The following is a 57,671-nucleotide window of genomic DNA, read 5'->3' on the forward strand; positions in this document are numbered from 1 at the left end:
AACTGTGGTCTGAGTTTTGATAATAATTCAAGTGATTTTAAATATTGATTATTTGCTATGTTTTCTTTTATTTGCTGCTCTAATTTAATAAAAATTTCATAGAGTTCTTTTTCACTTTCATCTTCTAAGAGTTCAAGTTTAATGTGTGTTTGCTCCCAATTTTTGGTTAAATTGTTGGAGCGATTATATACAACCATAAAATCCTCAAATAAATCTGATCTTTTAAATTCTTGTACTACTTGAGCTCTAAGATGTATATCAGTCAAATCACTAGCAGGTACTTCCATAACTGCATCTACAACATCATACGTCATACCTGTTTCTGATAAGATACCACGCATTCTTTGCAAAATAAATTCAAAAACGTCAGTAACAGTTTCTTCTAAACTTAAATCAGGATTAATTGCTTCTAATTCATTATATGCTTGAGTAATAAATTTCTTTAAATCAATTTTTAAGTTATTTTCAATTATAATGTTAACAATTCCCAGTGACTGTCTTCGAAGTGCATACGGATCCTGCGAACCAGTTGGTTTTATACCAATGGCAAAACTACCTACTAAATTGTCCATTTTTTCAGCTAAACTAAGTGCTGTACCAGTTTCTGTTCTTGGTAATTCATCTCCTGTAAATCGTGGTAGATAGTGTTCAAATATTGCTTCACTAACTTCTTGATTTTCACCACTTTCCATAGCATAATATCTTCCCATAATCCCTTGCAACTCAGGAAATTCATATACCATACTAGTGATCAAATCAGCTTTGCACAATAAAGCAGCTCTTTCTAAATTTTCTTTCGAACCTAAACTATATTCTTGTCCTAAATAAATAGCCAAATTTTTAATTCTTTTAACTTTGTCAAATATAGTTCCTAAACGTTCGTGGAATAAAACATCATTTAATGCCTCAACAAAATCAGCTAAAGGTTTTTTGGTATCTTCTTTCCAGAAGAAAAGTGCATCTTCTAAACGAGCTTTTAATACTCTTTCATTACCTGCTCTCACCTCATCGATATTGTAATCAGTTCCATTTCTAACACCAATAAATGCCGGTAATAGCTTACCATCAACATTAAATACCGGAAAATATCTTTGGTGTTCTATCATACTTGTAGTTAATACTTCTGGTGGCACTTCTAAATAAGATTCAGAGAAGTTACCATAAAAGGCTGTAGGGTATTCAACTAAATGAGTTACCTCCTCTAGTAATTCGTCATTATCCATTGGTTGTCCATTATTAGCTTTTGCTACAGAATTTATTTGTTCCCATATCATATTTTTCCTAATATTTTGATCTAGGATTACAAAATTGTTTTTAAGTTTATTGAAATAATCGGCAATAGTTTGTATTTCTAATTTTCCTTCTGATAAAAAGCGATGTCCATAAGTAAAGTTTTCACTTTTTACATTCTCTATGTTTATATCAATTTTGTTATCATCATAAATTGCTAATATCCATCTAATTGGACGTGCAAATCGTGTAGCAAAATAACCCCAACGCATAGATTTGGGAAATGATATAGAGTATATTATTTCTTTTAATAATTCGGGTAATATTTCACTTGTTTTCTTACCTGTCTCAGTTTTAACTGCAAAAAGATACTCTACTCCAGATACCTCTCTAATCTCTAGTTCGCTAGCCTCTATTCCTTGTCCCCGAGCAAAACCTAGTGCTGCTTTAGAAAAGTTACCCTCTTTATCATATGCTATATCTTTTTTAGGACCACGATTTTCTATTAAAGCATCTTCTTGCTTATCTAAAAGACCATTTATATAGAGTACTAATCTACGTGGTGTGCCATAAGTTTTAATTTCCTTATATTCAATACGATTATCTTTTAATTTGGTTTGGGTTATTACAGCCAAATCATTAATAGCCTTTTCCATATATGCTGATGGTATCTCTTCAACTCCAATTTCTAATAATAACTCTTTATTAGCCATTAGAACGCACCTCCTCAGAACAATCTAGTAATAATTGCTTTCTTAAATTTTCATCTTTTAATAATGGATATCCTAAACGTTGACGTTGGTCTAGGTACTCCTTTGCAACCATACGCGCTAAGTTGCGCACTCTTTGTATATAACCTGTACGTTCTGTAACACTTATAGCACCTCTTGCATCAAGTAGATTAAATAAGTGTGAGCATTTTAATACATAATCATACGCAGGCTGAACTAATTGCTTAGCTGCTATATTTTTAGCTTCTTTTTCACAAATATTAAACATTGTAACTAATGATGGTACATCAGCTATTTCAAAATTATAATGTGAAAATTCTACTTCTGCCTGATGATGTACATCAGCATAAGTTATTCCATCGACCCATTCAATATCAAAAACACTGTCTTTATTTTGAATATACATAGCTATTCTTTCTATTCCATAGGTAATTTCAGCACAAACTGGATTACAATCATAGCCACCACATTGTTGGAAGTAAGTAAATTGAGTTATTTCCATGCCATCTAACCAAACTTCCCATCCTAAACCCCAAGCACCTAATGTTGGAGATTCCCAGTTATCTTCAACAAGCCTTATATCATGTTTTTGGGGGTCTATTCCCAAATCTTTTAGGCTTTCAAGATACAAGTCTATAACATCATCTGGTGAAGGCTTTAGGATTACTTGATACTGGTAATAGTGCTGAAGCCTATTTGGATTTTCACCATATCTACCATCAGTAGGTCTTCTTGAAGGCTCTACATAAGCTACGTTATATGGCTCAGGACCAAGTGCTCTTAAAAATGTAGCTGGGTTCATGGTCCCTGCACCCTTTTCGATATCATATGGTTGTTGGATTATACACCCATTTTTCCCCCAAAAATTTTGTAATTTTAATGTAATCTCTTGAAAGTTCATATTTGACCTCCTAATAAATAATGTTTATTTGCACCATAGCCGTAAAAGCGAATTCATTCGCTGGCAAAATGCTTAGCTATTTAGCGTCAAAAAATTTTTTAGCTAAAAAAACAAAAAATAAAACCCATCCCTTATAACAGGGACGGGTTTTTACCCGCGGTTCCACCCTAATTGGTTATTATGTTTAATAACCCACCTCATGGAATCAGGCTTTACTAACCATACTGGCTTTCTTCCTGTAGCTCAAAAGTGCCTTCGGAAAAATCCTTACTAGGTCCCAGCACCCCTAGCTCTCTTAAAAGAATTTATTTTCCTACTACTCTTTATCATCGCTATTTTATTAAATTAATACTAAGTTTACCAACAGCTTAATGCCTTGTCAATTAAAGCTTGAGAGCTTTTTTAATTACTTTTATAGTATTTTTTGTATTAAATCTTCTCTCTAAATGATATTCTAAATACTTTTCAAAAAAATATTCCAATTGTTTCAAAGCATTGGGTGAAGCTTTTACTCTCGCTATTATATTAAAATCATTTTTTAAAAACAATTTTAATAATGCTAAAACTTCCCCTGATATTCCCATTGTTTTATTTTGCTTTGAACACCCCTTACATACAATTCCACCTTCTTGCAAACTAAAGCTACTTGAATATTCTTTACTACCACACACAACACAACAATCTACAACTGGTTTATAACCAAGTTCATTTAACAGTTGCAATTCATAGAATCTTAAAATTAAATTATTACTTCCATGATTATTAAAAAAACTTAAAACCTCTACTGTTTTATTATATAAATTTGGAATAGCGACTTTTTCCATTAAGCTTTTATCAAGTAATTCCATTATGTATATTGAATATAAGGTTAAAGTTAAGTCTTCACGACAATTACCATAAAAATCAATTAATTTCCCTTGTGTAATTAAATCTAAACTTTTCCCTTTACTTACAAACAAAAAAGAATGACAAAATGGTTGAACACATGCTCTAAGGCTACTACTCGGTTTTTTGACCCCTTTTGCTATCGCATTTGTTTTTCCATGTTTTTCAGAAAAAATAGTAACTAATTTATCACTTTCCCTATAATCATTGTTTTTAATTATTAAAACTTTACTGTTATAATACATTATTTTACCCACCTAATAAGTGCATCACTTACTCTTATTGGCTCATTTACTATTACTACCTTAGTATTTAAAACATCTTGCAGTTTAGATACATATTCGTTTGCTTCTTTTAAAGTTATTACACCATAATCAAATGCTACATATATTTTATCTTTGTTATTAATATCTAATTTCCTACAGTACTCTATAAGTAAATCTTGATTTAAGTAGTAGTGACTATTTATATATACATATATGTTGTTTTTTAATTTGCTTATTCTAGGCTTTGTGTTAACGATTAGCTCTTGTGAATGGTTTTCTTTATAATTAAGTTCTTGAATTATTTTTTTAGTTATATTTGTAAGTGAATATTCTGTCTTAACTAATGCCCAACGTGGTATTGTTACTAAAACCGAATTAGAATTATTTTCTTTAAAAAGTTTCTTAATAGTTAATACTTTCATACCATCTTGCATATAACCATGAGCAGCATAACCTGCTGTTACAGGTATAATTACTATATCAGGGTTAAGCCCTATAGTTGGAAGGTGATGGCCACCATCAAAAACAACTACTCGGTATCCTTTATTATATATTTCATGTAAGTAGCTACTACCTAATTCACTAGTATGCCAAGTATCCATGGCAGAACATTGTACTATTGCATGCCAATCCCCAGTTAAGAAATCATTAATTTCATATTCATAATTTTTATTATTTGGTAAGACTACTTTTACACTAATTTCATCAGTATTTTTACCAATATCTCTTAGTGATTTTCCATATATTATTTCAAAATCAACTATTCGAGAAACTAATACAGAGTATCCTTCTAAAACTTGATTATATCCAAGCTTTTTAAAGTTGTCATTAGGATGATTAGCTATTATATAAAAATATAATGCGATAAATAGTAAGACTATTATCACCTTTTTTTTTCTCATAAACTAATTCAACCTTTTAAGCATTATGTAATATTAGATGCTTTGCAGAACTAGTTCCTAAGCGAGAAACACCCGCATTGATTAAATCTAATGCAAAATTAAAATCTTTAATACCACCTGATGCTTTTATCTTTAATTTATTAGATTTATGATTGTTTATAATCTTAATATCTTGCATATTTACTCCTCTTGAAGCAAAACCAGTTGATGTCTTTATATAATCTGCTTCCAAATAACTAATTAGCTCAGTTAGTTTTATAAGTTCTTTTTGTGTTAATAATGCTGTTTCTACAATAACCTTTAAAATAAAATTATAGTTTAGTTTTAGCTTAAGCATTTCTTCTATTTCGTTACTAACCACTTTTATATTATTATCTTTTACTGCCCCAATATTTATTACTAAGTCTAGTTCTTTAGCCCCCTGTTCTAATGCTGTATTTGCGCTATATAATTTAACCTCTACACCATCAGCACCAAGAGGAAATCCTATTACAGTACAGGGTTTTACCGAGCTACTAGATAAAAATTCTGCTACTTTTTTTACTCTATAGGGTTGAACACAAACGGCAGCCATATTATAATTGACTGCCTCTTCACAAAGATTGCTTATATCTAATTCAGTAGCTTCCGGTTTAAGATTAGTGCTGTCTATAAATGGCGCTATCTCCACATTTAAACACTCCTTAAAATTATAGCTTAAAACCTAATTGACTAAGGTTTGATTCATTATCTCTCCAGTTTTTCTTTATTTTCACCCATAAGTCTAAATAAACTGAAGTGTCTAGTAAGTTTTCAATATCTTGTCTAGAATCTTGACCTATTTGTTTTAGCATTTTACCATTTTTGCCAATTATTATACCTTTTTGTGAGTCTCGTTCTGCATATATTACTGCTCTTACATATACTTTTCCATTTTCTTGAGTTTTAAACTCCTCAATATCTACAGCTATTGAGTGTGGCACCTCATCACGTGTTAAAAGTAAAGCCTTTTCTCTTATCATCTCCGAAACTAGAAATGACATAGGTTGATCAGTAAGATCTTCCTCAGGATAATACAATGGACCTTCTGGTAAATAAGCAAAAGTTTTATCAAGTAATTCTGGTATATTTGTTCCTAAAACTGCTGACAAAGGAATTACTTCAGCAAATGACATATGACTTTTGAATTCATTAATATAATCATTAATTTGATCTTTACTTACTAAATCTATTTTATTTACAAGCAAGAAAATAGGCACTTTACTTCCGCTTAGCGATTCAATTATATGCTGTTCACCAGAACCAAAAGGACGAGTAACATCTGTCATATAATAAATAAGATCCACTTCCTCTAAGCTTCTAGTAGAAACTTTAACCATATATTCACCCAACCTATGACGAGGCTTATGTATCCCTGGAGTATCAACAAATATTATTTGGCCATCCTTACAAGTATGGATGCCTTGTATTCTAGTTCTTGTAGTCTGAGGCTTTTCCGTTACTATAGCTATTTTTTCTCCAATAATATTATTCATTAAAGTGGATTTTCCTACATTAGGTCTTCCAACAATACTTACAAATCCAGATCTCACTTACATAACCCCTCCTATTTTTGTAAGGAAAAAGCTTGTGGCAACATATCCTTAAGAGCATATTCTACTATATTATTTGAATCATCTACAACAATAATATTAATATCCTTTGCAAATTCAGCTATTACCTGAAGACATGCTCCACATGGAAAAGTATAACCTTCACCACTACCTGCTATTCCAATCGCCATAAATTCTGTTTCACCTTCTGTAACTGCTTTAAAAATTGCTATTCTTTCTGCACAAACAGTTAAACCATAAGAGCTATTTTCAACATTAGCACCTGTATATATTTCACCTTTGCTTGTTAATAGAGCAGCTCCAACTTTAAACCCAGAGTAGGGTGCATATGCATTGAGTCTTTGGGTTAATGCTTCTTTTATCAAACGCTGTTTATGGTCCATTTTGAACCTCCATTAACTAACTACTTTAATATATAAGGTATAAAAATAATAAAACCTATAATCACAGCATTTATAGCTGCTAGTAATACTGCACCTGCAGCAATGTTTTTAACTAAACCCGCAAGTGGGTGATATTTATTAGTTATTAAATCAACCGTTTTTTCTAATGAAGTATTTATAGTTTCAGCAATTAAAACAATAAATATAGTAAGTATTAGTATACCCCATTCTATCTTTGAAACACCTAAAAATAAAGCAAAAAAAACGACCACTATTGCTACTAATAAGTGTATTTTCATATTTCGCTGACTAACTATTGTATATAACAAACCAGAAAATGCATCAGAAAACCTCTGTTTTAAACTCCGTTTCCCCATTAAATTTTACCTTTCTAGTTTTATCGACTTTAGTATTTTTTCCTCAAGTTCGCGCATTACTAATCTTTCTTCATCTAACTCATGGTCATAACCTAGAAGGTGGAGCATGCCGTGTACAACTAAATAAGCTAACTCTCTTTCAAAACTGTGTTGATATTCTTCACTTTGTATTATGGTCATTTCAAGGGAGATAACAATATCCCCTAAAACATTAAGATCTTCCGTAAAATCAAAATCTGGTTCGTCTTCGGTTAATTCATTCATAGCAAAGGATAATACATCAGTTGGTTGATTTATTTTACGATAAATAAAATTCAGTTCTTGAATATAGCTATTATCCACTAATAAAATACTAACCTCTGAATTTGGTGAAAGCTTAATCTTATTTGCTGTTGTCTTTATTACTTTTTTAATAATCTGTTGTATCTGTTTAGTATAGTTCACCTTACTTTGCTGATTAATTATCATTATCTCCATCATGCTCTCTCCTTTTTTCAAACTCACGAACGATTGTATCGGGATATTCTATGCGTTTATGATATACCCCGTCTAGGATTTTGCAGAAGGAATTAGAAATTATATCTAAATCTTTAAATGTTAAATCACATTCATCTAACTGACCATCATTAAGTTTTTCTTTAATTATTTTTGTAACCATTTCTTTTATATTTTCCGGAGTAGGAGCATTTAATGACCTTACTGCTGCTTCAGCTGCATCAGCAAGCATTACTAACGCTATTTCTTTTGTTTGAGGTTTAGGTCCTTCATATCTAAAACTATCTTCACTAATATTACCTTCACGGTCTTCTTCTAAGGCACGACTATAAAAGTATTTAGCTAGACCAGTACCTTGATGCTGCTCTATAAAATCTATTATTATTTGTGGCAAACGTGCTTCTTTTGCTAACTCTACACCCTCTTTAACATGTGATGTAATTATTAGTGCACTTAAAGCAGGCGCAATTTTTTCATGAGGATTTTCAAACCCCCGTTGATTTTCCACAAAATACTCTGGTCTTTTTATTTTTCCTATATCATGGTAATAAGCACCAACTCTAACTAGTAAGGGATTAGCAGCAATATCTTCTGCTGATGCCTCTGCAAGGTTGCCAACCAAAAGACTGTGATGGTAAGTTCCTGGTGCCTCTAATAGTAATCTTTTTAACAAAGGATGATTAGGATTTGATAACTCTAATAACTTTATCATACTTGTAATGGAAAATGCACTCTCTAAATAAGGCAGTGCCCCTATCATAAGTACAGCTGAAAGTATACCACTAACACCACCAAGAAGTATACCTATTAATAACATATCCAAATTTACATTACCTGCTATTAGTGATAATCCTGTTATAGTGATTATGTTAGCTAAAGCAATATAAACCCCTGATCTGGCTAGATCTGAGGTTTGACTAAGTTTGGAAACTCTATACACACCTACAGTTCCACCCACAAAGGCAGTTATAGCAAAAAATACTTGATTTCCTGTTGTTATTAATCCTACATAAAGTGCCAATAACATGGTCATAAAATACGCAAGTCGATTATCTATTAATATTGCTATAGTCATAGAACCTGCAGCAACTGGTGCTAAGTATCCTATTAAGGCATTTATTTCTGGCCTGTCACTTATTTCAATAGCTGTTAAAATTCTAGTAAATAAAAGAACTATGATAAAAATAAGTCCAATTAGAAGCATTTGTTTATCATTTTTCAGTATTTTTTCATAGTATCTTTTCATATATTCCACTAATAACCATATAGTTAATAAAACAAAAAGAGCTGCTCCAATAAGTGCTATTGGATAGCTTTTAGTTCTCTGGATTCCCAACTGTTCCAAAGTCGATATTTGCTCTTGTGTTACTCTATCTCCCTCACGAACAATAATTTCTCCAGATTTTATAGTTTTTTGAACAGGCTGAACAGCTTCTTTAGCCTCCTGTATGGCTCGCTCAGTGGCTTCCTGGTTAAATATCATGTTAGGCCTTATTACATTTATACTAGCAATTTTTATAACTTCTCTAGCTTCTTCTGCATAAGGAAGATTCTCAATCTGATTTAAAGCTTCATTCAAAACGTTGGTTAAAGCCTCTTCAGTAATAGGCTTGTCCATATAATTGGTTACAACTTCTAAAGAAACCTCACGCATTCTTTCTAAGTCTTCTTCAGAGGTAGTAATCAAATAATTTGCCAACTGCGAAGTATCTAGACTTAAATTAAGGTTAGTCGGTTTAGTAACAATCAATAACGTTTCTACGTCTTTTTTAATTTCTTCGTCAATGCCCTCTTCATTCATTATAATATCAGATACTTTGCTAAAAAAATAATTTACATCTGACCTAGCATTACTTAAAGCATATTTATCTTCCTGATAGACCTTTTGTACATTGTCAATAGCTTGCTGTCTTAGTTCTTCAGTTTTCTCCTCATCTACTATAACTGCAGTTACATTAGAAGTAATATTTCGCTTTGCAACTTCATCAACACTAAGCGTAACCTGCTTAGGAATAAAATTACTAAATAATATACCTACAATAATAATAGAAAATAATGATATGCTAATTATTTTTTTTGTATTTGATTCTTTCCAATAGGAATATATTCTTTCCCAGTAAAAGTATTTTAACAGATTAGTTAATTTCATTTTTTCTCTCCTCTAGAACAATTGCATCAAATAACACTTTTACTCTGCAAATTTATTATTCATCTTCATATATCTCATATGCATCAATTATTTCTTGTACAAGCGGATGTCTTACAACATCTTTTTTACTTAAATATTCAAAAGCTACCCCTTTAACACTGGATAATATTTTTTGTACTTCTATTAAACCAGAATAATCGTCTTTAGGTAAATCTACTTGCGTAACATCACCAGTTATGATTGCTTTTGAACCAAACCCTAATCTGGTTAAAAACATTTTCATTTGTTGTGGGGTTGTATTTTGAGCTTCATCTAATATTATAAAAGCATCATTTAGAGTACGCCCCCGCATATATGCTAACGGCGCAATTTCTATAATATTTTTTTCTAAGTAACGTTGAGTTACATCTACACCTAATATATCAAACAAACCATCATATAAAGGTCTAAGATAAGGATTTACTTTTTCAATAAAATCTCCTGGAAGAAATCCTAATTTTTCCCCTGCTTCAACAGCTGGTCGAACTAAAATTATTCTTTCCACATCTTTATTGCGTAAGGCACGAACTGCCATAACTACTGCTAAATAAGTTTTACCAGTTCCGGCTGGTCCAACGCCAAAAACTATATCATTATGCAAAATAGCTTGAATATATTTCTTTTGCCCTATTGTTTTAGCTTTAATAGTTTTTCCACGTGCTGTAGTTAATATTGTCCCTGACACTATATCTTGTCGTCTTGGTTTGTTCCCTTCTTTATATATATTACTTATATAATTGATATCATTAATATTTAATTCACCTTTATCTTGAACAATATCAAGCAAGCTGTGTATCAAATTATAAGCTTTATCTACACTTTCTTTTTGTCCTTTAATGTGAATATCAGACCCTCTTGCTGATACATCAGCATCACATAGTTGTTTTAGGTGTTTAAAGTTTTCATCTCCAGTACCAAAAAAAATTGCCGCTTTTTGGTTATCATTTATTAGTATTTTCGTTTCTTTTTCGACCAAATAACATCCTCCTAAAAAACTCATTGTTCCTAGATTATTATAACATACACTATTATTTAATTACTATTTTCAGTTTCCTTTATTATCGGCTCAGGTAATGCAATATCTTCAATACTTTCAACTATTACTTTTACCCTTAAAATTGAATCACTAGGTGCTGACAATATTTCTACTTTTGTATCTTTTATTTTTCCTGAATTTTGCATTTTTTGCTCTAGCTCTTGCATCGCTTTTTCTTTGGCAATTTTTATTGCTTCTTCTTCACTATATTCTGTTACTTTTTTTATTTTTTCTTTTATTGTTACCTTAAATAAATTAAATTCACCTAAAGGTGTATTTAAAGTTTGTTTGGTTATTTTTTGTTCTGCTTCAGGAAAACCTACATTACGATCACCTCGAATATTAATGGTTCTCCAAGGAGTTTCCAAATATATTTTTTTTGCTTCCTTTCCACTTGTAAATTGCTTTTCAGATATCATGCTACATTCTCCATACCCTTCATACCAAACTCTTGCTTTAACTACACCTCTCGCTCTAACGGTATATGGTAGGGTAGGTTCTACTTCTTCAATGCTTTCATCAGATTCTTCAATAACCTCTTGTTCAGGAGGAAATACTATACCTGATATTAAAATATCTCCCCTAGATACAACATCACCTACCTTAACATTTGCTTGACCATCTAATAAAAGTATTTCCTCTATAACACCGTCTTTCGATGCCACTATATGACATGGACCTGTAATTTCTTCATTAGGTAAAACCTTTTCTACAACTTTAATATTTGCTTTTACTCCCCTTATATTTAATTGAACATAACTTAATTCACTTATATTTCTTAATAATGCCTCTTCAACCTCGGTTTTACTAAAGCTCCATTTTGGTGCACCTTTATGCACTCCTTGTTGTGCAGCTACAAAAACAATTTTACTTTTATCTACAGTGTTATTACCACTCACCTCAACAAACCAAATAAATGAAGACATTAAATATAGGGCAAATATAAATATTAAAGCACCTGTAATAAAACCAACTCTTCGCTTTAAAATATTTTTATAATATGGCAAACCACTTCTATTAGTAATTTCAAGCTCAAAATTATTTTCCTCAGCAATAGTTTGCAAAGCATCAAAACCACTTGTTCGAACCTTAAAGGTCATTCGTTCTGCACTTTTTTTTATGTCCCATATATAAATACCCCTAGTTAAAGCCATGTTTATTATTTTTTCTTGACCCTTACCCCTTAGTGAAACTTCAATAATACCACTCACTTGATCAAATAGCTTATTAGCCATATTGAAATACCTCCACTAATCATAATATTTTATAGCTCTAACTCGGCCTAGTATGCTCATTTCTTCGGGCATCAGAGCTTTAATTTCTAAGTTTTCTCCCTCTATTTCAAGATAACCCCTACTTAAATTAATTCTTAGCTTATTCACACTGTATTCAATAATACCGCGGTGATTTTCAATATAAAGCTCATCTCTACCTATTACAGTTAATTTAGGAAGATCTAAAACTAAATCTTTAGGTATTTCTAAAAAATCTGCCATAGCTTTACTAATAATTTCACGTCTTTTCTCCATGATTATCCTCCTCATAAACAATTCACTAAGCCGCTACTGAAAATATATGCCTCGCTATAATTCTAAATTCTGATTTAGCGCAAAAAAGCAAATTTTGATAAAAATAAATTCAGGAAAATAAGTACCATCTTATTGTGGAATTTGTTTCTAGTAATAAAAGTTATTAAAAGTGAACAATTTTTAATCATAATTAATAGTATGTAAAAAGACTATTTTAGAGGATGATATTATGATTTATGCAAGCCGTTTCTTACGTTTATCACAAGGCTTAATGAGAGGCCCTGATGTTTTACACTTACAAGAAGGATTAAGGATATTAGGATATTATAACGGATCCCTAGATAGTATTTTTGGACCCAAAACACATACTGCTGTATTAGATTTTCAAAAAGCCATGAATTTAAATGCAAATGGTATTGTTGGCCCTGAGACTTGGCATAAATTGAACACTAATACTAGCTTTAATGCGCTAAATATTACACAACAAAGTGAAAGCAAACCACATATAAGTATTGATGTAGTAAAAAAAAGATTATCTTATAATCACGAAGAAACAAGTAAATCTTATCCCGTAGCTGTAGGCAAACCATCCACACCTTCTCCTCTAGGCAATTGGCTGATTATTGAGAAAATAGTTGATCCAGGCGGCCCCTTTGGTGCAAGATGGATGAGGTTAAGTGTGCCTTGGGGCGGCTATGGTATTCATGGTACTAACAATCCTAATTCTATAGGAACTGCTGCTAGTCATGGTTGTATTCGTATGTACAATGAAGATGTAATAGAATTATATGATATGACACCTATAGGTACTACAGTAAATATTTTTGGAAATGCTTATACTAGTAGAACATTAAGTCGTGGGGACAGAGGAACAGATGTAAAAGAAGTTCAAAAAATGCTTAATAAACTTGGTTATTATAAATACAAAATTGATGGTATTTTTGGTCGCTTTACACAAGAAGCTGTGATTCGTTTTCAACGAAACAAAAAACTAAAACAAGACGGAATAGTAGGCCCTATTACCTTGGAAGCATTACAAAAATACTATGACCAAGCCACTAATGACACCTCACCATAATTAGGAAATTTATTATAAAGGGTACCATACTAATAAAAATTGATTACACTGCTAAAAGCTAAAAGAATCATAATTTTGTAGTCAAATCAAGATTTGTCTTAAATAAAATAAAAGAGGATAGGCCCTTCATCTTTGTTATAGACCTATCCTCGTTTTTTACTTAGATAATTTAGTATATGTTTATTTAAACAAATGCTACAGCTATTATACTTAAAAGAAAAGCAATTATTATTATAAGGGAGATTACGGTTATTACTTTTCTTTGTTTTTTGTTTTGTGCGCCTCTATTCATAAACGTCATTTTGTAAACACCCCTAACAACTAAAACTAATAGCCTGATAAGAAATCCTATCAGACTATTATGGTATATATTAAAAATTTTTTACATTTTTAATATCGCTTTGGTGGGGAGGCAAATCTCTCTCCTAAAACTAAAACTTTTTCTTCTTACGGGCAGCTTCTGACTTTTTTTTCCTTTTTATACTTGGTTTTTCATAATGATCTTTTTTTCTAATATCCTGCATAACTCCTTGCTTTTGGCAAGAACGTTTAAATCTTTTTAACGCAGCATCTAGGGATTCGTTTTTACCCACTTTTATTTCGCTCATTGTTTCCCTCCCCTCGTTGAATAAGGCTATATAAATGCTATTTTATTTTACTACCTTATTAGTTTATAGTCAAGTTAACCAGGAGGCCAACCAAATTCTCTTCCACCCAATAAATGATAATGTATATGATAGACTGTCTGTCCGCCTAATTTACCACAATTATTAACTACACGATAGCCATTCTCAGATAATTTAAGATCTTTAGCTATTTGGGAAGCAATTATTTGTATATTTCCCACTATCACACTATCTTGTTCGGTGACTTTGTCTAATGATTCTATATGTTTCTTAGGAATCAATAGAATATGTACAGGTGCTACTGGATTTATATCTTCTATAGCTATTACTTGCTCATCTTCATATACAATTTTAGCATCCAGCTCATGCGAAATAATTTTACAAAATAAACAGTTGCTCTCTGACATATCTTCTTAATCACCTCCTTTATAAACTTACAATCATAATTAATTATATAATTTATTTATGGGGATTATTAATGTTTAATTATACCACTTATATAGGCTATTGCCAAAATGTCATTATTATATTAGCTGACCTAGTGCAAATTTTTCTTTTATGCCTGTTAAGACAATATTTGCAAATTTCTTTTCTAAATTTTTTTCACAGCTAAACAATACTTCTATATAGTTTTCTGATGTTCCTCGAAACAATTGAGATGTTTCCTTTTTTTCTACTAATACTTTTATTTCTTTTCCTAAACGTTCATTTATAAAATTAAACCTTTTCTTTTCAGCAAGACTTAACAGCTCTTTGCTTCTTTTTTGTTTATCATCATTAGAAACTTGTGGTGTTAAATCATATGCGGGTGTCCCAGGTCTTTTGGAATACTTAAATACATGCAAATCTAAAAATGGTAAGGTTTTTATTAACTCATAAGTTAATGCATAATCTTCTTCATTTTCACCGGGAAACCCAACCATTACGTCTGTGGTTATACCAGCATCAGGTATAACATCATTAATTTCTTTTATTAATTTTGCATAGCTTTCTCGAGTATATTTTCTATTCATAGATTTTAAAATGCGATTACTTCCACTTTGGAGTGGTATATGAAAATGATTGCAAATCTTATCATTTTTAGCCACTAACTGAATTAATTTATTATTAACTTCAAGTGGCTCTATAGAACTTAATCTTATTCTATAATCTCCCTTAATTGAATTAGTTATTTCATTTAATAATTTAACCAAATTCCAATCTATAAGATCAGCTCCATAAAACCCCGTGTGAATTCCAGTTAACACTATTTCTTTGTATCCAATATTAACCATATTGCTTACTTCTTCTAGTACATCCTCTGGTGCCTTGCTTCTTATAGGACCTCTTGCATATGGTACTATGCAATATGAACAAAAACTTTCACAGCCATCCTGAATTTTTATAAATGCACGAGTACGATCATGGGTAGTGTTATAGATAACTTTATTTGGTTTGTCATTATCTTCAAAAGATGTATTTATTATTTTATTTTCTAAAAGTTCTAATTCTTCAATTATTTCTACTATATTTTCCTTAGATTTGTTCCCAATTATTAAATCTAATCCTTCAATCTTAGATAATTCTTCAGCATTAACCTGAGCAGTACAACCTATAGCCACAACTACTGCTTCAGGATTTGTCCTTATAGCCCTTCTTATCATCGCTCGTGATTTCCGGTCACTAACATGTGTAACTGTACAGGTATTTATTATATATACATCAGCTAGTTCATTGAAATTAACTATGGAAAATCCTCGATTAATGAAGTTTTCTTTAATAGTCTCAGTTTCTACTTGGTTAACCTTACATCCTAAAGTATGAAACGCTATTTTTTGCAATCCATTTCCATCCTTTATCCTAAATCTAATCTAACTCCCCAAACTCATACATTGTAGCTCCTAAAGCTACTATAGCTGCTGTTTCTGTTCTAAGTATCCTTTTACCTAGGCCTGCTAGAACAGCTCCTTGTTCTAAAGCCATTTTAGTTTCTTTCTCAGAAAAGCCTCCTTCTGGTCCAATAAGAATATATAGCGGTTTCTCTTTATACTTATTTTTATTATTTTTCAATATATCGTTTAGCGATATAGTTTTTTCGTTTTCGTATAGCATAATAATATTTTCCGATTTAATATCATGTAATAAATCATAGAGCTTAATCACTCGATTAATTGGAGGAACTACACTCCTTCTAGACTGTTTACATGCTTCAATAGCAATAGATTGCCACCGTTGTATACGGTTTTGAGCTTTTGATTCATCTAGTTTTACTACTGTATAATCAGTAATAACAGGATAAAAACTACTTACACCTATCTCAACCGCTTTTTGAATAATAGTATCCATTTTTTCGCCTTTGGCTATTCCTTGTATTAGTCTTAAATCTAGTTTAGGATCATTATTACTAATTTCTGCATTTATTATTTCACCTATAAAACAACCATTTGTTTTATCAATTAATTTAACTATATATTCTTTTCCTAATCCATCAAAGCAAAGAATTTTTTCTCCCTTTTTTATTCTTAAAACCTTATCTATATGTTTGCTTTGTTCTTTATCAATAATAGCAGTATTATTAGTATTATTTATGCAATCGGGAGAAATAAAAAAGCGGTGCATAGACCACATCTCCTTTCGCACCACTAAAATTTAAGCTTTTTTTGCTACTACCCCTATCCAATCAACATCTTGTAAAACTTCTTCTATAATAAAGTTATTTTCCTCTAATTGTTTTTTAACTCCTGGCCATCTACCCTCTACAATACCAGATCCAAATATATACCCACCCGGCTTTAAACTTCTATACGCTTGCGGTATTAATAATGAAACAACTTCAGCAGTTATATTAGCTAAAATAATATCAGTATCTTTTTGTTCATTAATGGCTTCAATGATATCACCTTCAGCTACATTAACAATATGATCTAATTTATTTAGATGAATATTCTCTTTAGCAACCTTAACAGCTACATCGTCTATATCTACAGCAAATATTTTGTTAGCTCCTATTTTAGCAGCAGCTATTGATAGTATTCCTGACCCACAACCTGCATCTATAACAGTTTCTTCACCCTGCATATATTTATCAATGAATTTTAAGCAAAAACGGGTAGAAGCATGTATTCCCGTTCCAAAAGCCATACCAGGATCTAATTCTATTATTACTTCGCTCTCTTTAGGTTCATAATCCTCCCAAGATGGCTTTATTATGAGTCTATCTCCTATTTTAAAAGTATGATAGTATTTTTTCCAAGCATCTTCCCAATCTTTTTGATTAACTTCACCTATATACATCTTACACCTGTAGTTAAAGGTTTTTTCAACCTTTTCTATATTAAGCTTTAAATCTTCTATAATCTTTCTATCTTCTGGAAAATATGCCTTTACTACAATAAATTCATGTTCTAAAACATCTAAAGAGTCAGTTCCTTCATTCCATTTGATTTTATTAACATATGTTCTAGCCGCTTGAGGATCTTCTATAATGACACCGCCTGATCCAAGCTGGTGAAATAACCCTGTAATTGCTTCAACACATACACCATGAGTTAAAACGCTTACTTCCTTCCATTTCATTTTTGCACCTCTATCCAATTACATCTCTAAATTTATTAAAAATACCTTTTCTATTCTCCTTTTCCTCATCACTTTCATAAAAATTCTGTAGTAGTTCTCTTTGTTTTTTAGTTAATTTTGTGGGTATTTTTACATCTACAATTATTTTTATATCTCCCGTTCTTTTACTGTTTAGATGTGGAACCCCTTTTCCTTTTATGGTAATAATATCACCTGGTTGCGTACCTTCAGGAATATTAACTGTGTGCTTTGCACCACCTAATAACGTAATTTCAATTTGAGCTCCTAAAGCAGCCTCTACAAAATTGATTTCTAAATTAGTTATCAAATTATATGATTCCCGCCTAAACTTTTTGTGTGGTTTTACAACCAAAATAATAAATAAATCACCTGGCGGGCCTCCATTAACACCTGCTTCACCTTCACCTTGTATTCTAAGACGTGCACCAGTATCTACACCAGCAGGTACCCGAATAGTAATGTTGCGCTTTTTACGCTCTTTGCCTGAGCCTTTGCAAATAGAACAAGGTTTATCTACAACCTTACCCTCACCATTACATCTGTTACAAGCTCTCACTGTTTCAAATCTACCAAATGGAGTGTTTTGTACACTTCTAACCTGACCAGCTCCATTACATTGTCCACAGGTCTTTATGTTTGTACCAGGTTCTGCACCACTACCATCGCATTTTTCACAATTTTCTAGCCTATAAAGTTCTACTTCCTTTTCAGTACCAAAAACAGCATCTTCAAATTCAATATCTAAACGCATCTCTCGGTCTGCACCCTGCTGTGGTCCAGTTCTACTTCCACCACCTCTGCCAAAGAAGAGGTCAAAGATGTCACTAAAACCACCAAGGTCATCAAAATCAAATCCTCCAAAACCTCCACCAGGACCTCCATTGCTATGATCAAAGGCATCGTGCCCATACCTATCATAAGCAGCTCGTTTTTGAGGATCACTTAATACTTCATACGCAACTGATATTTCCTTAAACTTTTCGTCTGTACCCTCTTCTTTATTTACATCGGGATGATATTTTCTAGCCTTTTGTCTATAGGCCTTTTTTATTTCATCTTCTGTTGCACCTTTTGCTACACCTAACACCTCATAAAAATCCCTCTTACCTGCCATTTGTCCCCACCTTCCTAAAAACGGGGCAAAACCGGAAAGACAGGTTTTCCGGGTTCACCCCTCCTAATTTCAATACCTTATTCAATATACTAAATATACTAAATATATATTTAAATGTAAAACTAACCTTTATCTAAATACTATTTATTTTCCTCATCTGATTTCTTTTGTTCATCTGAAATGTCATAATCAGCATCAAAAACTTCACTAGAAGGATCAGTCTCAGATTCGGGATTAGCATTTTCATACATTTTAGCTGTAAAGGCATAAATAGCTTCAGTCAATGCTTCGGTTTTAGTTTGTATTTCATCAGTATCATCTGCCTCAATTGCTTTGGAAAGCTCTTCTTTGGCTGTTTCTATCTTGCTTTTGGATTCCTCATCTATTTGTTCTTCATATTCTTTTATAGTTTTATCTGCTTGATATAGCATACTATCAGCTGTATTTCTAATTTCTATTTCTTTTAATCTCTTTTCATCTTCTTCTGCATATTTTTCCGCATCTTTTACCATTTGTTCAATATCGTCATCACTTAAACCACTTGATGAGGTTATAGTTATTTTTTGTTCTTTATTTGTAGCTAAATCTTTAGCTGACACATTAACTATACCATTAACATCTATGTCAAATTTTACTTCAATTTGTGGTGTTCCTCTAGGCGCTGATGGTATGCCAACTAATTGAAATCTACCAAGTGTTACATTATGTTCAGCCATTTTTCTTTCACCTTGTAGAACATGAATATCAACTGAGGTTTGATTGTCAGCCGCTGTAGTAAATACTTGGCTTTTTGCAGTTGGTATAGTTGTATTACGTTCAATGATTTGAGTAAATACTCCTCCTAGTGTTTCAATACCTAAGGATAATGGTGTTACATCTAGTAAGACTACATCAGATACATCGCCTGCTAATACTCCTCCTTGAATAGCTGCACCCACAGCAACTACCTCATCCGGATTTATGCCTTTAAAAGGTTCTTTGCCTAAAAATTCTTTTATGGCATCCTGTACCGCTGGAATCCTAGTTGAACCACCAACTAAAATAACCTTATCAATTTGTTCTGGTTTTAATTCTGAATCCTTAAGTGCTTGCCTAGTTGGACCCATAGTTTTTTCCACTAAATCAGCAGTCATTTCGTCAAATTTAGCTCTAGTTAATGTTCTTTCAAGATGTAATGGTCCTTCCTGGGTTGCAGTAATATATGGTATGTTAATATCAGTAGTTAATACTGAAGATAATTCATGCTTAGCCTTCTCTGCTGCTTCTTTTAGTCTATGCATAGCCATTTTATCATTATTTAAATCTACACCATTTTCTTTCTTAAACTCTTCTACCAACCAGTTTATTACTTTATCATCAAAGTCATCACCACCAAGTTTATTATTACCACTCGTGGCTTTTACTTCAAATACCCCATCACCAATTTCTAGTATTGAAACATCGAATGTTCCTCCACCTAAATCAAAAACTAAAATATTTTGATTATCATCCTTATCTAAACCATAGGATAATGCTGCTGCAGTTGGTTCATTTATTATTCTTAAAACTTCTAATCCTGCGATTTTCCCAGCATCTTTAGTAGCCTGTCGTTGAGAATCCGTAAAATAGGCTGGCACCGTAATAACAGCCTGGGTTATCTTATGCCCTAAGTAAGCTTCTGCATCTGTTTTTAGCTTCTGTAAAACCATAGCAGAAATTTCTTGCGGACTGTAACTCTTATCATCAATAGAAACTTTATAATCAGTACCCATTCTTCTTTTAATTGATAATACAGTTCTGTCTGGATTAGTTATAGCTTGACGTCTAGCAACCCTTCCAACTAATCTTTCTCCTGCTTTAGAAAAACCAACCACAGATGGAGTTATTCTTTCCCCTTCAGCATTTGGTATAACAACAGCTTCTTTTCCTTCCATAACAGATATAACTGAGTTAGTGGTACCTAAGTCTATTCCCACAACTTTTCCCATTAAAAACACCTCCACAATAATGAAAAATAATTACTAAAGCGTTATACGCATAATTTATCTATTTGCTAACTTTCACTAAACTTGGTCGAATTAGTCTATCATGTAGTTTGTAGCCCTTTTGCATCTCTTCAATTACAGTATTCTCTGGATATTCCTCAGACTCTTCAACTAATAATGGCTGATGAACTTCCGGATCGAAGGGCTCTCCTACAGATTCAATAATTTCTACTCCTTCATTTTTAAGTATTTCGTTTATTTTACCAACTGTCATTTCTACTCCTTTTACTAACGAATCCAAATCATTTGTGTTTTTAGACATTGCAATAGCTCGTTCTAAATCATCTAGAATAGGTAATAAATTTTTAATAAAAGGCAAACTAGCAAATTTGGTATATTCTTCCCTTTCTTTTTGAGTCCTTTTACGTATATTTTCCGTTTCCGCTACTGCTCTCAAATACAATTCATAATTATTTTGAGATTGTTCTTTCATTTTTTCTAACTCTTGCTTAACAACTGTTATTTCATCAATTTCCTTTTCATCTTTTTCATGATTATCTCCCTTGGTTTCTTCGTACGTTTCTTCTGGGTTAGTACCAGAAAAGTCCATATTTTTATCTTTTAAATTTTTTTCGTCCATTGTGTCACCCCTAAAACATCTAGTTATACTTATTAGAATTTATTTTTATTAAACTTCTTATAGCAACCTCCTTTTTATTACTATCATTGATTGGTTTCACTGCGAAAAGCTAAACTTAGACTATAGAATCGGCTGAGCTAACTTGTTTATCACGCCACTCATCGGTCTTTATCTCGTTTTGGCTTAGCACTTATTATCTAAGATGAAATTTTATTTATTATTCGGGACTTAGATAAACAAGTTAGCTCAGCCTTAAGTATTTTTGTAGTTACTTTTTGCAGAAGAATCAAACTTAATTTTTCACTAAAAAGATGGAATTTAAAAGCGCTCTTTTATAATCTGTTCAACAATGGCTCGTACTGATTCAATTGTACCTGCTGCTTTCCAGTATTCCATACGAACAGGACCTATAAGTCCTATTTTCCCCATTTCACTAGAAGTTTTATATCCTGCAAAAACTAGGCTCATCTCTTTAATTTCATCTATTTCATTTTCTTTGCCTATCTTTATATTGACTTCGTCATTAACGTCATTTGGTATTGATTCTATTAAGCCACCATCTTCATCTAAAATTGATAACATACGTTTAAGTTTTTCTATATCTTTAAATTCAGGTTCATTTAAAATATTTAGTGAGCCACTTACAATAAGCCTTTGTTCTTCTGAATTTGTTAAAAAGTTATCTAATACTTCTAGAGCCGTATCTATAACTTGTCTTCGGTTTAATAATTCATTTCTTAACGTTTGCATATCATTTCGACTCATTTGATTTAAACTTTTACCTTTAAAAGTTTGACTAAATACTTCCCCAATAATTTTCAAATCATCTGCACCTATATATTCAGGCACATCAATTTTTCTGTGCAAAATAAGTCCTGCTTCAGTAACTATTAAAAGTAAAGCTTCACCGTTGCTTAGCGGCATTAATTGTAAAAATTTAAATTTACTAAACTTTACTGAAGGTACAATAATAAATGATGTATAACGTGTTATTTGAGATATAAATTGCCCAACTTTTTGAACTACCTCATTCCACTCATATATATTTTCAGTTAATACTTTATGCAGCAACTCAATCTCTTCATTACAAAGGGTTTCCTTCTCCATCATACAATCAACAAAATATCTAAAACCTAATTCAGAAGGAATCCTACCAGCTGATGTATGTGGTTGTTCAAGGTAACCCATATCTTCTAAATCCGCCATTTCATTCCTAACTGTTGCCGCACTAATTTTTAGATTATGCTTTTTTTTAATTGCTCGTGAACCAACTGGTTCTGCAGTATTAACATAATCTTTAATAATTGATTCTAGTATGGATTTCTTCCTATCATCAAGTATCATCCCAACCACCCACTCTGTTAGCACTCTCTGCTGTTGAGTGCTAATGTATGTTTAATAAAAAAATATCACCTGAAAAATTCTTTGTCAAGTTCTCTTCAACCTAGAAATTGACAAAAAACGGAGTTTGAAAGAAAATACCCTTCTTTTGTAAGAAAAAGATATCCATCCTTATAATTTAACAAGTTATTTTCAATACATTTGTCAATAATTTTTTTATATTTAACCAATATATCTTGGTTAAATCTATTTAAAAAGTCACTTCTATTAATTCCTTTTGTTTTTCTTAACCCTAAAATTATGGCATCTACTAATAGTTCGTCCTCAGTCATAGTTTCTAATATTTGTTCCTTGCTTCGACCTGTTTTGTTGACTTGATCTATATAATTTATATAGTTAGTTTCATTCATAATTCTTTTGTTATCAATAAAACTAACAGCTCCAGCCCCAAATCCTAAATAGTATCTAGCATCCCAATAAATTAGGTTGTGTTTACTTTCAAATCCACTACAAGCAAAATTTGATATTTCATAATGCTTGAAGCTATTGCTCTGTAGATATTCTATGCATTTATAATACATTTGTGATTCAAAAAGTTGATCTAGTAATTGTAGTTCATTTTTTTCAACTTTTTTTCCTAAAACTGTATTCGGCTCTAGTTGTAATAAATAAGTGGATATATGCTTGGGGCTACAATCTATAGCTAATTTTAAATTTTTTATCCAATCATTTAAACTTTGGTTGGGTAATCCATAAATTAAATCTATGTTAAAGTTGTCAAATGTTTTATGCAGATTCTCTACCACATTATAAATGTCTTTAGTGCTATGAATTCTACCCAAAAGCTCTAATTCTTTAGAAAAAAAACTCTGCACTCCTAATGATATACGATTTACTCCTGCTTGTTTAATACTTATTAACTTAGTCAAATCTAAGCTCTGAGGGTTCGCCTCCATGGTAATTTCTGAGTTGCTATCTACTTTGTAATAGTTTTTTATCGTATTAAGCATCATATTAAGTTGGTCACTACTTAATAGGCTAGGTGTTCCCCCCCCTATATATATGCTTTCTATACTTGTATAACTAAAATCTTGGCTTTTGGTTTTTAATTCATATATTAAACATTTTAAATAATCATTTAGTATTTCTTCATCTTTTAAAGAGACTGAATAAAAATCACAATAAAAGCATTTTTGTACGCAAAAAGGGATATGTATATATATCCCTTTTTTAGTTTCCTTAATCATTTTCTATATCTAAAACTGTCATAAAAGCATCTCTAGGCACTTCAATGTGTCCAATTTGCTTCATGCGTTTTTTTCCTTCTTTTTGTTTTTCTAAAAGTTTTTTCTTACGGGTAATATCTCCACCATAACACTTTGCCAAAACATCTTTTCTAATAGCTTTTACCGTTTCTCTTGCAATAATTTTACTTCCAATTGTCGCTTGTATTGATACTTCATACATTTGTCGCGGTATTATTTTGCGAAGTTTTCCTGCAATTGATCTAGCTCTATAATATGCTTTTTCTCTATGAGCTATAAAACTTAAAGCATCTACCGTTTCCCCGTTTAATAATATATCTAATTTAACTAAATCAGAAACCTCATAACCACTTATTTCATAATCTAAAGAAGCATAACCTCTAGTTCTTGATTTAAGAGCATCAAAGAAATCATAAAGAATTTCTGATAATGGTAACTTATAAGATACTATTACTCTAAGAGGGGTTATATATTCCATATTTATAAAGTTACCTCTTTTATCTTGGCAAAGCTCCATTACTGTTCCAACGTAATCATTTGGAACCATTATTGATGCTTTAACATATGGCTCTAAAACACTATCAATTTTTTGTGCACTAGGCCAATCAGTGGGATTTTGAATATATTCTTCTTCTCCATCAGTTAATACAACTTGGTATATTACACTTGGAGCTGTGGCTAATAAGTTAAGATCATACTCTCTTTCTAATCGCTCGCGAATAATCTCCATGTGTAAAAGCCCTAAAAAGCCACATCTAAAACCAAAACCTAAAGCTTCAGAACTATCAGGTTCATAATGTAATGATGCATCATTTAGCTTTAATTTATCTAAAGCATCTCTTAATTTTTCAAAATCGTTATTTTCTAGAGGGTATAAACCACAGAAAACAACTGGTTTGACTTCTTTATACCCAGGCAAAGCACTTTCAGCAGGATTTCCAGCACTTGTGATAGTATCACCAACCTTGGTATCCCCTACATTTTTTATTCCTGCAGCTAAATAACCAACTTCTCCTGCTTTTAGTTGATCAACCTGAGTCATATAAGGTGATAATACACCTATTTCACTAACTTCAAACTCTTTACCCGTTGACATCATCTTAATCATGTCACCTTTTTTTAAAGTACCAGAATCAATCCTAATATAAGATATTGCTCCTTTATATGAGTCAAAATATGAATCAAATATTAAAGCCTTTAATGAATCGTTTTCGTTTCCAACAGGTGGTGGAACATTTTCCACAATAGCTTCGAGTACATCCTCAATACCAGTGCCTAATTTAGCCGAAATAGGTATAATCTCTTCTTTACTTAGACCTATTACATTTTCAATTTCATCTTTTACACCTTCAACATCCGCACCAGGTAAGTCTATCTTATTAGCAACACCTATCATTTCTAAGTTTAAATCCATAGCCATATATACATTAGCTAAAGTTTGTGCTTCAATTCCTTGAGAAGCATCTACTACTAATAGTGCCCCTTCACATGCTGCTAAACTCCTAGATACTTCATAAGAAAAATCAACATGACCGGGTGTATCAATTAAATTTAACAAATATTCATTTCCATCTTTAGCAGTATAATTAAACCTAACAGGTTGCAATTTTATAGTAATTCCCTTTTCTCTTTCTAAATCCATTTTGTCTAAAAATTGCTCTTTCATTTCACGTTCAGTCAAAGTATTTGTAAACTCTAACAAACGATCAGCAAGAGTAGACTTCCCGTGGTCTATGTGAGCTATGATACTGAAATTTCTAATGCGTTCTTGCAAGTGTAACCCTCCATAAGGAAAATATATAATCTTATTTATCTGCACTATTATACATTATTTTAATAAAGGTATCCAGTAAACCATTATGCATTAACTATATAATTACATAGTTAAGTTATATTTAGCATTAAAAAAAGCTCCCTAGGGAGCATAGTTGGATTTAGTTAGAGTGCTAAAAGAATTAATAAAGAAAAACAGCATAAAAAATATTCCATATTTTTAACATGTGATTTTTCACAGCCTCATATCCACTTAAAGTGTACTCCTTAACAATGGTTATAAACTTTTGGCTAGTTTCTTTTTCTAAAGTATATATTTCCCCTAAGAAAGCTACATTTAAATCATGGTTTTCCAAAGCAACACTTATAATAGGACCTCTATTTTCCAAAACTAAGCTATTAATAGCTTGATTACTTACATTAAGACCTAATATGGTTATAACTATTACTACAAAGACTAAAAATAATTGCCATATATTGAACACAAATTATATTTCCTCCTTTAAAACCTCAACTAAAACCTCTGTAAAAAGCTCTCCTGCATAATCTGCTTCATCGTAACTATTATATTCCGTTCCCATCTCTAGTAACAGCGCGCGGGGATGGTATTCTTGGTTATAAGTTCCAGGCTTGGTTGTTATTCCTTTTATTAAATCAGGATACATTTCTTGTCCTTTGTGATATAGCTTTTGAGCAAATTGCAAATTTCTTCTCCAATTTGGGTGCGGTGTACGTTCATCGGTACCTACTATAATTAATATTTGTGCACTTTTTCTGCCATCAAACTCTACCGTTGTAGCTGTATTAAGTCCAGGAATACTATCTCTGTGTACATCAAATACAGCTATTACATTATCATGATTTGATAGAAATTGAGTTACTGTTTCACGAGAGTTAGTGTAGCTTCTACTATATTGGGGATAGTCATGTATCGTATCATCAAAAACTGCATTAATACCATACTCTTTCAATTTAACCGCCATATTTTCAGCAACATTATTTACAAAACCTCGCTCACCATCTACTCTTGCTGTACCACTTTCACGAACATAGGTTTCCGCACTATGAGTACAATAATAAAACACTTTATACCCTGATAAATCACCTTTTAATTTAGGCTGATTAATTTTAGGTAAAGATATAACCGGAGTCGGAGTACTATCATCTTTATCTTTATTCCCCTCATTTATTTCCTTATTAATTACTCCACTACTAGCATGAGCTAAAATTTGCAAGTTAGCAATAATGAGATTTTCCGGTTTTAAAAATGCAAAGATAGAATCACTAACTTTATCGTAATTACCCGACATAGCAATGTTTAGTTCTCCTATTAAACTTTCTCCTTGTTCATTACTAATTTGAAGTCCAGAAAAAGGCATCAATAAAGTGTTTCTTGGTTCAATATTTTGAACCCTATTCATAAAATAATTATTAATATCTGTGCTTACTCCAATAATGGTTATAAGTATAAATAATTGAATTAAAAAAACACCTTTTAAGAATGCTAAAAAATTTTCTTTTTTCATCCTGTCCACCCCTTTATCGGATGTCATTTTAATATTATGGTGGACAAGTATTTTTTAGAACAAATTTGAATTAAATAATAAGCTTTTTTTAAATTATTAGCTTTTTATTGCAATTTATATTCGCAAATGCTATAGTATTTCTGTTAGCTTTACGCAAATAAGGAGGTGACAGAGTGGCTGTTAAAGGAAAAACACCTGCTAAAAGAGCAAGAAAAGCAGAAGAAAACAGACTAAGGAATAAAGTCTATAAAACTAGGCTTAAAAATAGTATTAAAAAATATGAAATTGCTTTAAGCAATAATGATGAAGAAGCAGCAAAAGAAAACTTAATTCAAACAATTTCAGTTATAGACAAGTGCGTTAGCAAAGGAGTACTTCATAAAAATACCGCTGCTCGGAAAAAATCAGCTTTAACTAAAGCATTAAATAAAGCAAGCTACTAAACATATAACCTGTCAAAATGACAGGTTTTTTTATTTACATAGACCTACTAGAAGGGTTTCCATTACAAGTTTTTCGTCACTACTAGTTGTTTTTAGCAGGATATCTGTTTTAAGCAGTTCTTCAAAAACAATCCTTATTTCTTCCCAAGAGAAGGTTTGAGTTTTAGCCATCATTTTTCTAATCACAAAACTCTTCATCCCAGATTCTTGTTCAACTTTTTCTTTTGAAAACCCTAATTCTTTATAATATTTAACTTTAGAAAAATCAACAAACTGTCTGGTTATCATATATAAAATAAAAACAGGATGACTTCCCTGTAATATTAGTTTATTAAAAGCAGTAATTGATTGATTTAAATCACGGTCAAAAATTGCGTCTGTTAATCTAAAAATATTTATTTCCTCGCGACTTTCTAATTCATATTCTATATCTTGATAATTAATTTCTTTATTGTAGTTGATTAAACATATTTTATCTATCAAATTTTTTATGTAATACATATCATTCTTGCTATTAGCAATTATAGCTGCTGCTTTTGGAGTTATTGTTTTGCCACGAGTATTAAGATCGTTTTCCATCCAATTAACAAGAAAATCTTTAGTAGGTTTTTGACAATTTATTATTTGGGCATTTTCGTTAATTAACTTAGCAATTGAATTTGTCTTGTTGTATTCAAGTGCTGTTATAATTAGTGCCTGCTGTTGATATTCTTTATTAAGATATGATTTTAATACCTGATATATTTCATCTATTTTTTTATTTTTGCGCGAAGCTTTATTTAACCACCAAGGCTTTTTTATTATAACAATTCTATGTAATGAAAAAAGAGAGCTATATTCTAGTGAATGAGCTAACTCTAAAGGCCCTAATTCATCAGCTTCTAGATAAATTATTTCAGATTCATCTTCATACAGTTTTTCTATATCTTCAATTTTATTTTCAATTGCTTTATCAAGCAAATAAACATCTTCTCCCCAAATAAAATAAATAGGTTTCACTATACTTACCCTCCATCTATTAATACCCAATAGTTTATAATTTAAAAAATATTGTACACAGTAATTATATCAATGATTGCTTTTTAAGTTAATTATTAGTCTATGTTATAATTTAATTATTAAAACATATTATATAATGATGCTTTATAATGATGCTTTTTTTCTTGCCCTTATATAATTTTTCTGGATTAGTTAGGAGGGGTAATTTGTCAACTTATGATGCAATAATTGTTGGATCTGGACCTGCAGGTATTTTTGCTGCTCGTGAACTAATTAAAAATAATGAATTAAATATTCTATTAATAGAAAAAGGTAGTACTGTAGAAAAAAGAAAATGTCCAATTAGTGTTGATGCTAATAGCTGTATTAACTGCAACCCTTGTTCTATTATGAGTGGCTGGGGAGGAGCTGGTGCTTTTTCTGATGGTAAACTTACATTAACTACTGAATTTGGAGGATGGTTAGATTCATATATCGGAAAAGAAAAATTGCAACATCTTATTAATTATGTTGATGAAATTTATGTAAACCATGGAGCACCAGATAGAGTTTTTGGTACAAATGATGAAGTTGTTGAAGATTTAGTCCAAAGAATTTCTAAATCTAATCTCAAACTAATTCCAGCTAAAATTAGACATATGGGTACAGAAAACACTTTAAATGTTCTAAAAAACATGAAAAAAGATTTGGAAAAAAAGATCACCATTAAAACTGGGGAGTTTGTTGAAGAACTATTAATAAAAGAAAATAAAGTTTATGGAGTAAAAACAAAAAAAGATACTTACTATTCTGAAATAATCGTATGTGCTCCAGGTCGAGATGGAGCTGAGTGGTTTTTTGATCAAGCACAAAAAAATAATCTCAAATTAAGTAACAATCAAGTTGATATAGGTGTAAGGGTTGAAATCCCTGCAATTACATTAAAAGAATTTACAGATAGTATATGGGAACCTAAGATTATTTATTATTCCAAAAAATTTGATGACATTGTTAGAACTTTTTGCGTAAATCCTAACGGATATGTAGTAATGGAAAATACAAATAATGTAGTTACAGTAAATGGACACGCTTTTGCAGATTCAAAAAACAAAAGCACTAACACTAACTTTGCTCTTTTACTAAGTCAAGAATTTACCGAGCCATTTGACAAGCCAATTCTTTATGGTCGTTTTATTGCTAGTTTAGCTAATATGTTAAGTGGGAGTATTATTGTACAAAGATATGGTGATCTTAAGCGTGGTAGACGTTCTACATATAATAGAATTAAAAAAGGTATTGTAGAGCCTACTTTAAAAGGAGCAGTTCCTGGAGACCTATCATTAGTTCTTCCTCACCGCTATATGGTTGGTATCAAGGAATGTCTTGAAGCTCTTGATAAAGCAATTCCGGGTGTTGCATCAGATCATACACTCCTTTATGGAATAGAGGCTAAGTTCTATTCTGCTCGTCCCAAGTTAGATAATAGTTTGAAAACAGAAATAGATGGCTTATGGGCAATAGGCGATGGAGCTGGAGTAACAAGAGGGCTAATTCAAGCTAGTGTCTCAGGTGTAATTGCTGCTAGGTCAATTTTAGACAAAAAAGATGAGGCAAACTAGCACTATAGCTTTATATTAATATAGTTGATTATCAAATAACGCAAACAAGAGCTTAATCTCTTGTTTGCGTTATTAGTTTATCTGCCCCTAAGATATGTTTATCTATCCAATCAATAATAAAGTCTAAGACCTCTAACAAGTACTGATCTTGTGCATCATCAACAGCTTCTAAATCAATGTTATTAATTTTTTCAATAAAATCATCATGGCTTACTTTGTGAGACAAAAACTTCTTATATCCTATTTCCTTCATTAAGTTTTCTTCTGTTTCAAAATGATAAATTGTATAATTTTTTAGCTCTTCTAAAATATTTGCTATATCATCATACTTATCTATGCGAAATTCATCTTTTAAAACAGCATAAGCTCTGCCTGCTATTTCAAATAATTTTTTATGCTGTTCGTCAATTTGATTAATACCTAACTCATATTCTTTTTTCCATTTAATCATTAGCGAATCCCCCTTACTATATTAATCTTAAATAATATCTTACCTAAAAATATAGTAATTGAGAAGGATTTGTATTTACTACTACCATTTTAACCAAGCCCATATTCTTTGAAGAAGATATCCTTGTTTAAATAACATAAAAACCGTAACTCTATTGCTTTTTTCTAACTGTCTCCATAAATAAATAAAGAAAGGAATTGCAACAACAACCGATAAAAGCTCAGACAAGGAAAATGCATACCAAACTCCATTTAAATCTAAATACTGCGGAAGAATTAATAATAAAGGAATAAATATAATGAGCTGACGTATAAGTGATAACCACATTGCTATCATACCTTTACCAAGAGCTTGAAAAACAGTATTTAAAATAACCAGTGGCCCTATTAGTGGCATAAAAAGTGTTGCAATCTGCAAGCACTTCACACCTACTAGTGTAAGTGCAGGATCATCTGAAAAGAAACTAATTATCCAAGTAGCATTATATTGAATTATTGTCCAAGCTATACCTAATAGTATAAAAGATATAGCTGAGGCCTTTAGAATAGTTTCTTTTACCCGATCATTATTACCAGATCCATACGCAAAGCCAGCTATTGGCATAGTGCCTTGAGAAAGACCAAAAATGGGCATATAAACTAAAGAGCGAATTCGCAAAAATATCCCCAATGCAGCAACAGAAGTATAGCTATATCCTGCTAAAATACGATTTAATAATATCATTATAAATACACCAGCAATTTCCATAATCATAGTTGGTATGCCTACTTTATATATTCCTAAAATCACTCGTAAGCTAGGCTTAAAGTTTTTAAATGACCATGTTAATAAATCTCTTCTCTTTAAGATTATAATAATAATCATGGTTGATGCCGTAGCTTGTGCTAATACTGTCGCTATTGCAGCACCCTGTATCCCTAAGCCTGGTATTGGTCCAAAACCAAACATAAATATAGGATCAAATAATACATTTAAGGCTATACCTAACAATGCTACTAGCATTGGAATTAAAGTATTTCCCTCTCCCTGAATTATATTTCCTACCATCATGGGAATAAATATAAATACACATCCAAGTAGTATCACTGTTAAGTATTGTTTGCTTAATAAAAATATATCTGGGCCACAACCAAGAAAAAATAATATATTATCTATATATTTAAGTCCAAAAAACAGAAATAATATACCGTATAATACTGCTATTATAATCCCATGCCATGCAATATTATCAGCATGTTTAACATCTCCTCTACCTAGGGTTCTAGATATTAAAGATGTTAAGCCGATCCCAGTTGCTGAACCCACTGAAATTATTAATAAATTTACTGGCAAGGAAAGTGTCAAGGCGGCAAGAGCAGTTGGCCCCAGCTTAGCTACAAAGTATGTATCTATTAAACTAAACATTGCATATAGCATCATTCCAGCCATAGCAGGAAATGATAATTTAGCTAATAGTAATCCCACACTATCATGAGCCAAATTTTCCCTTTTAATTGTAATCTCTCCCTCCTCATAAAAACTATGTCTAAAGAGGAAGGAATATATTTAATAATTTATAGCATTTTTTTCCATGTTTGTTATGAACGTTTCTATTTCTAATGTATTACCATCAATCTTAAACTTTATTGCTCCATTTTTATCAGTACGGTAAACATTTATATTTTTTTGTTCTAAAACATCTAGGGTAGCCTGACCCGGATGATTAAACCTATTATTCTCACCTACAGATATAACTCCATAAACAGGGTTAATTGTTTCATAAAATTCTGCAACTGCTGATGTGTTGCTTCCATGATGTGGCACTTGAGTTGCAATAACTGATGGCAACTGCTCTTGTCTTAATAAAACTTCGATAGCTTCTCTTTCTATATCCCCTGTTAAAAGCATAGAAAAACCCTTGTATTTAAGATGTAATACTACCGATTGATTATTGTACTCACTGTTAATAAAGTCTTCTAATCCTGGATGCAATACCTTTATATTAAAATCTTCTTCTATATTAAGAACCATTCCTCTAGTCAAAGGTACTACAGATATACGGTTTGTTTTAGCTGTTTCCTTTATAAAATTGTACTCTTCTACATCAACTAATTTTTTCGGTAGGCCTATATATTCAACCGGAACAGTTGAGACTACTGATTCTAATCCTTTTAAATGATCGATATGTGGATGAGTATTAATAGCCATAAAAAGCTCACTAACTCCTCTGTCATAAAGATACGGTAATACGGTATAAGAAGCCACATCTGAAAAATGGCTTCCTCCACCATCAACAATAATAAACTTACCCCCTGGACTTTTTATAAGAATGCTATCACCCTGCCCCACATCTATGAATACAACCTCTAATACACCTTTATTTTGTACACTAGGCGGTATATAAAAACTACCAATAAACAATGATATAACTAACAAACCAGAAGCTAAAACTTTTTTATTACTCCTAATTAAACCTCGAGCAATAACTAATAAACCTACATAATATAATAAAACTGCTAATACAGACGGCGAAGAAACACGACTAAAGGCATTAGGTATACCCTTAAAGACATCAACCATATACAAAATTATTTCTATACATAACCCTGCGGGATATACAAAAATACTAGCCATTGTTTGAAACAGTGGTGCAATCACTATCCCTAAAAAACCAAGAATAACCGTAGCTCCAGTAAGATAAGAAATAAAAATATTGCTTAATAATGCTATAGGAGTAAAAAGATTAAAATAATATGCTACTAAAGGTAAGACCGCAATTTGAGCACATAAAGGCACTAAAAGCAAATCAATTATTTTAGAATCTTTGTTAATTGCCTGTCGAATAAGAGGAAATATGTATATTAACCCAAAAGTAGCTAGAAAGGATAATTGAAATGATATCTTAAATATTGAATATATATCCATAACCATTATTAAAATTCCTGCTAAACCCCAAGCATTTAATAAACTATTATCACTTTTTGAATAATAGGCTATAAGGCCAATAGAACCCATAATAAAGGCTCTTGTTACCGATATAGGCCAACCGACTACCGAACAGTAAAAAAACATGACTGCTATAGTAATAAAAACTCTCAAACCTGGGGCTAAGTTAAAAAGAGATGTAATCCATATACTAATTAATAATATAAAACCTATGTGTAACCCCGATACAGCAAATATATGCACAATGCCGGTTTTCTGAAAATCTTCATATTGCTCTGCAGGTAACTCATGCCTCATCCCTAGTAACATCCCAAGCATTACCGAAGACTGCTGTTCAGGTAATATATCCTTTATAAACTCCTGTGACTCAGTTCTAAAATTATGAACAATCTCCTGATAACCACTATTGTTTTGAATAACCACAATATCAGATGGTTTTTCAACTGCTGCTATGTAAAAAACATTTTCATGCTTTAAAAAACGGGGATAATCAAAATTACCTGGATTAGTTGGAGGATTAGGAGAGTTAAGATCTGCCTTTAGTTTAACTGTATCACCCTTACCAACTTCGGTAGGAAAATAGCAAACAACCCTAAATCTTTGTAAATATGGGCTATCATGATTAGTATTTATAAAAAAGATAGTTCTATCCTCATTGATAATAGGATGAGTATCAACCTTACCAGTTAAAGTAGCATTTTCGATAGGAGCTAAATTTTCAGGAGGGTCAACTGTGGTTAAATTATAATAAAAAGTACCAACAACAAATACTAGAATTAATGCAATTCTAATACTTTTAAATGGCTTTAAAAGCAAAACTAAATATATTATCACAACAGCTATTAATGCTTTAAATCCAAAAAAACTACTTAGTATAATACTAAGAGCAAACACAATAAAACTAGCAAACCATATTGGAACCATATCATTACTTCCTAATTAAATTTTCAAGCCAACAATATACCTTAAGATTCTAGGTTTGCTATAATTTTCCTGCAAGAATGGTGGAATTTTTTGCATCTTCTTACAGATCTCCTTTGACTGTAAATAAAGATTATATTATCGACAGCGTAATAGAAATAAACAAGGAGAAAAGATGAATGCCAAAAATACTAAAGCAACTATTAATATAAAAGCTTTTTGTTAAAGGGAAAATTATACATTATAAAGAAAGGTATTATAAATTATAAAAAAGATGAAAAAGATTTAGAAGCAAAAAGAGAAATTTTAAAAGAAATAAAAAATATACGTTCAAATTTAAATTAAAAAACTGTAAGACATAAATTAGAAAAAAATAAAGGGGGATTACATCTAGTGACTGACCACAGGCATTCGGAAATACATATTGAATGCAAGGGTACGTTAACACTTGACGATTTTAAAAGTTTTAGTTTTTATAAAAGAAAAAAGTTTCTTTTTACTTATACGTTATGTTCGTTTGCATTGGTTTTCTTATTGTATACTTTCTTACATAAAATAATTTCACCAGAATTTTATTCCACATCAATAGCATTAATTATCTCTTTATTTGGTACTGTAATTATTTATATTATAGGAATAACAACACTTAGTTCTGCTGCTAAAAAAGAATACTATAGTGATAAAGTTTTACAAAACGAAAAAAAGTTTGCAATAGGAAACAAAGGCATAAAAATAACCTCCGAAAAAACAAGCACAGAGTCATTTTTAGCATGGAATGATTTTGCTTCTGCTCACGAATATAAAGATTTATTTATGTTGAATTTATCACTGAATAAAGCAGTTGTAATTCACAAAAGATTTTTTTACTCTAATGAAGATATTAACACCTTTAAAACACTTATAAAAGAAAACATACCACAAAATAATTTTATAATTTAATTAACAATTAGAACAGCTACAAAAATACAAAAACTAATTATTTTGAAACCAGAGGATTTTAACACTCCACAGCACCTCCGCTACCTTTAATGTATAAAGTATTTTGCAACAGCACAACACATATCTATTAGCAGTAATTATTTTAGGACTGAAAGTTTACTTAATAGATTATGATAAATCTTTTGAATCTCATGACATTATACTAATCTCCTATATCAATATTATATAAATAACTCATACTTTCATTGCTTGTTGCTAGAAAATAATTATAAGAGGTTAATTTTATGTATTAATATACTTGGAATAAAAATATTGAGTGAACTACTCACGTGACATACACTCTCGCTATTAAAATGAAAAGTTTAAAAATATATTACTTTTCATTAACACTTGTTCTTGCAAATGTAGAAGGTGAGAATGAAACCTCATAATGACCTTCAAGTTCTTTTTGCACTTGTTTTGTTAGAAGTAACCCTTGTTTATTATGTTCTTCTTCAAGTTTGATTCCATTATGGGCGATTTCATCATTATCCCAATCTATCCATTCACCATACCTCTCTACCCATTTCCATAATTTCGACTTCAAATCAAGTGAAATCGAAAAATCTTCTATGTCGAGATTACATCCACAATGTTTGCACCAAATTGGATCTGCACCTACATCTGCTTCTACCTTCAAGTTATAAGTTTCTTTTTGTTCGCAAAGACATTTCATATACCTAATAGCCTCCAAGTTTTTAAAATTTCTTATTCCATAGACCTACTCGTTAGTTCAATAATAATTATTTCAAATATTAAAAAGTATAACTCATACTTTTCTGTTAGAAAATATGAGTTATACTTAAAATTATATTCAATTACAATTGAACAGTCCTTTTCCATGTATCGTTATACGAGATGATTAATGGCACAATTTCCTCACCATTTTGACTATTACTATCTTAACGCCCGCATCTATGTGCTGTGCACTTGCTAAATTATCCATAGAGCACCCTACCTTCCTGCGCTATTTGACGCTCTATAGATGGAATATACTTTCGTTGATTAAATTTATTTTTCTTGCTAACTATCACATCTACAGGCATTGTTTTTTTATCTCTAATTGCTTTGTTTATCAGTTTCATTGCATCAATTTCTCGAATATTAGCATCCTCTTTTATTACAACAAAAATATCTAAGTCTGAGTCAGCATGTGGTATACCAGTTGCATATGAACCAAAAAGAAATATCTGCTCCACTGGAACAATTCCTGTAATAATGTCTGTAAGCATTTCTAATTCTTCCTGTATTCTTTGATCCAAACTCAACACCTCCACTTACTTCTCAGTTTCCAAATATCATTTCAACTGCCTTATATACCCATTGTACCACAATATGGAAATTTCATCTCTATCCTGAATCATAATTATATCTTCAACTTTTAGTTTGAAATTCATTCAACAAATGGACTACAATATCCTCCTTATGAAAACGAGCAAAAGTTCCAAGCAAATAAGTACCCAACTCTGCTAAAATAGCATTTTCTTGCTCTAAAGAAAAAGGTGGTTCTATATTATTACAACAGCTATAAATGCTTTAAAACCAAAAAAACTACTTAGTATAATACTAAGAGCAAACACAATAAAACTAGCAAACCATATTGGAACCATATCATTACTTCCAAATTAAATTTTCAAGCCAACAATATACCTTAAGATTCTAGGTTTGTTATAATTTTCCTGCAAAATTAGGAAGAAGGAGACAGCAGACTGTGCGAGAAACAACATTAGCTTTCACACGTTTGACGTCCCTTGTGTCTGACTTTTGAGTTATTGACTCGTTCTTCTACAAGATTTTTCTCATAATATATTTTTCTGCTTCAACTATGAAGAAAACAAACAGTCCACCAATAAGGGGAATTAACCAAGCATGTGCTGTTAATGGAGCAGTTCCAAAAAGAGTATTCATAAAAGGTGCATATGTAAACATTAACTGTAATGCAATTAGTACAGCTACCGCAACAAATACATATTTATTATTAAAGAAATCATTACTAATACTAGTTTCATTTAATTTTTTAGAGTTAAATAAATAAAATAGCTGTGCAGCTACTAGCATATTAACTGCAATAGTGCGATTAGTATCAATATCGTTCCCACCCATTAATGAATATGAGTATGCTAATGCAGTTAACCCGGCAACTAAAATAGAAACAAATGTTATACGCCATAAAAAGTATCCTCCAAGAATAGGCTCATCCGGTTCACGTGGCGGAAGTTGCATTACTTTTTTCTCCATGGGTTCTACTGAAAGAGCTAGGGCAAGTGTAACTGCAGTGACCATGTTAACCCATAAGATCTGTACAGGCGTAATAGGTAAAGTTACTCCAATTAACACTGCTCCCATTAATACAAGGGCTTCTGCACCATTTGTTGGAAGCAAAAAGAGAATAGTTTTTCTTATGTTGTCATATACAGTTCTTCCCTCTTCCACAGCATTTACTATAGAAGCAAAGTTATCATCTGTAAGAATAATCTCGGAGGCATCTTTTGATACCTCTGTACCTTTAATCCCCATGGCAATGCCCATATTAGCCCTTTTTAGGGCAGGAGCATCATTTACTCCATCCCCAGTCATTGCACATAACTCATTATTTGCTTGAAGAGCTTTTACTAACCTTAACTTATGGGCAGGATCAGTTCTAGCAAATACATTATGGGTCATTACTACTTTTTTTAATTCTTCATCATCAAGCTTTTCAATCTCAGAACCCATTACAACATCTTTATTCTCACCAATACCAAGTTTATTTGCTATTGCTTGAGCTGTAATTGCATGATCTCCTGTAATCATTATTACGCGTATTCCTGCTTTTTTACACTCTTCTATGGACGTAAAAGCCTCGTCTCGCGGTGGATCTATAATCCCAATTAGACCAAGAAAAATTAAATTATTGTTTTTAAGTTCATTCTCATTTAAATTGTCAATAGAACCATCAACTTTGGCATATGCTGCAGCCATAAGTCGCTCGCCCTGGCTAGCGATTGACTCCATCTGTTTTTTCCAATATTCATGATCTATCTCCTGCTCACCATCTTGGGTTAACTGCTTACTACACATATCTATAATTCTCTCTGGTGCTCCTTTTAAAAAGATATAATTATTATCTTCATCTTGATTTAATGTAGCCATATATTTATTATCAGATTCAAAAGGAATAGAATCGACCCGCTTTGGATTGTAATCCTTTAATCCAGCCTTATAAGAAAGTGTCTGTAACGCTCCCTCTGTAGCAGTGCCAACAACTTTCCATTCGCGATCTTCTGCCTTCTTTATTTGAGAATCATTACAGGCACGAACACATTGAACTAGTTTTTTAAAGACTGTTTCACGATTAATATCTATCTGTTCATCATTTTTATATATCATTCCTTCAGGTTTATACCCTGAACCTTCAATTTCATACCTCTGTTCTGCTGTAACTATAGTCTTTGCAGTCATTTCATTTCTTGTCAGTGTTCCAGTTTTATCTGAGCATATTACTTTCACAGAACCTAAAGTCTCAACTGAAGGTAAACGTCGAATGATAGCATTTCTTTTTGCCATCTGTTGCACACCAATAGCTAAAGTAATGGTCATTATTGCAGGCAAGCCCTCAGGTATCGATGCGACTACAAGTCCAATCGAGGCCATAAATAATTCTACATAGGTATAATCTCTAAAATAATATCCGAATGCAAAAAAGGTAACTGCTATAACAATAATAAATACCGATAGTATTTTTCCAAATCTATCAATTTTTTGTAGAAGTGGAGTAGTTATTTCCTCGACCTCATCCATCATTTGCGTGATTTTACCAATTTCTGTCCTTTGTCCAGTTGCTACAACTATACCTGTTGCTTCGCCATATGTAACTAATGTACCTGAATATGCCATGTTCTTACGGTCACCTAGGACAACATCTTCATTTACTGTATCAGTAATTTTCTTTACATCAGTAGACTCACCTGTTAAAGGTGATTCTTCAACTCTAAAGTTCTTAGCTTTTACAATCCTCACATCTGCTGGAACCTTATCTCCAGAGCTTAATATAACTATATCTCCAAGTACAAGTTCTTCAGCATTTATCTTTTGTCTATTTGAATCCCTTATAACTAAAGCTTCCAGTGAAAGCATTTTTTTAATTCCTTCTAGGGCTTCTTCGGCTCTGCCTTCTTGTACAAAACCTATAATTGCATTAACAATAACAACAGCTAGAATTACAAATGTATCTACCCAGTGATTCATAAATGCTGTAACCACTGCTGCTACTATAAGTAAGTATATTAACACATTATGAAACTGAACTAACAATCGCATCAAAGCACTTCGCTTTTTTCCTTCTGGTAATTTATTTTCCCCAAATTCTTCTAGACGATTTTTTACTACATCCTCTGCTAAACCTGTTTCAATTGATGTATTTAAGCCTTTTTCGACTGATGCAACATCTAAACTATGCCATTTTTCATCTTTTATATTTTCTTCTTTTAATTCTGCCATAAGATAATATTCCTTCCCTTTAGTAGTAGATGTATTAATACTGGCTTTTATAATTATTGTCTTCAAGCTAATATTCTTCAGTGTCAATGCAGCTATTCCAGTTAAAACTCATCTTATATTATTTACTTAAATAGGCTCTTTATTACCAAATAAATTACTTTAATTTTGCAAGGCACAATAAAAACTGAGTCAAAGGGGACGGTTCTTAAAGGGTTCAATCGGAAGTTTTGCGATTAAAAAGCTCAAAGCCTAGCTAAAAGCAGGTATTTGAGCTTTTTTAAGAGTTACTTATTATTCTTTGGATGGTATTTCTATTAATGTCTAATACATCTGAAAGATCTCTAATTGATAGGCTTGTACTTTCTTTTAAATTAATTATTAATTCATTCCTTAATCCTTTTTCTAGTTGTTTAAAATCTTGTGTGTGTTTACCATGCTTGTATAAAAAATCTGTAGTTATTTTTTTAGCATATTCTTTTTCTTCCTCTTTATCATTTATATCTATAAACCTATCTTCGTTATCACTAATTGAAAAAGCTTTGAATTCCATCAAAGCTTCATTAGTATCATCTGCAAACATAGTTAATATTCTCTCTTTATCTACTGTTACACTATTTTTCTTTCCTGTTATTTGTCTATAGCTACTCCAAATATATTCCTCTGGGTGATTTACCATTCTAGCTTTAACTGGATTATTATGTACATATCTAATAGCTGCCATTAGATAATAATCACTCTCAATAGCTTCACTTTTGTACCTATCTTGAAATAAGTGACCAGAGCGATAGTATTTCTTATTAAAGTAGTATGCATATCCACCGTTTATCCTCTGCATTATTTTTGATATGCCTTCTTCCCCTTCATCTATAATTAAGTGTAAATGATTAGTCATTAAGCAATAAGCAAGATACGAATAGTTTTTGTCTAATTGCTTTCGTCTTAATATATTTAAAAAGGTAGTCTTATCTTCATCATCTAAAAATATATTTCTTTTCTCAATTCCTCTGCACATTATATGATAGACCCTAGTATTACTAAGCTTTCTCTTTACTCGAGGCATGTTTCTCATCTCCATTTTTGTTTAAATATACCAAATAAAATAAAAAGAGTCAAAAGGAACCGTCCCCTTTGACTGTCCCCTTTGACTCTTTAAATATAATTTGCTTTTTTCTAATAAGTTTCTACGAATAATTCAAAATGAGATGTTGGATGTATACATGCTGGACACTTTTCAGGTGCTCCTTCTCCTTCATGAACATATCCACAATTACCACATTTCCATTGAACTTTTTCATCTTTCTTAAACACTTTATTTTGCTCAATATTTTCAGCTAGTTTGTTAAATCTTATCTCATGGCTTTTTTCAGCAGATGCGATCATTCTAAAAGCTACTGCAATATCTTGGAAGCCTTCTTCTTCAGCAACATCTGCAAATACAGGATATAAATCTGTCCATTCTTCATTTTCACCACTGGCAGCTGCTTTTAAGTTATCTAAAGTTGTGCCTTGTGCTGCTGGAAAACTATCCTTGATTTCAATTGTAGTAGGTAGTTCACCTTCAAAACCTTGAAGTAGGAATTTGTAAAACCTTTTTGCATGTTCCTTTTCATTATCAGCAGTTTCAATAAAAATATTTCTTATTTGTTTATAACCTTCCTTATCAGCTATAGCTGCATAATAAGTATAACGATTTCTCGCTTGGGACTCACCTGCAAACGCCTTCATTAGATTTTCAGCTGTTTTTGTTCCTTTTAAACTTTTCATTAATAAACCCTCCCATAGTTATTGTAATGATTTCAATTTTGTTTTTGTTATAATTATTTTAAAATATTTATACTAACTAGTCAATAGTTAAGAAATACTTTTAAATTATATGCCAAAACAAGTCAAAGAGGCAGTTCCCTTTAACTTGTCATCTAAAATAAATGCCTTTTTTTCATTCCCTCTACACATAATATGATAGACTTTGCTACTGCTAAGCTGTCTCTTTACTCTAGGTACATTTATAATCTTCATTTTTTAATAAAAATGTACCCGAAAAGAAAGTGAGTCAAAAGGAACCGTCCCCTTTGACTCACCTTGGATTCTCTATTTAATCGTCGTCTTTAACAACATTAACTGAAATAGGTGGGGTTTCATATTCTATTTTGTTATCATGAAATAATTGAAAAACAACATCAGTTTGTCCTTCTTGTTCACCAATAATGTGAACATGATCTCCATGATTATCAAAACTTACGATATTTTCATCAGCATCTCTAGCATAGTCTACACGCAAATCATAGTGCTTGCCATCAAGCTCAATCACTACTTCATTTTTCTCAACATATGCACCAAGAGAAATATTCTCACCTTTTTGAATCACAGGTAATCCACCATGCCAATGATCAACATGAATATATGCTGTAACTTCGTCAGCACTGCGATAAATAATTTCAAAGATTATTCCCTCTTCATCATGATGATGTTCATTTTGCTTTACTGTCTCTTCTACACAACCAACAACAATTAACATTCCAAGTAGTAATACTGTTAGTAACATAAATCTTTTTTTCATTAAAAATACCCCCTTAAATTTTTGTTTTGTTCATTGCGACCTACATAATAATGATATGTTACCTTCTCATTATGTTGTAGTTCGACTTGGAAAATCTCTATAATTAGCCCGGAGATTAAACCCGCCACATGATTAAATTTATAGTAAATACAAAGCAGTTAGATAATCATAGATTAAAGGTGATGACTTAAAAAACAATGTATTTTAACTATAAATGTAGTGTGCTATACCCTAAGGTACTTAGGGTTATGATACAGTGTTGATTATGCCTTATTTAGTTGCTTTCTCAGATGTATTTAGTTCTATAAAATCATTTTTGCAGTATGTAATAATCAACTCTATCAAACACAAATTAATCAATATATTTTTTTCCTGTGTTACTAATAAAAGGGCTATAAATTATTAGTCATTAAATTTATATGGCAACTAATAGTAATAAAACTAAAACCCCGGCCTTCATTGTTACTAAGCCGGAGTTTTAATACATAAAAAACGCCACAATAAATTAAGCGACGCATTTTTGCGACCAGCCCTTTCACCCGAAGGGGAATGTAGCAACACTCAGGCAGGTCTTCTGGCTTACAATCATCATCTCCCCCTCCTTCCCAGCTTTTCGCCAGTGGATTGATGGGTTCGACTCATGCTTACAGCGACGGGATCGCACCGGACTTTCACCGATTTCCCTCTTCGTCCTTTATGGACACCTGAATGTTTGTTAATTTTTTCCATTTTACCATAATTTTTACATAGTGTCTATTTTTATTTTTCAAAAAAAGAAACCGAGTCAAAAGGAACCGTCCCCTTTGACTCGGTTAACGTACGGTTATGTCATTTTTTATATTATTAAAGATTGCATCACCTATACCACTTACATTTTTTATTTCTTCTATACTAGAAAAGTTGCCGCTTGAAGTACGATGGTCTATTATTCTATTAGCTAGGGCAGGGCCTATACCAGTTAGGCTTTCTAGCTCATTAGCTGTTGCTCTATTTATATTTATTTTTGAGGTACCAATATTAAACCCTGGTGAAAAAGCATCTATTATTTCTTCGTCACTATTTTTTGATGGAACAATAATAGTTTCCCCATCAGATAAAAAGCCTGCCATATTTATATGATCAACATTAGCACTTTCTAAGGGAACAGCAAGCTCAACAGCTTCATATATCCGAGAGTGTTCTTTGAGTTTGTATACTCCTTTATTTTGAACTTCTCCAGTAACATATACTTCAATATATATATCTTCTTCGATTTTTTCGCTTGGCTGTTCTTGTTCAATAACTAGTTCGTTAAGGTCTAATTCATCTTTATTAGACGAATTAGATATATCACCATATTTAAACCCAGCAAAAAAAACTATTAATAAAACTAGTATACCACCAGCTAAAATATATTGCTTTTTGTGTAATTCCATAACTATTCACCCATTAGTATAATTCTACCTTTACTGTCATTTTCCTACTGGTTTTGTTAATTTGTATAAAAAAAGAGCTCAATTATAAAAAATTGAGCTCTTTAAAAGTTATTTTAGTTTTAGATATTAAGATTTCTTTTGATAGCTTGAACACATACTTTCATCTTCAGGACTACCATTATGCACATGGCTACATGGAGAAACTTGAATACCATCTAGTGTACAAGCATTTCCATTTACATCATTGTAAGAACAGCTATTAACTGTACAGTTTATAGCTTGCTTTCCTTTTTGACCACCCATATTTATCCCTCCATTTCTTTAATATATATTATTTTTTGCTTAAAGCATTTTTTTATTCGTGATATTATATTGTACTTAATTAATGATTAACACGTTAGCGTAAAATTACTGTAGGAAAAAAACAAAAGAGAATAACTCCCTTGTGATAGAATTTAAGTTAATCAAAAAAACCAAAAACACACAAGAAAGGAGCTATTCTCATGGATAAAATTATACATGAAATATTGGGAAAAATCATTCGAGATAACACTAAAAATTTAGAAAATCTATTTACTAATCATAAGAGTATTTCAGACTTCATATTACAAACAAAGAAAATGTTAGATGAAGTAGGTGTCTTACTTGTAGAACAAGCATTTGAATTAGCTGATGAAATGATTAAAGAATCAGTATGGCGTAAAGAAAATTGGTATATACAGCGTAATAATGATAATAAATCACTAACAACAATATTTGGTGTAGTTAACTACAATAGAACTTACTATAAAAATAAACACGATAACTCTTACAGTTATCTATCAGATGAAGCTTTAGGCATTGACCCACACCAGCGAATGGATTTATCTATGAAATCACAATTGATTGAAAGAACACTAGATTTATCCTATAAAAAAAGTGGTGAGAGTGTAGCTGAAAGTGTAATCATAAGTGATCAAAGCGTAATGAATAGTATCAGAGAGTTAGGAAGTGTTGAAAATACTTCAGCTAAGATTACAAAAGAAAAAAAGCAGCTAAAAACACTTTACATAGAAGCTGATGAAGATCATGTGCCAATGCAAGATGGAAGTAATAGAGAAATGAGATTAGTATATGTTCATGAAGGTAAAGAAAAAGTTAATAAAGATAGATATAAACTTATAAACTGTCGGTATTTTTCAGGAGAATACAATGATAGTGAAGAACTATGGTTAGAAGTTGCAGAATACTTAGATAAAGCCTATGACATAGATAAAGTTGAAAAAATATACTTGTCAGGTGATGGGGCACAGTGGATTAAAGAAGGTTTGAATTGGATAAAAGGCAGTCTTTTTGTTTTAGATAAATTTCATCTTGCTAAATATATAAAAACAGCAACTGGACATATGCCACATTTAGAATCTATGCTATGGAATTATATAAACGAACAAAATAAAATATATGTTGAGGATTTATTAGACGCGATTATAAAAGAAACTGAAAGTGAGACTAAGAAAAAAAGTATTAAACAATCTAAAAAATATATACTAAATAACTGGGAAGGAATAAAAAGGCAATATGATGCAGACTACATAGGTTGTAGTGCTGAAAGCCATGTAAGTCACATATTATCCTCAAGATTAAGTTCTAGACCAAAGGGTTGGAGTAGAGTAGGTGCAGATCAAATGGCAAGATTAAGAGCTTTTAATGCAAACAAAGGCGACATTTATGAATTAATGAAAAATAAGAAAAAAGAAAATCAAAAGGAAAGAAACAAAGCTAAAATAAGTAAAAAAATAATAAGAAATAAACTAAATACTAGTACTTATGGACAAATAGATAATATTACAATCTTAAATACTGGTAAACGTACTTGGGCAAGAGAATTCCTTAAATCCATACGTGGTGCTTAATTATCTTTTTAGTAGGGAGATTTCTTTTTTAAATTTTCCTACAGTATATTGACACTATCATTAACACTGTATTTGTTGACTTTCGCATAGAATTGTCTTATAATTGCTTATGGTAAAAATTTAATAAAAAAGGCACAGAACCGGAATAGTAGGTAGTCAAAATCAGAGAGTCGTTGGGTGGTGTGAAACGACATAAATCTACTGAACTCGCCGGGGAGCTTTACAGGTGAATTTAGTAATCTGTAACGGTAATAACCGTTATCTTTAATTAAGTTGGACATTAAGTGGGGCTATGGCGCAGTTGGGAGCGCGCTTGAATGGCATTCAAGAGGTCGTGGGTTCGAATCCCACTAGCTCCACCATTAATATATGGTCAAACAGGGTGGTACCGCGGGTAATACTCTCGTCCCTGATAAAGGATGAGGGTTTTTTTGTTTTTTCTGAATCAATTAAGGAGGCGATATTCTTGAGTAAATATGATTTTAAAGCTATTGAAAGCAAATGGCAAAGCTACTGGGAAGAAAATAATTTTTATAAAGTTTCAAAAGATGTTAATAAACCCAAATATTATGATTTAGAAATGTTTCCTTATCCATCGGGTAAATTACATATGGGACATGTGCGCAACTATGCTATTGGTGATGTTATTGCGCGTTTTAAGAGTATGAATGGTTTTAATGTTCTTCATCCTATGGGGTGGGACGCCTTTGGTTTACCTGCAGAAAATGCCGCTATTCAACATGGACATCCTCCAGCTGAGTGGACTTATGAAAATATAGAAAACATGAAAGAACAGCTTAAGACATTGGGTCTTAGTTATGATTGGGACAGAGAAATTGCTACTTGTAGTCCTGATTATTATAAGTTTACTCAATGGATGTTTTTAAAACTATATGAAAATGATTTAGCATACAAAAAGAAAGCAGCTGTAAATTGGTGTCCTTCCTGTCAAACTGTTTTAGCTAACGAACAGGTTGTTGATGGTGAATGCGAGCGCTGTGATAATGTAGTTGATAAAAAGCAATTAGAGCAATGGTTTTTCAAAACTACAAATTATGCAGAACGTTTATTAAATGACTTAGAAATATTAGAAGGTTGGCCTGAAAAAGTTAAAACTATGCAGAAAAACTGGATAGGCAAAAGTGAAGGCTGTGAGTTTTCTATGAAAATTGAAAATACAGATGAAGAAATATCCGTTTTCACTACCAGACCTGATACTGTTTTTGGTGTTACATATATGGTATTAGCACCTGAACACCCTCTTGTTGAAAAAGTATCTAAAGGCCTAAAGGAAGAAAGTAATGTAAAAGAGTTTATAAATAAAATGCAGTTTGTTAGTGATGTTGCTAGAACATCTGATGAAACTGAAAAAGAGGGAGTCTTTACTGGTGCATATGCTATTAATCCATTAAATAATGAAAGAGTTCCTATTTGGATTGCAAACTATGTTTTAATGGATTATGGAACAGGTGCTATTATGGCCGTACCAGCTCACGATCAAAGAGATTTTGAATTTGCAAGAAAATACGATATTCCAATTAGAGTTGTTATTAAAGGTGAAGAAACACCTATAGATGCTGATGAATTAACTGAAGCCTATGCCGAAGACGGTATTATGGTTAATTCAGGACAATTTGATGGTTTAACAGTAGAGGAAGGCAAAAAGCAAATCATTCGATTTATGGAAGATGAAAAAATAGGTAAAGGTACTATAAATTATAGATTACGTGACTGGTTAATATCTAGACAACGTTATTGGGGAACCCCTATTCCCATTATTTATTGTAATGACTGTGGTGCTGTACCTGTGCCAGAAAAAGAACTACCTGTTATACTTCCAACAGATGTTGAATTTAAACCTTCAGGTGAATCTCCACTTAATTATGTAGAAAGCTTTTACAAAACAACATGTCCTACATGTAATCAAGAGGCGCGTCGCGAAACTGATACTATGGATACATTTGTTGATTCATCATGGTATTTCACCCGCTACTGTGATCCAAAAAATGCTAATTTGCCTTTTGATAAAGATATAGCTAATTATTGGATGCCAGTTGATCAATATATTGGTGGGGTTGAACACGCAATACTCCATCTAATGTATGCAAGGTTCTTTACTAAATTCTTATATGACATTAAAATGATTGATTATCAAGAACCATTTACAAACCTCCTTACTCAAGGAATGGTTTTAAAAGATGGTGCAAAAATGTCAAAATCTAAAGGTAATGTAGTTAGTCCTGAAGATATTATTAATAATTACGGTGCAGATACCGCTAGGTTATTTATACTTTTTGCTTCACCTCCAGAACGAGATCTTGAGTGGAGTGATCAAGCAGTAGAAGGCTGCTACCGCTTTTTAAACCGTGTATATAGAATTATTAATGAATTTGCGCCAATTATTAAAGATATTAAGCTAGAAAGCACAATTGTACCAAAAGACGAAAGTGCTAAAGAACTAAGATATAAAGCTCACACAGCTATAAAAAAGGTTACAGATGATGTTGAACAACGCTTTAATTTCAATACAGCTATAAGTGCTGTTATGGAGCTTACAAATGCTCTAATCCAATATAAAGATAATAAAGACTATGATTTAAGTGTAGTTAGAGAATCAGCTGAGACTATAGTACTATTGTTAAGTCCATTTACACCACATATTTGTGAAGAATTATGGGATGTAATTGGAAATAAAGAAAGTGTACATTTACAATCATGGCCTACTTATGAAGAAGATGCATTAGTACAAGAAGAAGTAGAAATAGTTATTCAGTTAAGCGGAAAAGTTAGGGATCGTATAAAAGTACCTATAGATGCCTCAGAGAGTGAATTGCGGCAAATTTCTCTAGAAAATGCCAAAATTAAGGAGTTGACAAAAGATAAAAACATCGTCAAAATAATAGTAATACCACAAAAGCTTGTGAATGTAGTAGCTAAGTAATGGGTTGCCAATAATGTGTTGGTATTTATTTTACTCCCCCTGGGGTTGGGCCGCGGTTAATTGCGACAAAAAAACCTTGAGCGCCATGGTTTTGCCCACCCCCTCCCCCTTTTACACATTTTCATATATAAATAAATTTTCAAAAACCGAGGATATCCCTCGGAAATTTGTATTTAATCATAATATAAAGATAATTAAACAAATACAGTCTTATTTTAAGGGTGAAGTAATTTTAAATTGGGATGTTAATCTCAACCTAGATAAATTACCAGTTTTTACACAAAAAGTATTAAATTGCGTTTGTTCCATACCCTATGGAGAAACTAGAACTTATAGTGACATTGCGCATTGCATAGGACTCCCAAATTCTTATAGAGCAATTGGACAAGCCTTAAAACGCAACCCGATTCCATTAATTATACCTTGTCATCGCGTACTGTCTAAAAACGGTATTGGAGGCTTTTCAGCCCCTGGTGGTGTGCAATTTAAAATGCAATTGTTAGAGTTGGAAAGAAAGGGAAGAAGTTATCTTTTGTTCTAAGATCACTTCTTCATAATCTAATGTTTTACATATATTTCTTTGGCATCGCCCCATAGATTTTCTAATTCATAATATTCTCTTTCCTCATATCTTAATATATGAAGGATTACTGAACTAAAATCCAGAACAACCCATTTGTTTTCTCTTTGACCCTCTTTTCTATTAGGAATTATTCCTTGATCTCTCATTTTTTTCTCAATTTTTTCAGCTATACTTTTTACATGTATAACACTACGTCCACTAGCAATTATAAAGCAGTCAGCTATAATTGTTACATCACTAACATCAAGAATAGTTATATCATCAGCTTTTTCCTCTTCAAGTATATCTGCGATTTGATTAATCAGCTCTTTTTCTTTAATCATTAATTCCCTCCTAAAAATTATAAATAATATTTTTATGAGTATAGTTCTTGTATTTTAAATAAATAGTACTTTAAATTAATAAACATTTTATTCCTTTATTTTAAATTAAATTCATTTTCCTTGTAGTTTTTCCACAAAAAGTGATTTCTAGCTTTTATACTGCGTGGATGAATTATTCGTTTTTGATCAATGCAATACAAAATTGTGGAGTTAAGCCCATATAACATAGCTTCATCTAAGTTGCGCATTGCTAAACATTTTAGTCTTTCTAAACCTGGGTAATCCCTACCTGGTTCTATCATGTCTGCTAAAAAAATTATTTTTTCTAAATCAGACATTTCTTCTGATCCTAAAGTATGCAATTCAACTGCCCTTAGGAGTTCTTTATCTTTAATATTTAATTCTTCTTTTATTAAAAAGCTACCTACTGGTGCATGTAAAAGATCAGGTACTAATCTTTCAACTTCATCTTCTATAATGTCATTTAGTTCAGCAATTTTTAATAGTTCATCACTAGGTATACCTTTTGCATAGTCATGAAGCAAACCAGTAATATAAGCTTTTTTAGTATCTATACCAAATTTATAAGCCATTTCCTCAGCAACTTTCGCTACTTCCACCGAGTGATTAAAACGTCTATAGGAAAGTTTAAATTTTATTATATTTACCGCATCTTTTGCATTAATCATTTCCATTCTGTCCTTTATATAGATTATGCTTTTTTATATATTCCTCTACTAATCTAGGAAGTAAATATTTGATGGTTTTATTTTGCTGCACCCTATCTCTTATATCAGTGGAAGATATATCCATTCCAGGTATTTCTAGAAACTCTATGCTTTCCCAAAAGTTGCTTGGCAAATTATTAAAGCATTGATCGTTTTGATTCAACTCATAGCCTGGACGAGTAACAATAATAAATTTACACATTGCTATTAATTCATCTAAGTTTTTCCATGTATTAATAAATAACAATGCATCTACTCCCATTATAAAATAAATTTCTGCTTCCTCATATCTAGTTGCAAAATATTTTACAGTATCAACCGTATAAGAATAACCCTGGCGTTCCATTTCTAATGTAGAAACTTCAAAAAACATGTTTTCTTGCGTTGCTAATTTAACCATATTATAACGATGATTACTATCTAAAACGTTAACATTATCTTTATGAGGAGGACGTGCAGAAGGAATAAATATTATTCTATCTAAATCAAATTCATGTCTAGCATATTCCCCAGCAATTAAATGTCCAAAATGAATAGGATCAAAAGTACCCCCTAAAATACCTATAGCCTTATTTTTCATTATTATCACCAACTCACTATTATAGCGCATTATTTAAGAATCTAAGGATAATAATAACTTCCACCAGATAAAATTGCAAATTTAAGGTCATTGTCGAAAATTGAAGGTGACAGGTGCCAGGAAGAAGATTTATAATGGTAACAATCGTGCTAAGAAAGGGTAATTATAATGGAAAAAGAAATTAATTTAATTTTTTATAATAAGGGACTTAGGAGCTATATAGAAGTAGATTTATGTTCAGAATGTCCTCGACAAGATTACAAGGGCTGTTGCGGGTTTTATTCACCTGTATTCTATCCAACTGATTTTGCATTTTTACTAGAGAATCAACCTGATATTATCGACTCAATATTTAGTTTTGAAGATATAACTATTCTTGATTCTTCAGTAACAGTAAATAACAAAAAAGATGGAGATAGTTATTTATGTCGTTTTCATACTAAAGAAAAAGGATGCATACTCCCCCAACATTTAAGAGAATCTATATGTCGCCATTTTGTATGTCCGGGAATTGATTGGCAGAATAATGAGAAGTTACAAGATTGGAAAGAGTTTTTTGATAAACTATCGGATTATGAAATAGATTTAAATAACAATATAGCAAATATTTTAAAGCAAAAGGGATTATCTCTTAGAAACCCTAATACTAGAGAAGAATTTTTTAATGAATTACAAAAAACTTATAAAGAAGAAATAAAATCTCCCCCTAAATTTTTAACCTCTTTTCCTGAATCATACCACGCTAAACTTAATATAAAAATTAAATATAAAGAAGAATGGCCATTATAGTCAAGGGCACGGGAAATCACGAGGACGGTTCTTTTGATTTCCCGTGATTTCTATTTCTACCTTACGTGTCCATCTCCATAGATTATAAATTTGTTGGTTGTAAGCTCTTGTAGTCCCATTGGGCCACGTGCATGGAGTTTTTGGGTGCTTATGCCCATTTCAGCACCAAAACCAAATATGTTTCCATCGGTAAATCTAGTAGAGGCGTTTGCAAAAACGGCTGCCGCATCGACTCCTGCCATAAATGTACGTACATTTGAATAGTTTTCACTTACTATCGCTTCACTATGACCAGTGCCATAAGTATTGATATGATTAATTGCTTCATTTAAGCTTTTTACAACTTTTATAGCAATTGTTAATTCTAGGTACTCTTCATGCCAGTCATCTTCAGTCGTTGGCATAACATCACTAACTATTTTTTGGGTTAGGTTGCAACCTTTTAGTGTTACATTTGCTTTTCTTAAGTCATTTACTATAGTTGGTAAATATTCTTGGGCTATTTTTTCATGTACTAATAATTTCTCAGCTGCATTACATACCGATGGTCTTTGCACTTTAGCATTATAGGCTATATTTCTAGCTTTTTCTATATTTGCATATTCATCAGCATATACATGACAATTCCCCATACCAGTCATAATTATAGGAACCTTAGCGTTTTCTAAAACCGCTTTTTTTAGTCCTATCCCACCACGTGGTATTAAAACATCAACATATTCATGCATTTTCATTAATAAAACTGCAGCTTCTCTATCTAGGCTATCAATTAATTGTATTGCTCCCTCTGGGATCCCACTTTCTAAAGCTGCATCAGATATAATTTGAGTTATTATTCTGTTTGAATTTAATGCTTCTTCTCCACCCCGTAAAATAATGGCATTACCAGCTTTTAAACATAACCCTGCAGCATCAGCAGTAACATTTGGTCTTGATTCATATATTATTCCAATTACTCCAATAGGGACTCTTACTCTACCAACTTCTAAGCCATTTGGCCTTCTAGTTATTCCTATTACTTCTCCTACTGGATCAGGTAATGCTACTATTTCTCTTAAACCATCAGCCATATCTTTTATTCTCTGTTCATTAAGAGCTAGTCTATCAAGAAGTGCTGAGGTTAATCCCATTTCCTTACCTGCTTTTAAGTCTTTTTCATTAGCAACAATTATTGCTTCACTCTTTTCCTCTAGTTTATCTGCCATATATAATAAAGCATTATTTTTTTGATTTGTTGACATAGTAGCCAAATTTCTAGAGGCACTTTTAGCTTTTTTTCCTTGTTCAATTAACATTTGATTAACATCCATAATAATAAACCCCCTTGTTAACTTTAGTTTTTTATCCACAAGTTATTTCTGTGAATTACTTCATCATAATCTTTTTCACCCAGCATCTTTTCAATTTCACTAGTCTTTTTACCTGCTATTTTTTTAATCTGAAACGCATTGTAATTAACCATGCCTCGTGCAATTTCATAGCCCTTTGTAGAGCAAACCGCAACTATCATTCCTCTTTCAAAGTCACCTTCTACTTCTTTTATTCCTGATGGCAAAAGACTTTTCCCCTTTTTAAGTAGAGCCTGCTCTGCTCCTTCATCAACAATTACTTTTCCATGGGTAACAGAAGCAAATGCTATCCATTTCTTTCTAGCATGCATTTTCTCTTCTTTAGGTACAAAAACGGTCCCTAAGCTATCGCCATTTATTATTTTAAATATCACATTTTCAATTTCACTATTAGCAATTACCATAGGAACACCTGCAGCCATACATATATTGGCTGCCTTAAGCTTAGTTAACATGCCACCACTAGAAAACTTTGTCCCCCTAGTTTTAGAGCTTTCTTCCATATTAACAGTTATTTCATTAACTTCATTTAATAATTTCGCTTCTTTATTAACTCTAGGATCACTATCATAGAGTCCGTCAACATCAGATAATATCATAAGTAAATCTGCATTTACAATTGTAGCTACCATAGCGGATAAAGTATCATTATCACCGAATTTTATCTCATCAACAGCTACAGTATCATTCTCATTAATAATTGGTATAACATTCATATTAATTATCGCAAGCAATGCATTTGTAGCATTTAAGTATCTAATCCGTTCATCCATATCTTCCCGAGTAAGAAGCACCTGAGCTACAGTTTTTCCATATTCTGCAAAAATCTTTTCATATAAATGTAATAAAGCACCTTGCCCAATAGCAGCTAAAGCTTGTTTTTCAGGAATTGTACGTGGTATTTTTTTAAGCCCCATACGAGTTGACCCTACACCAATAGCTCCTGAAGTCACTAACAAAACCTCAATATCACGATTATGTAAATCAGATATCTCCCTTATAATTCTCTCAATCCGATAGAGATTAAGCTGTCCATTTTCATGAGTTAAAGTGCTTGTACCAACTTTTATTACAATTCTTTTAGCATTATTAAAATTTTTTCTAATCATAATTCTACTCTCTCCAATGAAAAACTTATTCACTATATTCAAACTCAATATTCCCTATTATAACAACATCACCTTCTTGTATGCCTTTATCTTTCAAGGCATCTTCCAATCCCATTGTATCAATTGTTCTTTGGAATCTTTTTACTGCTTCATCATTATCAAAGTTAGTTATTGCTATTAACTTTTCAATTCTTTCACCAGAAACTAAATATATCCCATTTATAACTTCAATTTCAAAAGGCACTTCCTCTTTATATTTTCTGACCACTCTTTCTTCACCCACATATTTCTCTATAGGTACACTTTCCACTAGTTCGTAAGCCTTTTCTATTAAAATATCTACACCCTCACCTGTTACAGCTGAAATTTTGAAAAGCTTATCATTAAAGTTCTCTTCAAGTTCTTTTATGTTTTCCTTAGCTTCTGCTACATCCATTTTATTAGCAACAATAAGGTAAGGTCGCTTTAATAAATCTTCATTAAACATCTCTAACTCAAATCTTAAAGTATTATAATCGTCCATAACATTTCTTCCATCTATTTGAGCCGCATCCAATATAAAAATTAGCACCCTTGTTCTTTCTATATGTTTTAAAAAGTCATGTCCAAGTCCAGTTCCTTGGTGAGCCCCTTCTATTAAACCCGGTATATCAGCTATGACAAAAGAGTTTTTATTTTTAGTTTCAACAACACCTAAATTAGGCACTAGGGTGGTAAAAGGATAATCAGCTATTTTGGGACGTGCTGCCGATACCTTAGAGATCAAGGTTGATTTACCTGCATTAGGAAAACCGACTAATCCGACATCAGCTAATAGTTTAAGCTCTAATCTAATCCATCTTTCTTCACCTGGAAACCCATTTTCAGCAAATGAGGGAGCTTTATTAGTAGATGTAGAGAAACGAGCATTACCTTTACCTCCACGTCCTCCATTAGCTATAACTAGTTCCTGATTTGGTTCCGTAAAATCAGCTATAACTTCATCTGTATCATCATCCTTAACAATTGTACCTACAGGTACCTTTATAATTAAATCTTCTCCTTTAGCACCATGCATGTTTTTACCTTGACCATGGGCACCGCGTTTTGCTTTAAAATGCTTCTTATATTTAAAATCCATAAGAGTTCTTAAGCCTTCATCTGATATAAATATAATGTCACCACCACGACCACCATCTCCACCGGCTGGTCCTCCCATAGGGACATATTTTTCACGCCGAAAAGCAGTGATACCATTGCCTCCATCACCTGCTTTTAAGTATATTTTAGCTTCATCAACAAACATTAACTCACTCCTAGTTAAATAAACAATCGTATAATTCTACTTTCTTTTTCAAAAGTAAACTTCATTTTTACATCATTTGAATCAATTGAATCTTTTGATATGTCAAGTTCAACTACCATATCTTCATTAATATCAATATTATTATCATTTATCAAAGATTTAAGACTATTAATTGGCTCATTATCTCTTTTTATTATTTCAAAACAATTACTATCAATATTGCTATATACTAAGTTAACACCAATATTTCTTGCTAGTAAAAGCTGTTCGTAAAAATATAATGATGCTTCAGGGTTGTCTAAGGAAAAAATTATTTTTTCAGCATTCATTTCATCAATTATTTGACCTATATACTCTTTTACATGTTCAGGTCTTCCTAATTCTAAATAACCATTTAGAACCTGTAAATGATTACCAAAATCATGTCTTGCTCGTTTTATCAAAGAGACTGTTTTCAAATAGTCCACTATCTCAACCCCTTTCATAACTTACCTAATAATAGCAAAAACCTCTGGAAAACTCCAGAGGTTTGAAAATCTAGGTTGCTTATAGGTATTACATTGTCACAGTATCAACTGGATAAACACTAACTAGTTTTTTGTTTTTACCTTTTCTTTCGAATTTTACAACACCGTCAGCTACAGCAAACAAAGTATCATCTTTACCTATCATAACATTTTTACCAGGATGTATTTTAGTACCTCTTTGTCTAACTAGTATATTACCTGAAGTTACATTATTACCATCGTATCTTTTAACACCTAGTCTTTTGGACTCACTGTCTCGGCCGTTCTTTGAACTACCAACACCTTTTTTCTGAGCAAATAATTGCAAATCCATTCTAATCATTATTACACCTCCTAATTACAACTTCAACATAATCAGAGTATGAATCTTGCAATGAAATTAATCCTAATTCCATTGTAGATAAAATTATTTGTGCTTTTTCTATATCTTCCTTAACTAAGTTGACTGGAAGATTACATTCTAAAAAACCATTTTCTATTTTATAGATTGGTTCGACAGGCAAATGCTTAATTAAGCCAATTAAAGCGGTTTGAGTAATTGCTGATACTCCAGCACAGTATATATCTTCCCCTTGCTCAGCATAACCCGCATGACCTGTAACTTTAAAAGAATTTATTTTGTCATTGTTATAAGTTATTGTAACTTGAATCATTAACCTTCAATCTTTTCAATTTTTATCTTGGTATATGGTTGACGGTGACCTTGTTTTCTTTGATAGTTTTTTCTACGTTTGTACTTAAATACAACTATCTTTTTGTTTTTACCTTGCTCAATTACTTCTGCATTTACTTTTGTACCGCTCAAGTAAGGATCACCGATTTTGATTTCACCATTACCATTGCTTACTACTAGTACATTGTCAAAAGTAATTTTCTCGCCTGCTTCTACATCAAGCTTTTCGATTTTAAGGATATCACCTTCTGCTACCCTATACTGTTTACCGCCAGTTTCAATTACTGCGTACATCATTACACCTCACATTCTATAAGACTCGCCAGCAAAGGCAGGTTTTATATTAAAACCATTTTTAGCCCGTACTGTGCGGTTGCAAAAATGTGCAACCCAAATAAGAAAATAACATATATACTGAATTAAGTCAAGCAAGTTATAGCTCACAGCTTTGCTTCATTCTATATCATTACTGAGTATATATGTTATAATCTGAAATGCTTAAGTCTTCATTAACTTTAAACTTAATTACTTTGCCAGTTTTCTTTTGTATATATTCTAGATTTTTTTCATCATTTTGAATATTTTGCACTAATTGTTCATTACCCTCACATACTATTTCATCATTTTCTACATAATGCATATTAGCTAACTTTCTTTTTACTTCACATACTAATGCAAATAAATTTATAGTTTTACCTCTGCCATGAC

58 protein-coding genes, 1 tRNA gene, 1 riboswitch and 2 other annotated features (2 of these 62 cut by a window edge) are annotated in these 57,671 nt (G+C 31.8%); of the genes, 10 read left to right on the forward strand and 49 right to left on the reverse strand.

Features of this window, described 5'->3' with window-relative positions; genetic code table 11:
- The 13 genes from glyS to yqfC all read right to left on the reverse strand — a co-directional run.
- Window positions 1–1,943 carry the 5' portion of a glycine--tRNA ligase subunit beta gene (gene glyS, locus SYNTR_RS06815; RefSeq protein ID WP_156203815.1) on the reverse strand. Its footprint begins 130 nt before the window's first position, so 1,943 of the gene's 2,073 nt are visible here — the first part of the coding sequence; its start codon is at window positions 1,941–1,943; the stop codon falls past the left edge of the window.
- Window positions 1,936–2,862: a glycine--tRNA ligase subunit alpha gene (glyQ, locus tag SYNTR_RS06820; protein ID WP_156203816.1), complete on the reverse strand. Its 927-nt coding sequence runs from the start codon at window positions 2,860–2,862 to the stop codon at window positions 1,936–1,938. Before glyQ ends, glyS begins: the two co-directional genes overlap by 8 nt.
- Window positions 2,863–2,997: 135 nt before the next feature.
- Window positions 2,998–3,201 (reverse strand) — a binding site (T-box leader).
- A gap of 44 nt (window positions 3,202–3,245) precedes the next feature.
- Window positions 3,246–3,992 (reverse strand): DNA repair protein RecO, encoded by a 747-nt coding sequence (gene recO, locus SYNTR_RS06825; protein WP_156203817.1) that lies wholly within the window; start codon window positions 3,990–3,992, stop codon window positions 3,246–3,248.
- The gene (locus SYNTR_RS06830) at window positions 3,992–4,915 is read right to left on the reverse strand and encodes a hypothetical protein (protein ID WP_156203818.1); all 924 of its coding nucleotides are present in this window, start codon (window positions 4,913–4,915) and stop codon (window positions 3,992–3,994) included. The genes recO and SYNTR_RS06830 overlap by 1 nt, the downstream gene beginning before the upstream one ends.
- A gap of 16 nt (window positions 4,916–4,931) precedes the next feature.
- The gene (deoC, locus tag SYNTR_RS06835) at window positions 4,932–5,585 is read right to left on the reverse strand and encodes a deoxyribose-phosphate aldolase (protein WP_156203819.1); all 654 of its coding nucleotides are present in this window, start codon (window positions 5,583–5,585) and stop codon (window positions 4,932–4,934) included.
- 19 nt (window positions 5,586–5,604) lie between these two features.
- Window positions 5,605–6,486 (reverse strand): GTPase Era, encoded by an 882-nt coding sequence (gene era / locus SYNTR_RS06840; RefSeq protein ID WP_156203820.1) that lies wholly within the window; start codon window positions 6,484–6,486, stop codon window positions 5,605–5,607.
- Between the two features lie 14 nt (window positions 6,487–6,500).
- Window positions 6,501–6,890, reverse strand: a complete 390-nt coding sequence (cdd, locus tag SYNTR_RS06845) for a cytidine deaminase (RefSeq protein ID WP_156203821.1) — start codon at window positions 6,888–6,890, stop codon at window positions 6,501–6,503.
- Window positions 6,891–6,910: 20 nt separating this feature from the next.
- On the reverse strand, window positions 6,911–7,267 hold the full coding sequence (locus SYNTR_RS06850) for a diacylglycerol kinase family protein (protein ID WP_156203822.1): 357 nt from the start codon (window positions 7,265–7,267) through the stop codon (window positions 6,911–6,913).
- Between the two features lie 6 nt (window positions 7,268–7,273).
- Window positions 7,274–7,744 carry an rRNA maturation RNase YbeY gene (gene ybeY, locus SYNTR_RS06855; RefSeq protein ID WP_156204720.1) on the reverse strand — a complete coding sequence of 157 codons (471 nt, stop codon included), beginning with the start codon at window positions 7,742–7,744 and terminating at the stop codon, window positions 7,274–7,276.
- Window positions 7,725–9,911 carry an HD family phosphohydrolase gene (locus SYNTR_RS06860; protein WP_156203823.1) on the reverse strand — a complete coding sequence of 729 codons (2,187 nt, stop codon included), beginning with the start codon at window positions 9,909–9,911 and terminating at the stop codon, window positions 7,725–7,727. The genes ybeY and SYNTR_RS06860 overlap by 20 nt, the downstream gene beginning before the upstream one ends.
- Before the next feature lie 55 nt (window positions 9,912–9,966).
- Window positions 9,967–10,926, reverse strand: coding sequence for a PhoH family protein (locus SYNTR_RS06865; protein ID WP_156203824.1), 960 nt, complete (start codon window positions 10,924–10,926; stop codon window positions 9,967–9,969).
- A gap of 56 nt (window positions 10,927–10,982) precedes the next feature.
- Window positions 10,983–12,221: a sporulation protein YqfD gene (gene yqfD / locus SYNTR_RS06870; protein ID WP_156203825.1), complete on the reverse strand. Its 1,239-nt coding sequence runs from the start codon at window positions 12,219–12,221 to the stop codon at window positions 10,983–10,985.
- Between the two features lie 15 nt (window positions 12,222–12,236).
- Entirely contained in the window at window positions 12,237–12,515 is a 279-nt protein-coding gene (gene yqfC / locus SYNTR_RS06875; protein ID WP_156203826.1) for a sporulation protein YqfC, read from the reverse strand.
- A gap of 229 nt (window positions 12,516–12,744) precedes the next feature.
- Here yqfC and SYNTR_RS06880 point away from each other — a divergent pair, with 229 nt between their 5' ends.
- Entirely contained in the window at window positions 12,745–13,593 is an 849-nt protein-coding gene (locus tag SYNTR_RS06880) for a L,D-transpeptidase family protein (protein WP_156203827.1), read from the forward strand.
- A gap of 431 nt (window positions 13,594–14,024) precedes the next feature.
- On the opposite strand, the gene rpsU is transcribed toward SYNTR_RS06880, so the two are convergent.
- The 13 genes from rpsU to spoIIP form a co-directional block, all read right to left on the reverse strand.
- Window positions 14,025–14,201, reverse strand: coding sequence for a 30S ribosomal protein S21 (rpsU, locus tag SYNTR_RS06885; protein WP_156203828.1), 177 nt, complete (start codon window positions 14,199–14,201; stop codon window positions 14,025–14,027).
- A 74-nt stretch (window positions 14,202–14,275) separates the two neighbouring features.
- Entirely contained in the window at window positions 14,276–14,626 is a 351-nt protein-coding gene (locus tag SYNTR_RS06890; protein WP_156203829.1) for a histidine triad nucleotide-binding protein, read from the reverse strand.
- Between the two features lie 117 nt (window positions 14,627–14,743).
- Window positions 14,744–16,039 carry a tRNA (N(6)-L-threonylcarbamoyladenosine(37)-C(2))-methylthiotransferase MtaB gene (mtaB, locus tag SYNTR_RS06895; RefSeq protein ID WP_197079048.1) on the reverse strand — a complete coding sequence of 432 codons (1,296 nt, stop codon included), beginning with the start codon at window positions 16,037–16,039 and terminating at the stop codon, window positions 14,744–14,746.
- A 25-nt stretch (window positions 16,040–16,064) separates the two neighbouring features.
- Window positions 16,065–16,817 (reverse strand): 16S rRNA (uracil(1498)-N(3))-methyltransferase, encoded by a 753-nt coding sequence (locus SYNTR_RS06900; RefSeq protein ID WP_197079049.1) that lies wholly within the window; start codon window positions 16,815–16,817, stop codon window positions 16,065–16,067.
- Window positions 16,818–16,847: 30 nt separating this feature from the next.
- Entirely contained in the window at window positions 16,848–17,774 is a 927-nt protein-coding gene (gene prmA, locus SYNTR_RS06905; RefSeq protein WP_156203832.1) for a 50S ribosomal protein L11 methyltransferase, read from the reverse strand.
- Window positions 17,775–17,784: 10 nt separating this feature from the next.
- Complete coding sequence (gene dnaJ / locus SYNTR_RS06910; RefSeq protein ID WP_156203833.1) at window positions 17,785–18,909, reverse strand: molecular chaperone DnaJ; 1,125 nt, start codon at window positions 18,907–18,909, stop codon at window positions 17,785–17,787.
- A 140-nt stretch (window positions 18,910–19,049) separates the two neighbouring features.
- Window positions 19,050–20,876 carry a molecular chaperone DnaK gene (gene dnaK, locus SYNTR_RS06915; protein ID WP_156203834.1) on the reverse strand — a complete coding sequence of 609 codons (1,827 nt, stop codon included), beginning with the start codon at window positions 20,874–20,876 and terminating at the stop codon, window positions 19,050–19,052.
- Between the two features lie 58 nt (window positions 20,877–20,934).
- Window positions 20,935–21,513: a nucleotide exchange factor GrpE gene (gene grpE / locus SYNTR_RS06920; RefSeq protein ID WP_156203835.1), complete on the reverse strand. Its 579-nt coding sequence runs from the start codon at window positions 21,511–21,513 to the stop codon at window positions 20,935–20,937.
- A gap of 318 nt (window positions 21,514–21,831) precedes the next feature.
- Window positions 21,832–22,857: a heat-inducible transcriptional repressor HrcA gene (gene hrcA / locus SYNTR_RS06925; protein WP_156203836.1), complete on the reverse strand. Its 1,026-nt coding sequence runs from the start codon at window positions 22,855–22,857 to the stop codon at window positions 21,832–21,834.
- A gap of 95 nt (window positions 22,858–22,952) precedes the next feature.
- Complete coding sequence (gene hemW / locus SYNTR_RS06930; protein WP_156203837.1) at window positions 22,953–24,101, reverse strand: radical SAM family heme chaperone HemW; 1,149 nt, start codon at window positions 24,099–24,101, stop codon at window positions 22,953–22,955.
- On the reverse strand, window positions 24,094–25,893 hold the full coding sequence (gene lepA, locus SYNTR_RS06935) for a translation elongation factor 4 (protein ID WP_156203838.1): 1,800 nt from the start codon (window positions 25,891–25,893) through the stop codon (window positions 24,094–24,096). Before lepA ends, hemW begins: the two co-directional genes overlap by 8 nt.
- 181 nt (window positions 25,894–26,074) lie before the next feature.
- Window positions 26,075–26,377 (reverse strand): hypothetical protein, encoded by a 303-nt coding sequence (locus SYNTR_RS06940; RefSeq protein WP_156203839.1) that lies wholly within the window; start codon window positions 26,375–26,377, stop codon window positions 26,075–26,077.
- A gap of 3 nt (window positions 26,378–26,380) precedes the next feature.
- On the reverse strand, window positions 26,381–27,418 hold the full coding sequence (spoIIP, locus tag SYNTR_RS06945) for a stage II sporulation protein P (RefSeq protein WP_197079050.1): 1,038 nt from the start codon (window positions 27,416–27,418) through the stop codon (window positions 26,381–26,383).
- A 173-nt stretch (window positions 27,419–27,591) separates the two neighbouring features.
- On the opposite strand from spoIIP, the gene rpsT reads away from it, so the two are divergent.
- Complete coding sequence (rpsT, locus tag SYNTR_RS06950) at window positions 27,592–27,861, forward strand: 30S ribosomal protein S20 (RefSeq protein WP_156203841.1); 270 nt, start codon at window positions 27,592–27,594, stop codon at window positions 27,859–27,861.
- A gap of 30 nt (window positions 27,862–27,891) precedes the next feature.
- On the opposite strand, the gene holA is transcribed toward rpsT, so the two are convergent.
- On the reverse strand, window positions 27,892–28,860 hold the full coding sequence (gene holA, locus SYNTR_RS06955) for a DNA polymerase III subunit delta (protein WP_197079051.1): 969 nt from the start codon (window positions 28,858–28,860) through the stop codon (window positions 27,892–27,894).
- A 206-nt stretch (window positions 28,861–29,066) separates the two neighbouring features.
- On the opposite strand from holA, the gene SYNTR_RS06960 reads away from it, so the two are divergent.
- Window positions 29,067–30,458: an NAD(P)/FAD-dependent oxidoreductase gene (locus tag SYNTR_RS06960; protein WP_156203843.1), complete on the forward strand. Its 1,392-nt coding sequence runs from the start codon at window positions 29,067–29,069 to the stop codon at window positions 30,456–30,458.
- A 52-nt stretch (window positions 30,459–30,510) separates the two neighbouring features.
- On the opposite strand, the gene SYNTR_RS06965 is transcribed toward SYNTR_RS06960, so the two are convergent.
- The 3 genes from SYNTR_RS06965 to SYNTR_RS06975 form a co-directional block, all read right to left on the reverse strand.
- The gene (locus SYNTR_RS06965; protein WP_156203844.1) at window positions 30,511–30,909 is read right to left on the reverse strand and encodes a bacteriohemerythrin; all 399 of its coding nucleotides are present in this window, start codon (window positions 30,907–30,909) and stop codon (window positions 30,511–30,513) included.
- Window positions 30,910–30,990: 81 nt separating this feature from the next.
- Entirely contained in the window at window positions 30,991–32,388 is a 1,398-nt protein-coding gene (locus SYNTR_RS06970) for an MATE family efflux transporter (protein WP_156203845.1), read from the reverse strand.
- A 66-nt stretch (window positions 32,389–32,454) separates the two neighbouring features.
- A complete protein-coding gene (locus tag SYNTR_RS06975; protein ID WP_156203846.1) occupies window positions 32,455–34,758 on the reverse strand; it encodes a DNA internalization-related competence protein ComEC/Rec2 in 2,304 nt (767 codons plus the stop codon).
- A 216-nt stretch (window positions 34,759–34,974) separates the two neighbouring features.
- Between SYNTR_RS06975 and SYNTR_RS11710 the strand changes: the two genes are divergently transcribed.
- Both SYNTR_RS11710 and SYNTR_RS06980 read left to right on the forward strand, forming a co-directional pair.
- Entirely contained in the window at window positions 34,975–35,100 is a 126-nt protein-coding gene (locus tag SYNTR_RS11710; protein WP_279285943.1) for a hypothetical protein, read from the forward strand.
- 48 nt (window positions 35,101–35,148) lie between these two features.
- Complete coding sequence (locus tag SYNTR_RS06980) at window positions 35,149–35,694, forward strand: YcxB family protein (RefSeq protein WP_156203847.1); 546 nt, start codon at window positions 35,149–35,151, stop codon at window positions 35,692–35,694.
- A 373-nt stretch (window positions 35,695–36,067) separates the two neighbouring features.
- Here the strand turns inward: SYNTR_RS06980 and SYNTR_RS06985 are convergent, their stop codons facing one another.
- The 8 genes from SYNTR_RS06985 to SYNTR_RS07020 all read right to left on the reverse strand — a co-directional run bounded on the left by SYNTR_RS06985 (window position 36,068) and on the right by SYNTR_RS07020 (window position 44,487).
- Window positions 36,068–36,409 (reverse strand): hypothetical protein, encoded by a 342-nt coding sequence (locus tag SYNTR_RS06985; protein ID WP_156203848.1) that lies wholly within the window; start codon window positions 36,407–36,409, stop codon window positions 36,068–36,070.
- A gap of 262 nt (window positions 36,410–36,671) precedes the next feature.
- The gene (locus SYNTR_RS06990; protein ID WP_243140154.1) at window positions 36,672–37,004 is read right to left on the reverse strand and encodes a nucleotidyltransferase domain-containing protein; all 333 of its coding nucleotides are present in this window, start codon (window positions 37,002–37,004) and stop codon (window positions 36,672–36,674) included.
- A 514-nt stretch (window positions 37,005–37,518) separates the two neighbouring features.
- Window positions 37,519–40,278 carry a cation-transporting P-type ATPase gene (locus tag SYNTR_RS06995; protein WP_243140155.1) on the reverse strand — a complete coding sequence of 920 codons (2,760 nt, stop codon included), beginning with the start codon at window positions 40,276–40,278 and terminating at the stop codon, window positions 37,519–37,521.
- A gap of 211 nt (window positions 40,279–40,489) precedes the next feature.
- Entirely contained in the window at window positions 40,490–41,272 is a 783-nt protein-coding gene (locus tag SYNTR_RS07000) for a transposase (RefSeq protein WP_156203850.1), read from the reverse strand.
- Between the two features lie 110 nt (window positions 41,273–41,382).
- Entirely contained in the window at window positions 41,383–41,976 is a 594-nt protein-coding gene (rbr, locus tag SYNTR_RS07005; RefSeq protein WP_156203851.1) for a rubrerythrin, read from the reverse strand.
- Window positions 41,977–42,304: 328 nt separating this feature from the next.
- Window positions 42,305–42,769 carry a hypothetical protein gene (locus SYNTR_RS07010; protein WP_156203852.1) on the reverse strand — a complete coding sequence of 155 codons (465 nt, stop codon included), beginning with the start codon at window positions 42,767–42,769 and terminating at the stop codon, window positions 42,305–42,307.
- 547 nt (window positions 42,770–43,316) lie between these two features.
- Window positions 43,317–43,492: riboswitch (cobalamin riboswitch) on the reverse strand.
- A gap of 89 nt (window positions 43,493–43,581) precedes the next feature.
- Window positions 43,582–44,184, reverse strand: a complete 603-nt coding sequence (locus tag SYNTR_RS07015) for a helix-hairpin-helix domain-containing protein (RefSeq protein ID WP_156203853.1) — start codon at window positions 44,182–44,184, stop codon at window positions 43,582–43,584.
- A 126-nt stretch (window positions 44,185–44,310) separates the two neighbouring features.
- The gene (locus SYNTR_RS07020) at window positions 44,311–44,487 is read right to left on the reverse strand and encodes a DUF1540 domain-containing protein (protein ID WP_156203854.1); all 177 of its coding nucleotides are present in this window, start codon (window positions 44,485–44,487) and stop codon (window positions 44,311–44,313) included.
- 200 nt (window positions 44,488–44,687) lie between these two features.
- Here SYNTR_RS07020 and SYNTR_RS07025 point away from each other — a divergent pair, with 200 nt between their 5' ends.
- The 4 genes from SYNTR_RS07025 (at window position 44,688) to SYNTR_RS07040 (ending at window position 49,558) form a co-directional block, all read left to right on the forward strand.
- Window positions 44,688–46,076, forward strand: coding sequence for an ISLre2 family transposase (locus SYNTR_RS07025; protein ID WP_156203462.1), 1,389 nt, complete (start codon window positions 44,688–44,690; stop codon window positions 46,074–46,076).
- Window positions 46,077–46,362: 286 nt separating this feature from the next.
- Window positions 46,363–46,438: transfer RNA gene (locus SYNTR_RS07030), tRNA-Ala, on the forward strand.
- 104 nt (window positions 46,439–46,542) lie between these two features.
- A complete protein-coding gene (gene leuS, locus SYNTR_RS07035; RefSeq protein WP_197079052.1) occupies window positions 46,543–49,017 on the forward strand; it encodes a leucine--tRNA ligase in 2,475 nt (824 codons plus the stop codon).
- 13 nt (window positions 49,018–49,030) lie between these two features.
- Window positions 49,031–49,558: a methylated-DNA--[protein]-cysteine S-methyltransferase gene (locus tag SYNTR_RS07040; protein WP_156203855.1), complete on the forward strand. Its 528-nt coding sequence runs from the start codon at window positions 49,031–49,033 to the stop codon at window positions 49,556–49,558.
- Between the two features lie 17 nt (window positions 49,559–49,575).
- Here the strand turns inward: SYNTR_RS07040 and rsfS are convergent, their stop codons facing one another.
- The 3 genes from rsfS to nadD all read right to left on the reverse strand — a co-directional run bounded on the left by rsfS (window position 49,576) and on the right by nadD (window position 51,261).
- Entirely contained in the window at window positions 49,576–49,923 is a 348-nt protein-coding gene (gene rsfS, locus SYNTR_RS07045; RefSeq protein ID WP_156203856.1) for a ribosome silencing factor, read from the reverse strand.
- A gap of 95 nt (window positions 49,924–50,018) precedes the next feature.
- Window positions 50,019–50,618, reverse strand: a complete 600-nt coding sequence (gene yqeK, locus SYNTR_RS07050) for a bis(5'-nucleosyl)-tetraphosphatase (symmetrical) YqeK (RefSeq protein ID WP_156203857.1) — start codon at window positions 50,616–50,618, stop codon at window positions 50,019–50,021.
- Complete coding sequence (gene nadD, locus SYNTR_RS07055; protein ID WP_156203858.1) at window positions 50,605–51,261, reverse strand: nicotinate-nucleotide adenylyltransferase; 657 nt, start codon at window positions 51,259–51,261, stop codon at window positions 50,605–50,607. The genes yqeK and nadD overlap by 14 nt, the downstream gene beginning before the upstream one ends.
- Window positions 51,262–51,399: 138 nt before the next feature.
- On the opposite strand from nadD, the gene SYNTR_RS07060 reads away from it, so the two are divergent.
- On the forward strand, window positions 51,400–52,020 hold the full coding sequence (locus SYNTR_RS07060) for a hypothetical protein (protein WP_156203859.1): 621 nt from the start codon (window positions 51,400–51,402) through the stop codon (window positions 52,018–52,020).
- A 56-nt stretch (window positions 52,021–52,076) separates the two neighbouring features.
- On the opposite strand, the gene SYNTR_RS07065 is transcribed toward SYNTR_RS07060, so the two are convergent.
- The 8 genes from SYNTR_RS07065 to SYNTR_RS07100 all read right to left on the reverse strand — a co-directional run.
- Window positions 52,077–53,330, reverse strand: coding sequence for a glutamate-5-semialdehyde dehydrogenase (locus SYNTR_RS07065; RefSeq protein WP_156203860.1), 1,254 nt, complete (start codon window positions 53,328–53,330; stop codon window positions 52,077–52,079).
- A 23-nt stretch (window positions 53,331–53,353) separates the two neighbouring features.
- A complete protein-coding gene (proB, locus tag SYNTR_RS07070; RefSeq protein ID WP_156203861.1) occupies window positions 53,354–54,478 on the reverse strand; it encodes a glutamate 5-kinase in 1,125 nt (374 codons plus the stop codon).
- Window positions 54,479–54,503: 25 nt separating this feature from the next.
- Window positions 54,504–55,763, reverse strand: coding sequence for a GTPase ObgE (obgE, locus tag SYNTR_RS07075; protein ID WP_156203862.1), 1,260 nt, complete (start codon window positions 55,761–55,763; stop codon window positions 54,504–54,506).
- A gap of 14 nt (window positions 55,764–55,777) precedes the next feature.
- Complete coding sequence (locus SYNTR_RS07080) at window positions 55,778–56,230, reverse strand: Spo0B domain-containing protein (RefSeq protein WP_197079053.1); 453 nt, start codon at window positions 56,228–56,230, stop codon at window positions 55,778–55,780.
- Window positions 56,231–56,318: 88 nt separating this feature from the next.
- Entirely contained in the window at window positions 56,319–56,612 is a 294-nt protein-coding gene (rpmA, locus tag SYNTR_RS07085; RefSeq protein WP_156203864.1) for a 50S ribosomal protein L27, read from the reverse strand.
- Window positions 56,605–56,943 (reverse strand): ribosomal-processing cysteine protease Prp, encoded by a 339-nt coding sequence (locus tag SYNTR_RS07090; protein ID WP_156203865.1) that lies wholly within the window; start codon window positions 56,941–56,943, stop codon window positions 56,605–56,607. Before SYNTR_RS07090 ends, rpmA begins: the two co-directional genes overlap by 8 nt.
- Window positions 56,943–57,257 (reverse strand): 50S ribosomal protein L21, encoded by a 315-nt coding sequence (gene rplU / locus SYNTR_RS07095; RefSeq protein ID WP_156204723.1) that lies wholly within the window; start codon window positions 57,255–57,257, stop codon window positions 56,943–56,945. The genes SYNTR_RS07090 and rplU overlap by 1 nt, the downstream gene beginning before the upstream one ends.
- A gap of 11 nt (window positions 57,258–57,268) precedes the next feature.
- Window positions 57,269–57,348: a sequence feature (ribosomal protein L21 leader region), on the reverse strand.
- Window positions 57,349–57,429: 81 nt separating this feature from the next.
- Window positions 57,430–57,671, reverse strand: the final stretch of a protein-coding gene (locus tag SYNTR_RS07100) for an Rne/Rng family ribonuclease (protein ID WP_156203866.1). Its footprint extends 1,168 nt past the window's final position; only the last 242 of its 1,410 coding nucleotides appear in the window; its start codon lies beyond the right edge, outside the window; the stop codon is at window positions 57,430–57,432.

Origin of the sequence: Candidatus Syntrophocurvum alkaliphilum, assembly GCF_009734445.1 — a bacterium.
Lineage (GTDB): Bacteria > Bacillota > Syntrophomonadia > Syntrophomonadales > Syntrophomonadaceae > Syntrophocurvum > Syntrophocurvum alkaliphilum.

Bases quoted from the DNA above. Each gene is read 5' to 3' on its own strand.
- glyQ (WP_156203816.1), bottom strand. From the start codon at position 2,862: ATGAACTTTCAAGAGATTACATTAAAATTACAAAATTTTTGGGGGAAA.
- recO (WP_156203817.1), bottom strand. From the start codon at position 3,992: ATGTATTATAACAGTAAAGTTTTAATAATTAAAAACAATGATTATAGG.
- SYNTR_RS06830 (WP_156203818.1), bottom strand. From the start codon at position 4,915: ATGAGAAAAAAAAAGGTGATAATAGTCTTACTATTTATCGCATTATAT.
- cdd (WP_156203821.1), bottom strand. From the start codon at position 6,890: ATGGACCATAAACAGCGTTTGATAAAAGAAGCATTAACCCAAAGACTC.
- SYNTR_RS06850 (WP_156203822.1), bottom strand. From the start codon at position 7,267: ATGGGGAAACGGAGTTTAAAACAGAGGTTTTCTGATGCATTTTCTGGT.
- ybeY (WP_156204720.1), bottom strand. From the start codon at position 7,744: ATGGAGATAATGATAATTAATCAGCAAAGTAAGGTGAACTATACTAAA.
- SYNTR_RS06860 (WP_156203823.1), bottom strand. From the start codon at position 9,911: ATGAAATTAACTAATCTGTTAAAATACTTTTACTGGGAAAGAATATAT.
- yqfD (WP_156203825.1), bottom strand. From the start codon at position 12,221: ATGGCTAATAAGCTATTTGATCAAGTGAGTGGTATTATTGAAGTTTCA.
- yqfC (WP_156203826.1), bottom strand. From the start codon at position 12,515: ATGGAGAAAAGACGTGAAATTATTAGTAAAGCTATGGCAGATTTTTTA.
- SYNTR_RS06880 (WP_156203827.1), top strand. From the start codon at position 12,745: ATGATTTATGCAAGCCGTTTCTTACGTTTATCACAAGGCTTAATGAGA.
- rpsU (WP_156203828.1), bottom strand. From the start codon at position 14,201: ATGAGCGAAATAAAAGTGGGTAAAAACGAATCCCTAGATGCTGCGTTA.
- SYNTR_RS06890 (WP_156203829.1), bottom strand. From the start codon at position 14,626: ATGTCAGAGAGCAACTGTTTATTTTGTAAAATTATTTCGCATGAGCTG.
- SYNTR_RS06900 (WP_197079049.1), bottom strand. From the start codon at position 16,817: ATGCACCGCTTTTTTATTTCTCCCGATTGCATAAATAATACTAATAAT.
- prmA (WP_156203832.1), bottom strand. From the start codon at position 17,774: ATGAAATGGAAGGAAGTAAGCGTTTTAACTCATGGTGTATGTGTTGAA.
- dnaJ (WP_156203833.1), bottom strand. From the start codon at position 18,909: ATGGCAGGTAAGAGGGATTTTTATGAGGTGTTAGGTGTAGCAAAAGGT.
- dnaK (WP_156203834.1), bottom strand. From the start codon at position 20,876: ATGGGAAAAGTTGTGGGAATAGACTTAGGTACCACTAACTCAGTTATA.
- grpE (WP_156203835.1), bottom strand. From the start codon at position 21,513: ATGGACGAAAAAAATTTAAAAGATAAAAATATGGACTTTTCTGGTACT.
- hrcA (WP_156203836.1), bottom strand. From the start codon at position 22,857: ATGATACTTGATGATAGGAAGAAATCCATACTAGAATCAATTATTAAA.
- hemW (WP_156203837.1), bottom strand. From the start codon at position 24,101: ATGATTAAGGAAACTAAAAAAGGGATATATATACATATCCCTTTTTGC.
- spoIIP (WP_197079050.1), bottom strand. From the start codon at position 27,418: ATGAAAAAAGAAAATTTTTTAGCATTCTTAAAAGGTGTTTTTTTAATT.
- SYNTR_RS06965 (WP_156203844.1), bottom strand. From the start codon at position 30,909: ATGATTAAATGGAAAAAAGAATATGAGTTAGGTATTAATCAAATTGAC.
- SYNTR_RS06975 (WP_156203846.1), bottom strand. From the start codon at position 34,758: ATGGTTCCAATATGGTTTGCTAGTTTTATTGTGTTTGCTCTTAGTATT.
- SYNTR_RS06985 (WP_156203848.1), bottom strand. From the start codon at position 36,409: ATGAAATGTCTTTGCGAACAAAAAGAAACTTATAACTTGAAGGTAGAA.
- SYNTR_RS07000 (WP_156203850.1), bottom strand. From the start codon at position 41,272: ATGCCTCGAGTAAAGAGAAAGCTTAGTAATACTAGGGTCTATCATATA.
- rbr (WP_156203851.1), bottom strand. From the start codon at position 41,976: ATGAAAAGTTTAAAAGGAACAAAAACAGCTGAAAATCTAATGAAGGCG.
- SYNTR_RS07010 (WP_156203852.1), bottom strand. From the start codon at position 42,769: ATGAAAAAAAGATTTATGTTACTAACAGTATTACTACTTGGAATGTTA.
- SYNTR_RS07015 (WP_156203853.1), bottom strand. From the start codon at position 44,184: ATGGAATTACACAAAAAGCAATATATTTTAGCTGGTGGTATACTAGTT.
- SYNTR_RS07020 (WP_156203854.1), bottom strand. From the start codon at position 44,487: ATGGGTGGTCAAAAAGGAAAGCAAGCTATAAACTGTACAGTTAATAGC.
- SYNTR_RS07025 (WP_156203462.1), top strand. From the start codon at position 44,688: ATGGATAAAATTATACATGAAATATTGGGAAAAATCATTCGAGATAAC.
- SYNTR_RS07040 (WP_156203855.1), top strand. From the start codon at position 49,031: ATGTGTTGGTATTTATTTTACTCCCCCTGGGGTTGGGCCGCGGTTAAT.
- rsfS (WP_156203856.1), bottom strand. From the start codon at position 49,923: ATGATTAAAGAAAAAGAGCTGATTAATCAAATCGCAGATATACTTGAA.
- yqeK (WP_156203857.1), bottom strand. From the start codon at position 50,618: ATGGAAATGATTAATGCAAAAGATGCGGTAAATATAATAAAATTTAAA.
- nadD (WP_156203858.1), bottom strand. From the start codon at position 51,261: ATGCGCTATAATAGTGAGTTGGTGATAATAATGAAAAATAAGGCTATA.
- SYNTR_RS07060 (WP_156203859.1), top strand. From the start codon at position 51,400: ATGGAAAAAGAAATTAATTTAATTTTTTATAATAAGGGACTTAGGAGC.
- SYNTR_RS07065 (WP_156203860.1), bottom strand. From the start codon at position 53,330: ATGGATGTTAATCAAATGTTAATTGAACAAGGAAAAAAAGCTAAAAGT.
- proB (WP_156203861.1), bottom strand. From the start codon at position 54,478: ATGATTAGAAAAAATTTTAATAATGCTAAAAGAATTGTAATAAAAGTT.
- obgE (WP_156203862.1), bottom strand. From the start codon at position 55,763: ATGTTTGTTGATGAAGCTAAAATATACTTAAAAGCAGGTGATGGAGGC.
- rpmA (WP_156203864.1), bottom strand. From the start codon at position 56,612: ATGATTAGAATGGATTTGCAATTATTTGCTCAGAAAAAAGGTGTTGGT.
- SYNTR_RS07090 (WP_156203865.1), bottom strand. From the start codon at position 56,943: ATGATTCAAGTTACAATAACTTATAACAATGACAAAATAAATTCTTTT.
- rplU (WP_156204723.1), bottom strand. From the start codon at position 57,257: ATGTACGCAGTAATTGAAACTGGCGGTAAACAGTATAGGGTAGCAGAA.